Here is a 57,671-nt window from a genome sequence, read left to right as displayed (position 1 = left end):
TACGTTCGGCAAGATTTCGTGCCCTGGTAACCCCGCCTAAATCCGGAGAAACGACGCAGAGATTGCCAAGACCCTTTTCTCGGAAATACTCTGCCAGGATCGGCACACCTGGTAAGTGATCCAGAGGAATATCGAAAAAGCCCTGAATAGCAGGGGCGTGTAAATCCATCGTTACAACACGGTCAGCACCTGCAGTGGTTATCAGATTAGCCATCAATTTAGCGGTGATTGGGTCCCGAGCCCTTGACTTGCGTTCCTGGCGAGCATAGCCGTAATAAGGCATGACTGCAGTAATTCGGCGGGCTGAAGCCCGGCGCATCGCATCAATCATAATAAGCAATTCCATAATGTTGTCATTGGTTGGATAGCAGGTCGGCTGAACCACATAGATATCCGATCCCCGGACACTTTCATCAATGACTATAGAGATTTCTCCATCTTGGAAACGTTTAATTTTTGCTTCACCAAGCGGGACTCCCAAATAATCCACGATTTCCTGCGCTAACGGCCGATTGGCATTTCCACAGAAAATCTTAAATTCTTTTGCTGCCATGACTATTTTTGCCCCCTATTTCTCTTCTCCAGATGCCAATGTTCTTTAATAATTTGTTGGCTCCGTTCCACTGCTAAGGCTTTTGCAGGAACATCTTTAGTGATTGTTGAACCTGCTCCCGTAACGGCGTAATCTCCCACTTCAACAGGTGCCACTAAATTGGTGTTGCTGCCAATAAATGAATGGTCGCCAATTATCGTGGGATGTTTACTGCTGCCGTCATAATTACAGGTGATGGTACCCGCGCCAATATTTGCAGCCTTTCCGACCTGTGCGTCCCCTATATAACTCAAGTGAGGAACCTTTGCCCCTGCTGCAATTTTGCTGTTTTTGATTTCTACAAAATCGCCTACTTTAACATCTGACTCCAGACTTGTCCCCGGCCGCAGATATGCAAAGGGCCCAATATGACAGCGATCGCCAATATTCGAATCTTTAGCAACTGTATAAGTTACTTCAGATCCACATCCCACTCTACAGTTTTCCAGACTTGTCTGAGGTCCGATGACGGCATCCTCACCGACATAAGTTTTTCCCATAAGCCGCGTGAAGGGTAAGATGGTGACATCTTGAGCAAGCCTTACTTCAGCATCTATAAACGTTGAAGCAGGATCGACAACCGTGACTCCCTCTGCCATCCAATGCTCGAGAATCCGCTCACGAAAAACCCTTTCCGCTTCTGCCAACTGACTCCGACTATTAATCCCCAGGGCTTCGTGAGAATCTTCTGTGCAATACGTCAGTATTGTTTCTCCCTGCTTTAAAAAGATATCAAAAACTTCCGTCAGGTAATATTCCCCCTGGGCATTCTGAGGAGTAATTTTCGCTAATGCTTCCTTAAGGGCTGATGCTCTGAAACAATAGGTACCGGTGTTGATTTCCTTAATTAGGCGTTCATCAGGTGCTGCGTCTTTTTCCTCAACAATCCTTACAAGTTGATCGCCATGTTTAAGAACTCTCCCGTAGCCAAACGGCTGCTCCAGATAAGCCGTTAAAACTGTAGCACAGGCTCCTCGGTCTTGATGCAATTTTATCAGAGTTTGTAGTGATTCGGGTTTAAGTAACGGTTGATCTCCGCTGAGAACAAGGACTGTCTGAGCGTCCTCCAGATAAGGCATCGCCTGCATGATAGCATGCCCTGTTCCCTTTTGTTCAGTTTGAACTACTGTCTCTGCACGTTCTTGAACTCTGGCCGCAACAATTTCACGGCCATGTCCGACAATTACGAACGGTCGTTCAACCCCAACTTGGTTGGCCACGTCCAAGACATGTTCAATGAGCGGTTTCCCTGCTAAAGAATGCATGACCTTAGGCAATTTTGAATGCATTCTTGTCCCTTTTCCAGCAGCCATGATCACCGCTACCAAATTAGGCATTTCTATTCGCCTCCAGTTTAGTTTAACCTGTAGTGATTTTTACATTCCAAAAGTTCTTTATTCGTCAAATAAGCCTAAAATCCTTTTTTAGAACAACATATATCAAAAGAAAACCAGCCCCTGAACGGAAACAAAAAAAAAGAAGACCCCCAAAGGTCTCCTTCCAATCTCTAAATAATTTACATCGCTTCTTGATACGCTTTTAAAACAGCAGTTTGAATGACTTCCCGTGCTGCAGCGGAAATTGGGTGAGCGATATCACGAAATTCTCCCTCAGGTGTTTTACGGCTGGGCATCGCAACAAAAATACCATTCATCCCCTCGACGACTTTGACATCATGCACAACAAAGGCATTATCAAAAGTCACGGAAACCACTGCCTTCATCTTACCTTCCGTGTTAATCTTTCGAACCCGCACATCAGTAATATTCATTATGAATCACCACCCTTCCCTTTGCTTTCCAGGTCTGTCCATAATGATATTCTCTGTATGGTAAAAAAATCCTGCCTATAAATCGGGAAAATTTTGAATAATTACCTTACAACCCATTGAAAAGCAGTTCCTCCGGTACAATAATTGACTTTCCGCTATTAAGATCGAGTTCCCGCAGTTTCAAAAGAGATAAATAACCTTCAACAAGTTTTGGCTCCGATGTAATTTGGGTTTCTACCAACACACCAATGCCTACAACATCTGCTTCGAACTCTTTCATCAGATTTTTAATCCCTAAGGCTGTTCCTCCTGCTTTCATAAAATCATCAATGACAAGCACTTTACGTCTGGGATCTAAGGCCCGGCGTGACAAAGACATCATCTGTATGCGCCGGGAAGACCCGGAAACGTAATTAATACTTACCGATGATCCCTCGGTCACTTTATTTCCCGTACGGATGACGACCATGGGTAAGCCGAGGGCTTCTGCTGTTACCAATGCCAAGGGAATTCCCTTCGTTTCAATGGTAACGACAACTTCAGGTCCCTTCTCTCTGAAAGAACTTGCAAAAATAAGTCCGAGCGGGCGGAGAACTGCAGGATCATAAAGAAGATCGGTCATATAAAGAAACCCACCCGCCAAAATTCGTTCTTTTTCGCTAAGTCGTTGTGCCAGCTTGCTTAGAAAGAGAGCCGCTTCTGCGGAGGAAATTTCAGGAATATAACGAACTCCACCTGCTGCACCGGAGACAGTTTCCAGACGGCCCTGCCCGGAAAGCTGAAAACTCCCTTTGACAGCCATTAAATCCTCACTGATCGTAGACTTCGCCGTACCAAATCGTTCTGCAAATAAGGTCAGGGGAGTCAGAACATTGGGGTTAGACATTAACAATTGGGTGATGGCCACCATGCGTTCCGCTCGTTTCATCTTTTCCACGATTATTGTTCCGCCTTACCAGGATCATTCTTCGCTCTCATGGTCTCAAACATAACATTCTCAGCAGTCACAATATGAGCCATCGCCAATGATTGTGCTTCCTCACTGTTATGATTTCGTAATGCTTCTACAATCATACGATGTTCTTCAATAGCATCTTTGTTCCGTCCGGGAACTGCTAATGATGTGGCTCGGAAACGCTGAATTTGTTCTCGCAGATTCGCTAAAATCTGAATTAAGCGTTCGTTACGGCTTGCCTTATAAACAAGCGCATGAAAATCTGTATCTGATTGAACAATTTGTTCCAAATTCATCTCGCCTTCATTTGCCCGGTAAAATAAGACCTGCTCCATTTGTTCCAATTCTTCATCCGTCACCCGCTCTGCAGCCAAGCCTGCGGCCAAGCCCTCCAGGGCGGAACGAATCTCGAAAACATCCGCCACATCTTTTAGGGAAACTCCTGCCACATAGGCCCCTTTGCGCGGAATCATCACAACGAAATTTTCAAGTTCCAACTTGCGAATGGCTTCACGCACAGGAGTTCTGCTTACGCCCATTTCCTCAGCCAGTTGAATTTCCATTAATCGCTCTCCCGGCTCAAGTACTCCATTGAGGATTGCCTCGCGCATAGACTCAAAAACAATTTCCCGCAAAGGCTTATAACCATCAAGCACTACCGGTAATAATCGTTTTTCCATTCATATATCCCCTTTCATATTACATTGATTCATGATCAGCTGTTTTAGTCACCCAAACGTTTTTATGACCTCTATTTTTCAGTTTTTCAGCAACTTGCCGTGCATGTTCACCACTTTGGGCAATCCCAAAGACACAGGAACCGCTGCCTGACATTAGAGCCCCATAGCACTTCTCGGCCAACAGTTGCTGCTTAAGATCAGATATTTCCGGAACCAGAGGAATCGAGGCAATCTCTAAATCATTATATAGCAGGGCCGCTATCTGCTGCGGCGAAGATTCCCTTAAAGCGTTTTCCCAATCCGCTCTTACGAGAAACCCGCTCCTTCCATCCCTGTCGAACCTTTGATAAGCTTCCCGTGTATTGACTCCTGCTCTCGGCTTAACTAAGACCAAGTCCAAGCAAGGGGCTTTCGGTAAAAAATCAAGTTCTTCCCCACGCCCCGCAGCCCACATAGTTCCGCCTCCAAGGCAAAATGCCACATCAGCGCCACACTTCCCAGCGAGTTCTAACAACGTTTTTTTTGTTAAGGGATTATCAAACAGCTTATTTAATAAGCGAAGGGTAGCCGCAGCATCGCTGCTCCCGCCTGCCAATCCGGCCTGAATTGGGATATGCTTCTCAATGTGAATTTCTACTCCTTCTGACAAGCCAAGTTCTTGCAAAAACAACTCAGCCGCTATGTGGGCAATATTCCCGCTGCCGCTTAACTCTCCGCAGTGGCAGGTCACTTTCTCACCGGCACGCCGTACCCTCACTACGTCATGTAAGTCAATAGACTGCATCACACTTTGAAGTTCATGATATCCGTCATCCCTGATTCCTAATACCGCTAAGGCCAAATTTATCTTTGCATGAGCGAACGTTGTAACGAAGGATTGTTTCATTTGTCTCACCATCTCCGAACATTAGGGATGCATTTCCTTTTATTATACATATATTTACGTAGGATTCCAGCACTCTTCAAGAAAATTAAATTAAGAAACACTCGGCCATCCCTTTCGGGCAATAGAAAAGAAGCGAAGAATATCCCTCGCTTCGTGAGTTAATGTCTTACTGTATCTTTCTAAATATCAGCCACCCACTGCCAATTCGTGGTGTGTAAGGTCTTTGCGTTCTGCTTGCAGTTTCAACCTCCGTTGAATTTCCTCTTCTATGGGTTCAAGATGTTCGAAGAACATGACAAAAGTTTCTCCGGGCTTACAAGCATCTAAGCCTTGGCGAAATGCTTCAATCTCCGGAAGAACAACCATGATCTTATTTTTATCTATTCCGCAACGGACAGCTTCGTCATAAAGAAGCTGAGCAATTTCTCCCGGTTTTCTTCCACGTAAATCTTTATCTTCCCGAATCACAAGCCGATTAAAACCTAGGGCAGCTACTCTGCCAACTTCACGTACCAACTCGTCAGGGCGATCCCCCGGAACCGTGATACAACCTACCAGGGAACTGCAGTTTGACTGTCTCAAGGTATTAATCACTTCTTGAATTCCTGCAGCATTATGGCCGTAATCTACGACCACTCGCACACCATTCAACTCATAGAGATTTAAACGACCACGATTATAATTAGTATCTGAAGAAAATTCTTTCAGAGAATTTCTTATAGCTGAGGCGGTTAATCCCAATGCCCATCCGGCTGCAACAGCCGCTAAAGCGTTTTGGATGTTATGTTTGGCCCTGCCACCCCAGGTTACCGGAAGCTGTTTCACTGAACAGATTCTGGAGCTTTGCGAACCTTGACATAGTACAATCATATTGCGTAAGACGAAAACAGCCGTACCACCTAACCCCAAATGCTTCCGAACATGTAAATTATCTTTCTCTGTGCTGAATAAAATGACTCGTCCCGAGGTACGTTTCGCCATAGCAACAACTTGGGGGTCATCAGCGTTCAAAATCACATAGCTGTGAGGCTTGACCACCTCCGCAATTAAACTCTTGACATGTGCAATATCTTCAATGGTTTCAATTCCATATTGACCCAGATGGTCTGTTGTCACGTTCGTTATGACTGCTATATCTGCATAGTCATATCCTAAACCGGCCCTTAGGATTCCTCCCCGGGCAGTCTCTAAAACTGCTGCCTGAATGTCAGGATGCCTCAGGACAATTTTGGCGCTTTCCGGTCCTGTCATGTCCCCTTTTATCCACAACTTTTGATTGAAATAAATGCCGTCTGTTGAGGTCATTCCTACTTTAAGCTGCTGATCAATCAGCATTTTGCTGATCATACGCGTTGTAGTCGTTTTGCCATTTGTTCCAGTAACGGCTATTATGGGAATCCTTCCGTTTCCGGAAGGCATAATTTGCTCAAGAATAGCCTTTCCCACGTCCCGGGCTTTGCCGATACTTGGGAAATGATGCATTCGTATACCCGGTGCGGCATTAACTTCGATAATTTGTCCGTTTTTCTTCCGATAGGATTCTTCAATATTTTCTATGACCAAGTCCACTCCTGCTACATCCAGCCCAATTAATTTTGCTGCATATACCACTAACTCTTTATTATCGGGATGAACCCGGTCCGTCACATCCAAGGCTATGCCTCCGGTGCTGAGATTAGCACTATCCCGCAGATACACCGTCTCTCCTAAAGGCGGAATGGAGGATATGGTCATATGTTTTTGGGAAAGAGTTAATAGTACCACGGGATCTATCTTGATTTTCGTTAAGGCTTTTTCATGATCATCTCCACGCTCCGGATCACAGTTTATCTTATCTACTAACTCAGCAATGGTTGATACTCCGTCACCTACCACATGAGCCGGTATTCTTTGGGATGCAGCTATCAAACGATCCCCAACGACCAGCAAGCGATAATGCTGACCCGAAATATATTCTTCGATGACTACCCATTCCCCATAAGTTTGAGCGACCTTAAACGCAGATTTTACTTCACTAATGCTTGATAACTGTAAGGTAACTCCTTTCCCTTGATTGCCCCGTAATGGCTTAATTACCACTGGAGCATTCATTTCGAGGAAAGCTTGTACAGCTTCTTCTTCCGTGTTTACGATATAACCCCAAGGAACCGGAATTCCTCCTTCACTGAGGATCTTCTTAGTTAGTTCTTTATCACAGGCGATATCTACTCCTATGCTTGAAGTTTCACCAGTGACAGTGGCTTGAATCCGCCGTTGGTTGCGGCCGTAACCCAATTGGAGCAAACTGCCGCCATTTAAACGACATACGGGAATCCCTCGCTCAAGGCAAGCATTTACGATCATTTGCGTTGAGACTCCAAGTTTATGGTCCTCCATCACGCTTTGAATTTTACAGATCGCCCCTGCTACATTATAGGTTCCCTTTTCTAAGAGGGTTTTCACTAAGGCAAAGCCTTGGCGAAAGGCTTCTATAGCTCCCTCCTTAGACTCATAGTTAAAAATAATTTCATAACAACCCGGTTCTTCAAGGATAGCCATCGTTTTGCCATATTTAACGATTTGTCCTGCTTGTGTCAACAGTTCAATTGTCACATGTTCAATGACGTGACCAATCAATGTTCCTTCTTGCAAGCGTTCTAAAAAACCGCCTGGCTTACCCCTGGAACAATAATGCTCACTTAAGGATGGCAAGGTTTGGATGAGACGGGACGAAAAATCGCCTAATGTATTGCTGAATCGTTCCGTCCATTCTTGGAGATCCACAATCGCTCGAATAATCGGCCTATGACAATATACATTTGCCCCTTCGATCGCTTGGATTTCTCTTATCTCCATTATGTTGTTGTTCTCCCTTCATAACATGGATCATACTACGATAGTTTTAACCTTTTTTACGTTTGGTATTCCTTAAACCTTCTAAAGTAAAGATTCCCTTCGTTTTAAATCAAAACCATAACCATCTGATAGAACATGCATCAAAACGGGACTTAATACCAGGGACTGCCCTTGGGTAGTTTCTGAAACATTCGTCGTAGTCGAAGAGGATGCATCCACTACTGTTACAGTATTACTGCCCACCACTAAAAAACTGGCATCGGCTTGTACTAAAATCGCTGTATCCTCATCGATGCCAACTCCCAGAACATACGGATTATGAGAAATAGCCGATAAAAGCCTCCCTATCCGGCCCCTTTGGGCGAAATGCTGATCAATTACTACAGAACGCAAAAAGCCGAGCCCTGGAGCCATTGTTAACGAGTCTTTTTTTGCAGTTCCCGCTTCGCCGCCCACAATCATTGTGTCTGACATTACAGAAGCCCCTGCACTGGTACCTGCAATAATGACCCCACGTTCGTACAATTGTTGAAGTGTTCGCCCTAAGGTAGTCCCGCCTAACAAGCCGGTTATTCTTAATTGATCTCCACCCGTAAAAAAAACTCCCGTCGAGTTTTCAAACTCCTTTCCAATCTCTCTCCTATTAGCCTGTAAGCGATCAGAAACGTCAAGTACCTGAACCTCCTGCGCCCCTAATTCAAGAAACAAGGAATGATACTCGTTTCCCACTTGACGAGGGAGTTCAGTCGCAGCTGTTAAAACCGTTATTCTGCTCTCCTTTCCACCAGCTTCTTGTACAAAACGCTTTAGAATGATGCAATCCCCTTTTTTATCTTCGGCACCACCAATAATTAACAGCCTTCCTTCCACATGTTCAGCCAAATGTATCCCTCCAGTCCTTTTATTTTCCGCCTAAAGTGGGTTTATTTATGCAACGAACATTCAAGAATCCCTTACATACCATGAGATATACCCTTTAAGCGAAAGAAAGGAGGTTAAAGCCATGCCCAGTTCTATAGTCATTCACACCGCCCGCCGTCAGCTGGAACTCTTCGAAGACAACATTCGAATCAATCGTTTTCCCATTGCTGTGGGCAAAAGTTCAACTCCCACACCCCATGGTTTTTACTACATCGCCACAAAAGCAATGTATCCCGGAGGTGTTTTCGGCAGCCGTTGGATGGGGCTTTCTCTACCGAGTTATGGAATTCACGGCACGAACAATCCTGCCAGCATTGGTCAGGCTGTATCTCTAGGCTGTATCCGTATGCATAACCACGACGCCGAACTCCTCTACCAATATGTCGAAATCGGTACACCCGTCAAAATACAATCATAGCAGTCAATGGGGACGGTCCTTTTAACACTCAAAGAGGGACCGTCCCTTCGACGCTTTGGCACTCACCTGACAAAAAATGATCAACAAGGACCGTCCCCCTGACACTCCTGCCTCTGACACATTTAATAAGGGCTCCTCGGGTAACCTCGCCTCATTTGGCCTCGTGTCTCTATCCCGCCGACCCCATCTGTCCCTGTAATCGTATGCATTAAAATATCTTTTACTGAGACAATTTGGTCCATTGGCGTAAAAGCGATTCGCTCCACAATAAACACCGGATCAAAGGCATGAATAAGCATACGTTTCGGAGATGAGGCAAAATTCGCTCCTGCTTCCAGAATAGCCTCATAGTTGGATTGACAAGCCCCGGCAAAAATTACCAGTCCATCCCGGTTAGGCTGAAATCGTCGGGCCTCAAAGACTGATTCCACAAAATACCGTGAACTTCGATAACTGTCCAAGCTATGAAAGTCCTTCTTTCCCCGAAGAAACCCGTCATGACCTGTCAATACTAAAATGTCTGTTGGATTTTCTTCCAGAACCTTACGAATAACTTTTGGCTGCTCAATCTCACTTTTACAAATTCCCTTAGCTTCTATTCCCATTTGTCGATAGGTTCTGATACATTGATTTAAATAGTCTTGATCCCCATCCAGTTGGAGAACTCGACCCGGAATTTCAAAATATTCCTTTGCATCATCGTGCTCAGACTTCCTCTGGCTCGTAAGCTTGTGTAACTTTTTATAGATCATTTTATTATCTTCTCGTTCATAGTTCATAACTTCAGTTGGACTCTTGGTCACAAGATCTGACAACGGAGCGTCGGCCAGCAGCCTTAAATTAAGTCCTTTAATTATTGCCATACGCTCGCCTTGATTTTCATCAGTTACTTTCACGATATAAAAATAAATGTCCTGTTGATGTGAGATTCTTGCTACAATATCTCCGGCATGATACATGAACTTACCTCCTTCCCTTTCGCTATATCTTATGTCGCACACCTCTAAACGACATATACTAATGATAGTAAACCCCAAAGGAGGAGCAAGGATGTTTGCAGCTATCGTACCTGCAAAAAATGAGGAGAAGAGCATTTTGGCAGTTTTAACGACGATTTTGCGCCTTCCCGTTGATTATATTATTATGGTTCTCAACGGGTGCACAGATCAAACCCTGGAACTTGCTCGTTCTATTCCTGATCAACGTATCCATATGCTATATTTTACAGATCCTTTAGGCATTGACATCCCCCGAGCGGCAGGTGCACTTTACGCCCGCTCTTTAGACGTTGATGGAGTCCTTTTTGTCGATGGCGATATGTCCGGTGATATTTATCAAAACCTGCTTTCTCTTATCACCACAGTAGACTCAGGAGTAGATGTTGCATTAACAAATTGTTACCCCTATATAACGAGTCGTCAGAAGCTTGCAAATCTTGTCCTGAAATTCCGGGCAAAGCTTAATCGCGAACTAGATCTGTTTAAAAGCCTTGGTCTTGCCACTCCAACCCACGGACCCCATGCCCTTTCGAAAAAGGCATTATCTAACATCCCCATCGAAGCAATTGCAATTCCCCCGCTTTCCTTGTTTTGGGCGAAAAAATTAGATCTTGTCATAAAAGTAGCCACATCGATTCCCCATCAAAGACTGCATTCCCCCAGAAAACACCGGAAACATGCCCGGTTGATCGCCGAAACCATTATCGGAGATTGCCTTATGGGAATTAATTTAAGTCAAAATCTCCCTGTAAGCCGGTCTCTCGGTAAACATAAATTGCTTGGTTATCATCCGGAAAGACGCTTCGACCTGCTTCAAACTTGGGAACAAGCGTTAAAATCCCGGGATATTTTTTACGAGCAGCATGTTATTCTGCCCAGAAACCCTACCCTGGCTTGCAATTTTACAAAGTCTGATGATGTAAATGGTTAAGCTAAAATTCCTTTGCTAACTCCTACCCTTAATGTCAATCCCATGAGTTTTAAAATACTGTAAAATCTTCGCCTTTTCACTCACATTAACATGGACAGTCGGTTGAATCTTGCCTTTCTCAATTCCATTCCATTTCATATAAATTGTTTGGTTGTAGGATTTATTTAAAATTGGATCACCGTACTGTAAGTCCACGACGACATAGTGAGGCGTGATATCACATTGCTGGTAATCTGCCTTATTGTTGGGAAGTGTCATTAGCAGACTTGATAAGGCATCTTTGGGAATTTCATTGACAATTGCTGATTCATCGTGGTGAACAGGCTCTCCCGATAAATTTCCATCAAAAACGATGGTTTCACTCGATAAATTTACCGCTGGATGAACTCCAACATTATTAAATTTTAACTCTAAACTCAGTTCATTTCCCATAACCACTTGGGGTGATTCTTTAAGAACAAAGTATGGACGCGTTGTTTCCTGCTGCACTTTCCAAGCCGCAACCGTCAAATAAACAGTTATTAAAGCGGTTACTGCTAACACAGTTGTTGCAAGTGTCGCAATAATATTTGACCACCTCATTAATCGTTGGTTATTTTCCTTACTCAACTTAATCACCCCTCCAATCCCAATTAAAATCGCTTTCATAGAGTTCGGAAATTCCTCCAATTTTATGCTTGACTAAGATCACTTAGACTTCGGAAATATCCGGGCAAAAACCAGAGTAAAAAAAGATGAAGCCCCGCTATGTTGGGGCTTCATAGATATAACCTTATAAAAGCTGTCTGATGAATCCATTAAACAATCGATTAAGGGAAAAATACCTTTGTCAAAACTTGAAATTCTTCGATGCTTAAGGATTCGGCACGCCGCCCATCAGAAATTCCCGCCTCACTCATTCGTTTTAAAATGACTCCTTTTTCTAACCCTAACCCCGCCGTTAAGGAATTCCCCAACGTTTTGCGGCGCTGACTGAAAGCGGCTTTGACAACACGAAAAAAACTCTTTTTATCTGCATCAAACCCTGGATAGGAACGAAGATCTAAACGAAGCACAGATGAAGTTACTTTTGGCTGCGGCCAAAAATCACTGGGCATAACATCCATCACTTTTGTAACCTGAGCAGATATTTGGACCGCTACCGACAAAACCCCATAGGCCTTGCTTCCCGGACGGGCAGCAATCCTGTCAGCTACTTCTTTCTGCACCATAATCGTCATTCCGCTCAAAACGTCTTCTTGATCTAAAAAGTGCATAATAAGGGGACTTGTTATGTAATAAGGCAGATTTCCAACTAAGTATCCTTTTCTGTCTCCCCATAGTTCTCTTAAATTAAGTTCAAGAGCATCTTGATGAATAAAATCAATAGAAAATCCCTGCAATTCTTTCTTTAACGTGTCAATTTTATGACTGTCTAATTCTACCGCCCACATTTTTTCCATATTTGATGCCAAAACCCGAGTTAACACTCCCAAGCCAGGCCCAATTTCCACTAGGGGAATGTCCGGATTCAGCGTACTTGCCGTAACAATCCCTTCAATCACCCGATCACTGATTAAAAAAACTTGGCCTAAAGATTTATGAGCGCGTGCCCCACCTCTTACAAGACGTCTAATATATTCAGCGGCATTCTCCATGCTTAACCTCCTCAACTGCTTGAAAAAACAACTCTCGAGAGATCCCAAAGCGGTTTAAACGATGGAGAAATTGTTTCGCATTGCTGTCCCCAATCCCCAATCGTTTTCCTAGAGCTAATCGAAAATCACCAGCCCCGCTTGAGCCAACAAGGCCAACTGACCATAAATCCTCCATTGTAAACGTTTTAGAAAGTTCTCCTTGTTCCTGTTGTATATGGGCAAAGGCACGGCGAATTTCTTCGGGGTCTGCATTCTCAACTCCAACGTCTCCTTGTCTCGTTGCAGCTTTTCTGGTCAAATAAGTGTGTTTAGCCTGAGGAACGTATTTACTTATACGATTTCTAATCTGCTCTCCTACCGTATCAGGGTCCGTAAAAACTATGACTCCTTGACGAGCGGCCATTTCTGCTATATAATCCAGTTTCTTTTTGCTAAGTCCAAATCCCTCGGTCCACAGAATATCAACGTCTCCCAGAGCCTGACGAACCGCATGGGCATCATTTTTCCCTTCAACAACTATTAATTCCTTTATCATTAATCTTCCTCCGTTTCCAACCCCTATATCTTACCTGAGATTAGGAAAAGACTCAAATTATTAGTTTCTGAGGGGAGAAAAAATGGTGAACGCGGGAAGATTAGCAGCACTTATAGTCTAAACATTCATGAACCTTTTGGAGCACAAAATAGTATTAAAACATTTCTTTGTACGAAAAAAAGGGAACGAAAGCTATACTTTTCGTTCTCTTAATAGGATATCTGAAATACATTGATCAATTATAAACCTTATATTAAAAAACCTTAGGTCTATTATTTATTGGTTCCGAAAGTGTTCATCACAGAACTCCAGATTGATGGGTCTTCCATGCCAAGACGCCAAATAGCTACCCCATGCAGTTTGTGTTTTACAGTATAACTCATCTTCGTTTTTAAACTCGCCGCGTTTTCAAAGAATACTTCGTGACGAACGCCATTTGCCGTATAGGTAAACTGTGGTACTTGAGCGCTGGGATCGGTCAAAATTTTAACACCGTGCTGTTTGGCCCTGCCTACAGCTTGATCATAAGACAAATAGTCCGGCATTAAAGGCTTGTTGGAACCCCAATCGTAAGCGTACACCGGAAGTCCCATTACGATTTTATCACTGGGTATCTTGCCAACCGCATAGGTGATAACACGGTTTACCCATCCTTGAGAAGCGATAGGCCCTTGCGTTGTTCCCATACCATGTTCATCGTAAGTCATGAGCACAACTTGGTCGGCTGCCTTACCAATTGCAGCATAATCATAAGCACCTGACCACAAATCAGAAGGATAATCTACGAATTTCGCAGGTATTGAGATATTGAGAACTTTATCTTTGGCTTTTAAAGCTTTACCTAATTCCGCAACAAATGCTGAAAAATTGTTGCGATCTCCGGGAGGTGTCTTCTCAATATCTATGGAAATACCATCCCAATTGTCTTTCATTGTTAAATTGACAAGATTTTGCACCAAATTGGAACGTGCCCCTGGGTTAGAAAGAACGCGATGGGCTAAATTTGCATCAAACCCAACACTTCCGCTCAAGTTCATATTATGAACCAAGGCATAGACCTTTGAGCCATTCTTTTTCGCTGTCTTTTGGGCACTCATGTCGATTTTCCCTGCAGGAATTACTTTACCCGAACCATCAAAGGAATACCAAAAAAAGGCTACTTCATCGAGCATTTTACCGTTTTTTGTCATTGATGCTTTTGATCCGGGAGTCGGTCCCTCAGGATCAGTGTAAAATCCCATGACAACACGTTTTTCTGATCCTAAGACAGAATCTCTAGTTGCCCCAGCTTCAGCTTTTGGAGGTTGTGTACTTTCCGAGGTTTGTTTTTGATTTGAAGGCGGATTTGGAGCCGGTACATTTGAGCATCCAGTTAAAGCAAGTCCCAAAGTTAGGGTACAGCTCATCATAAAAGTCATAAACCGTTTCATGCTGCGCTTCACTCCTTTGAATAGATTCGGTTACTGACTTTATTCTCCCCGCTTCAAACAACGTTATGTATGATACTTCTAAGAGTCATATTTATCCACTTTTCATTAATTATGGCATTTTAAAATAGCAGGCAATTCCTTTAGCAATTGCTCGGGATAATTGTTCTTGATACCAAGATTGTTGAAGCTTCTTTTGTTCTTTTGCGCTGGATAAATACCCTACTTCGACGATGACAGCCGGCATGCTTGTGTTATTAATGACGTAAAAATCACCTGGTTTGGCAATTCTTCGATTCATACCTGGTATTTTAATCAATTCTTGTTGAATTAATTCGGCCAATTCTTTACCTGATTTTGACTTAAAATGGTAGAATGTTTCTGCTCCGGAATTCCGTCCTTGAGGCGTGGCATTGACATGGACGCTTACAAACACATCGGCTTTAGCCTGACTGGCCATTTCTATCCGATGGTTAAGATCAATTTGCTTTTTTGTGGTTTTTCCTTTTACTCCGGGAGGCGCATAATCGATATCGTCCTCCCTTGTCAGATAGACTTCAATACCACTGGGACGAAGCATCTCCTTTACCTTTTGAGCAATTTGCAGGTTAATTGATTTTTCATAAATTCCTTGAGCGGAAATGGCTCCGGGATCATACCCCCCATGCCCGGGATCCAGCATTACTACGTAATGTTCTTGCAGATCACTTACCACTACTGTAGAGCCCTGCCATAGTACAGAGAATACTAACAAACTCATAACACCGATAACAAAGCCAATTGCCGTCTTCTTTCCCAGTACCACCAAAGGCAGACGCATTCAAATTCCCCCGTTTCCTATGTTACCCTAAAGACTATGACCTTAAGTCAAAAGTTATAACTTCTCAAGGATATAAAGAAAACTTAGCTGGCGCTAAGCCTCTGGCGCAGGCGGCAGGTTAGTTGCACTTATGCTTCCGGAAAGTAATTAACCAAAGGTTTTACTTTCCGGCTAGTATAAAGAAAACTTAGCTGGCGCTGAGCCTCCGGCGCAGGCGGCTGCCTAGTTGCACTGATATGAACGAGACTGTCAACTAGCCCCGTCTTCTTTTTTAAAATTTTATTGGTAAAACCTTATTTTGGGCACATTTTGGTAACACTATAGGTAGCTCTTGCCAATCTTAGAGGATAGGGCAATGCTGGAGAGCAACCTGAGCGCTAGATTGGTTTCTGCTGCAATGAGGAATTGGGAACAAATTGTTCCCTTCCTTTTTAAATTGCAGGAGAATTTAAAGCGTTAAACTCTTGGGGCGAAGCCCCAACATTCTTTTCTGCTGATTTAAAAACACGGCACGAAGGCAAACGATTTACATCGACGATGAGCAGTCTGATATTCGTGGATTTTCACATTTTATCGCTTCGTCTGGGGAGCTGCCACGAACTTATGGCGTGCGTTCAGTTTGTATAACAAACCTAGCAACAAGTGCAACTCGTGGATTCTCCTTTACGGACTTTTCCTTTTGCCTACGTGCCCTACTTTTAATTCGCACCTCTTATAATCCAAATTCTTTAATAATCATCCTTCACCAAATTTAGGATGCTTTTTCAACCTCACATGCTATCGCCCAAACAAAACCCGCTAATTCTCTTGCAACGGCTGCAATTACTTTCCCACTTGGTTTTCCTCGCCCCATTAATCGTTTATATTTCCGATGTAACCGGTCTTGGGCCTTCCATGCAATCATTGTGATCTCTGGCGGTTTCCCTTGCTGCCTTTTACGAATCTCCCCCTTTATCGCAGGTGTATAACGATAGCTCCAGGCGGCTTCAATCAATATACGTCGTACATGAGCATTTCCCGTTTTGGTCATCTTTCCCTGATGACGTGTTTCTCCCGTCGAGCGCTCGCTTGGAACCAACCCAGTATAAGACATTATTCGTCGGGCACTGCCAAACCGTGTAAACGATCCAATCTCAGCAACTAAACTGGTCGCTGATAGCTCTGCCACACCTCGCAGGGTTTGCAGCGCTTGAATCATCGGGGCATGAACACTATCTGTCGCCTGGTCATGAATTTCTGCTTCAAGCCGTTTTATGCGCTGTTCAATCTCGTCTAAATGGTGAAGGTACTCTTGAAATACTGTACTCTGTGCAGCACGGCTGAACTTCAGAGCGTCCAGCCAATCCCGATAACCTGCTGTCCACTTTTTTATGCCTGCCGGAGGATTTAAGTCATATCGCAATAAGAATTTCGTTAATCGATGCCTTGCTCGAAGCTGATCCTCTTTTGAATCCTCTCGAGCACGAACTAAATCTCGCAAAGCTTCATCATCCTCAGTAGGAACATAAATGGGGGTTAATTCTCCAGCACGAAATAATTGAGATAAGCGAATAGCATCACGACGATCGGTTTTTACACGTTCTCCAGGTTTTGTGGGAATCAAAGAAGGAGCTACAACGCTACATTCGATGCCCAGACTAAGCAATAATCTATAAAGTGGATACCCCGTAGGGCCAGCTTCATAGCAAACTTTGAGTTGTCCCGGTGTTCCTAACTGTTTCATTAACTTTCTAATCGATTCAGAGTTATTTTGGCAAACACCCCAGTAGCGTGGGGCTTCTCTGCCCTCATCGGCAATTGCAACTGCTATTTTTTCTTTGGATACGTCTAAACCTACGTATTTTGTGTTATCCTTCATAGTAACGGCTCCTTTCGCATTTCAGCTCTGTTTTGGTAATCATTAACATGTATAGCATTACCAAAAATAACCTGTGTGCTGCGAATTGGGGCCGTCTCGTTCATGATAACTTATGCTTCCGAAAGTAATTAGGGATTACTGAACAGTCCCCATATTTTTAGTTTCTAGGCAACAAACAAAATCTCCCAACTCGAAAAAAGGCGTTTCCCAAAAAAGGTACAAAAGATCCCGGAGGCGCTTCCCCAGGTTCATGATGATGAACTGTAAGCCAATGACCGTCTCACTCGTTTCTTTGAGACGTACCATTATTCGACCTAGTCCATAACGACGTTTTCCTTCACCGAATTTCGCCTCGACTGCATTTCTTAGGCCTGCCTCTTGTTTCTCTAGCCGCCTTTGTTCTAAATGCTCTTTTTTATCCTTCGAGGGTCGACCTAGTTTGGGCCCGTTAAGCCGAATGCCATGTAACTTGCAGTACTGCAGGTTGTCTCGGTTCCGATATATTTTATCGGCAATCACGGATTCAGGATAGTTTCCATGGCGCTCCTTATAGGTTTCTACCGAATCAATCAGGGTGGTGCCCTCATTAAAGGCTTCCCAACTCAACTTCTCGATCCAAGCAAATCCGTTGACGATACTTATGGCAACTTTCGCTCCAAATTCTGTGGCTGCTGTTTTTTTACCCCTCACAATCGGGCGAACATGCGGTTGGCTAATGCTCACGATACGCTCTTCTATAGTGTGGACTCGTTTGTCATACATGGTTTTTTGCTGTTCAAAGAGTGTTTGTATGGTTTCTAAGTCTTTTTGCTGCCGTTTACTGAGTCCTTCTGGGTACTTGGCTGATAGTTTCAAGACGATCTGAAGGTCTCTTGTAACGAAGCTCAGCTGTTTCCGAATGGCCTTGCGGATTTCACGACTTCTGGGTTTCCGATTCTTTTCTAACTTCAGATAGAGTTTACGTGCCTTTTGTCGATAGGTTCTTGGCTTGAGCTCTTTCCCTATTTGATTCTCATGCAAGGTGTCCACCATGGCCTCTAACTTTTCCCGTGCGTCATTTAGTAGAGAAAAATCCGTGGGATATTTCACATCGGCCGGGGTGCATGTGGCATCCAAAATGAGTTTTCCGTGGTTTTGTTGGGGTGGTTGCTCACTGCTTGCTTGATCTTCACGACGATTGTCGTCTGTACAACCTGAACTTGGTGGGGGAGTGTTTTGATCTTTATGATCTTCAGTTTCCGTCTTTGTTTCTCCCTTACATAAGGCTTCGTTCAGTTCAGCAATTACCTTAGCGTCGAGGCGTTTCCGAAAATGGACCATACTCGATGAATCGAACGGTGGAGTGGTTTGAAATTCCTCCAGCCCGATGAAGTATTGCAAATAGGGGTTTTCCATGATTTGTTGGACGGTTTCTTCGTCGGAAAATCCACACTTTTCTTTGATGATGAGGGCACCCAATGCGACACGAACTGGTTTCGCAACATTTCCAGTATGCTTTGGGAAATGAGAAGCATATCGCTCTTCAACAACGTTCCAGGGAATCAAATCGGCCATCTTGACCCAACGGTTATTCGCATCAAGTTTGCCGCCTGCAAAAAATCTGAAGTCTTCGAGTAAGCTAATTTGACCTGTAGGTTTTCGGTACATTTTCGTCCCCCATCTGCAAGGTTTTTCGACCATATTCATCCTTTATCTTGCTTTATTATACCACGAAAATGGCCTTAGTTCCTACTCCCATGCAGGTTTCGAGGTTATTCAGTAATCCCTAATTAACCAAAGGTTTTACTTTCCGGCTAGTAAAAAAAGAACTCGGCTTGTGCCGAGTTCTTCGAAAATATTTGTGCTAAGATCCTTGCTCAGGATCACTGAATGTAAACTAAAACATACCGGACGCCCCAGGATGAGGCCGCTGCCTCCGAATCCATATATAAATCAATTCGATTCCCTTGGATTAATCCTCCTGTGTCCAGAGCGCGGGCACTCCCATAACCGTCCACGTAAACTCTGGAACCGAGAGGAATAACGTTTGGATCAACTGCCACGACTCCCCATTGAACCGGCGCCCCGGTTTTTGTAATACCACCGGGAATACAATAAGCTGTGGCTCTCATTAGATAAGCCCGCTGGAAATTAATCGTTTCTCCTCCCCGCGATACTGTTGTTTGCGCCCCACGCGAAATCAATTCATTGGTGGGGGCAACAATAATTTTCTGTCCAAGAATTTGCCGATCGACTTCTTTACCATCTTCCAAAGTTAAACGCATCGTTTGCTCTTGCAACCCATTGGAACCACGACTAATAACCTTGTCAGGTAAACCAACAGGATAATCCCCTGGTTGAGTCACCGTCTGATAAGGGATTTCACTTTTTATGGTTTCCAGACGTTCAGCCACCCGTACGACTTTAACCTGTTCATTTGCCGCTAAAATATGATTGAGAGCCAAAGAAACCTTGTCTTTAGCTCCCAATATGATATTAAACTTCTTCAATACCTCAGCAACGGTACGCGGTGCCACATAAGTATCAATTGTCTTACCATCCGCCTGCAGAACAATGGGTACAGATCTTCGCACCTCGATACTCATTTGACTTTTAAGAGCTTCGGAACGAGGTAAATTAACCTCATCAACATCTTTAATTTGAAGTCCATAGCGATTTGACAGATCCTCAATAGCCTTACCAACGGTTTTGGCTGTAGTCCTCGCCGAAAGAGTCTGTTCATCCACCGCAAGACGAACCGGTATGCTTCTCGTGACAAGCACAGTCATTCCCTTTGTAATCTTTTTATCCCGAGCAGGAATTACCAAATCTTCGGAATTAATTTCCAAGTTGGAATAAGTAAGTGCTTGCCCAACCGTGTTAAAAACAGTCGTCAGAGATATCGTTTTACCATCAACTTGGACATTGATCGTCTTAAGATTCAATGCAAGTATTGGAAAGGCTATTATGAAAAAAATAACAAATCCAAGAGCAAGTTTTCTGAAATGAATTTTAGGAACTAAGGCGGAAACCATAGTCCGAGAGTTCTGAAACATTGAATCCCTCCAAAACCCACCATTAACCAACCCCATTTTAATGGATTAGAAGTTGGTTGTCAAAAACATTTTTTCCATTATATGGGTTTAAGGATATGAATACGCACAGTTTTACGCCCCCAGTCAAGACATTGCCTGAGGTTAGTAAAAAACAAGTCAATTCTGTTTCCCTTTATATCTCCGCCGGTATCGGCAGCTATAGCATAACCATATCCCTCCACATATACTTTTGTTCCCATTGCAATAACCCTTGGATCCACAGCAATAATGCCCTGTCTCGGCGTAATTCCGGTTGCAGTTTTATTGCCGGTGTAGGTATAGGCCGTTGATTCCACCGTTATTGTATTACTAATATTTAATTTATCAATGTCAAAGTGTTCTCCTACGACGGGTTTTGAGTTTTGAATTACAACTTTTTTCTTAGGTTTTTTAAGTTCAAAAGAAAATTGTATTTGCTGATCAAGAGGTTGTCCTTCTACCTTATATGTTTTCACAACCTGTCTTAAGACTCCCGCTTCTCCCTCTTCTTGAATCTTGCTTATTCCAGGAAGAACCTTATCTGACTCGATAACCTGTGTTTCGAAGGGTATTTCTTTATCTACAACCTTAATAACACTTGTCATCATACTGCCGGAACCCGTAACTGAGTTATTAGTTTCTTTCTCCCCTGCTGACCCCTCTGCATTAAATGCTCCCAGATTTTCTGCCTTCTCAGCCTTGTCCTGCTTTAACATTTCGGAACTTAAAACCAACGAATCGGACTTACCTTCATTCTCTGCTTCCGGACTGTCATGTTCCAAAGTCGGAACCCTCAAACGACCATCACTTAAAGTTGACACTCCCCGGCTGACATTTCCTACACTTAATAATCTTTTACGTGAATCCAAAAGGCTTATCTCGAGGTTTGATTTTTGAATAGGTGGTGGCTGCTTAACTTCTTGATAAGGCACGCGCAAAGTCTGGGGTATATCTGGAGCCTTAAGTGCCGAATACCGCGTTCCGGCTGCAAACACTGCTATACCGCCCAGATACGAACTCCAAGTCTTGGTTGCCCGCCAATAATCGGAATACGTGGTGATCGGTAGCGAATACATTTTATCCCCCCTTAATCAGAAAGTATGAAGCAAACGTAAAAAAAAGAACCTTCGAGTGAAGATCCTTTTATACAAGCTTAAATATTGTCTCGGCATTATGCATTGTTTGGAGAGCCATTTCCTCCATACTCAACTCTTTAATTTCAGCAAGTTTCCTGACAACTTCCCTTACATAGGCAGGTTCATTGCGCTTGCCTCTGCGCGGTTCCGGAGATAAATAGGGAGAGTCTGTCTCAACAAGTATGCGGTCAAGGGGAGCATTTCTTGCTACTTCAACGGTATGACGGGCATTTTTGAAGGTTAACGGTCCGGCAAATGACAGATAGAATCCGATCTTTAAAAGAATCTTCGCCATTTCCCAGGACCCGGAATAACAGTGAAAGACGCCGCCATATCTTGGCGGATGGGCCTTAACAATCTCCATAACATCCTGATGAGCATCACGATTGTGAATCACAATCGGCAGACCAGCGTTATTAGCCAACTCAATTTGTTGAATGAAAACCTTTTGTTGTGTAGACCGTGGGGATAAATCTCGATAATAATCGAGGCCGATTTCTCCCCAAGCCAAAACCTTTGGCTTTCGAGCCAAAGCTTGGAGTTGAGCCATGACTTCCTCGGTAACCTCTTCAGCATTGTGGGGATGGATGCCGATAGCAGCATAGATAAAATCATAATCCTGAGCAAGTTGCACTGACCGTTTTGACGAAGAGAAGTCATAGCCTACATTCGTTACTCGAGAAATTCCCGAAGATTTTATTCTTTCTAAGACATCCTGAAAGTCTTCTTGATAGGATTCGTCATCAAGATGTGCATGCGTATCCCAAATCATTTCACTCGTGCTCCTCCAGGCAGCTCTTTGTCGAGCATAAGCACTTCCAAAACTTCCCCTTGTGATGCGGCTAAAATCATGCCCTGAGAGGTTATACCTCTTAGCTTGGCCGGTTTAAGATTAGCAACGACAACCACAGATTTATTGATCAGGTCCTCCGGTGCATAATGTTGAGCGATACCGGAAACGATGGTACGTACTTGTCCGGAAATTTCAATTTCTAACTTCAAGAGTTTGTCCGTTTTTTCGACTTTTTCAGCACTCAGCACTTTACCAACCCTTAAGTCAAGTTTCGCAAATTCTTCAATACTTATTTCTTCTTTGATTGGCTCAAATTTTAAAGCTTCAACCGTCTCTTGCTTAGGAGCAGGTTCTTGCTTAGATTCAGACTCTGCAGATTCTTTCACCTCTTCGGTATATTGAGAAACATCAATTCTTGGGAAGAGTTGTTCACCCTTTTGAACAAGAGTCCCCGCATTGATAATTCCCCATTGGTCCGCTTCTCCCCAGCGAATAAGGTGTCCATCGCTGCTAAGAAGTGAACAAATTCGAGAAGTAATCCCAGGCATGAAGGGAGCGGTCAAAATCGCCATAATTCGAATACATTCTACAAAAGTATAGAGAACGGTATCAAGGCGCTCCTTCTGATCTTCTTGTTTCGCTAAAGACCAAGGGGCCGTTTCGTCAACATATTTGTTGCATCGAGCAATAAAACGCCAAATTTGTTCCAGGGCGCTTGCCAAATCACACCGCGAAAGGCTTTCGTCAACGTTCTTCTTAACCTCTGAACTTAAAGTTTTCAACTCCAACTCTAAAGGCCCATCTTGCCCTGGATGAGGAACAACTCCTCCCCTATATTTAACAACCATGGCCAAGCTTCGAGAGATGAAATTACCAAAGTCATTAGCTAAATCACTATTAATCCGTTCAACTAAATTATCTTCAGAATAGGTTCCATCAGTCCCAACTTGCATCTCGCGCAACAAAAAATATCGGATAGCATCAGAACCATATCGTTTAATTAATTCGAAGGAATCTTGGACATTTCCCCGAGACTTTGAAATTTTTCCGCCATCTTTCGACAAATACCAACCGTGACCGTAGACAAGATTTGGCAGAGGCAGATCAAGGGCCATTAAAATAATAGGCCATATTACCGCATGAAAGCGAACAATATCTTTGCCCATGATTTGAACATTTGCAGGCCAATATTTTTTGTAGTTTTCTCCGTCGGGATAGCCCAAAGCCGAAATATAATTAATTAAAGCATCAAGCCAAACATAAACCACATGCTTTGTGTCAAAAGGCACCTTAATTCCCCATTTGAAGGTCGTGCGGGAAACACAAAGGTCTTCTAAGCCGCTTTCAATAAAACGAATCATTTCGTTACGCCGGGAAACGGGTTGAATAAATTCCGGATGTTCTCCGATATAGTTAAGGAGAGCATTTTGATATTTTGACAAACGGAAAAAATAGCTCTCTTCTTTTAATAATTCTACACTGCGCAAACAATCAGGATTTGGACATTTACCATCTACCAATTTGCTTTCTGTCCAAAATGTTTCACAGGGAGTGCAGTACCAACCTGAATACTCTGATTTGTAAATATCACCTTGTTCATACAATTGGTTGAAAATTTGCTGGACCACTTTTTCGTGACGTTGCTCCGTGGTACGGATAAAATCATCGTTGGAAATATCCAAGGCCTTCCATAACTCTTTAAAGCGCTTTACAACACCATCAACATAAGTTTGTGGATCAAGTTGATGAGACTCTGCCGTACGTACAATCTTTTGAGCATTCTCATCGGTTCCTGTGAGAAAATGAACGTCATCACCCAACATTCTATGATAACGAGCCAAAGTGTCTGCTGCAACCGTTGTATAGGCGGTTCCAATATGCGGACTAGAATTAGGATAAAAAATAGGGGTCGTAATATAATAGTTCACTTTAAATCTCCTCTCAATATTCTAAATATCGACATATAAGTTCATATTTGTCAAGTATATCCATAATAAAAAATTAATATGTAATTTCCTTTTCCTTTAATAAATTTAATTTCAAATTGCAATAAAAGTGGTTGACTTTAATTGGAACCGTTGGTATCATAAGGTTGTAGTTTTCTGTCGAATGTTGTAGTAAAGGGAGTGAGTGAAGATGATGAAATCAACTGGAATCGTAAGAAAAGTTGATGAGCTTGGCCGTATTGTTTTACCTATTGAACTTCGCCGCACGTTGGGAATTGATGAAAAAGACGCTCTGGAAATTTATGTGGATCAAGAAAGAATCATACTCAAAAAGTATGAACCTGCTTGTGTATTTTGTGGTAATGCCAGCGATAATCAGCTTTTCCATGGCAAAAATGTTTGCCGTGAATGCGCAGTAGCGATGGGTGAAGCTATCCTCGGCAATGTGGATACCGGTTCAAAAGCTGTCTAAATCAGGTATAGTTTTACATAGATTAGAAGTTACGAAAAGAATATTCACTAGTTTTCAAGGAGGCCACAATTGGCCTTCTTTTTATACTCTCAGAAAGTATAACTTTGTTGCATACTTTCCTCTTTATTCCTCGATTAAAGCCTGGTATACATCGGATTTTTTCACTCCATAACGCTTAGCGACTTCTTTCATGGCATCTTTTTTGCTTAATCCCCGCTGTACACCTGCATTAACTTCAACTATCCAGTCTTGAGGACCACCCACTAATTTTTCCGGTATAAAAGGGGCTATTACAAGGCAGCATTCCCCTCGGGGAGGAGTCTCTTCGAATTCTTCTCTCAGCTTTATTAGACTATTCTTGTGAACTTGCTGATGAACTTTTGTCAGCTCGCGAACCACTGCCGCTTCACGACTGCCAAAGACTTCACACAGTCCTTGTAACGTGCTAAGCAATCGATGAGGAGCCTCATAAAGAATTAATGTTTCTTGACGAGTTGCCAAGTCCTCCAGAATGCGTTTTCTTGCTCCCGCTGCCGTAGGTAAAAAACCATAAAACGTAAAATGTTCAGCCGGCATTCCCGATAAGATTAGGGCCGTTAGAGCTGCATTCGGTCCCGGCAAAACATCTACAGGTATATTTTCTTCTATGCATAATCGAATAACTTCACTTCCCGGGTCAGAAATTCCAGGTAAACCGGCGTCACTGATAAGGGCCACCGCTTGACCCGCTTTAAGGCGTTCTACTAACTCCGAGGATTTTTTTCTCTCATTGTGTTCATGATAACTGGTTAAAGGAGTAGTAATTTGAAAGTGTTGCATAAGTTTACGCGAATGGCGCGTATCTTCAGCAGCAATTAAATCTACTTCCCTCAATGTATCCAAGACTCGCAACGTTATATCTCCCAAATTACCAATGGGAGTACCACATACATATAACGTACCTTTTTCCAACATATCTGATGACTCCCGTCTCAAATCCCTTTAATCCTAGTCTTTCCGTAAAAAGCCCATACAAAACAAACAATCTCCTTCCAAGGGTTGACCAAAGTGAAGGTGACAGACGTGAAATCCCTCCCGATAGAGACGCTCTAGGTTGTCATGAGCGACACCTTGTATATGTTCAGCATTCGCAATAACTCGCTCCGTCTCTTTTTCAGGAAGCGTGCATTCCCGTTTTAGTTTTATATTCTCTTCTTCTAAGGCTTTTACGTAGGGAATTAAATGGTTAACTTCTTCCAGCAGGGAACGTAATTTTTCTTCTACTTCTGTAAGAGCTTGAGTTAACTGACTCATACCTTCTCACTCTTTCCTTTGGACTTTTCCCCTTTCCTATTGCAGCGCTGTTTTCCATTCATTTTACTCGTACTGGTAACAACGTTTTCAACAAAATTGTTTGGCTCCTCAAGAATTTCAATCATCTTAGCATCATCTAAGTCCTGAGGATAAAGTTCCTTGTCATCAGGTCTATAACAACCATTTTCGTACTTAAGGCAACACATAAGCCTGCCACAGATTCCTGAAATTTTCGTTGGATTCAATGATAATTTCTGATCCTTCGCCATACGAATAGATACCGGTTCAAAGTCCCCCAAAAACGATGTACAACAAAGTATACGTCCGCAAGAACCGACTCCTCCCAGCATCTTCGCTTCATCTCTTACCCCAATTTGCCTTAATTCAATACGTGTTCGGAAAATCGCCGCCAGATCCTTAACTAATTCCCGGAAGTCAACTCGTCCCTCCGCCGTAAACGAAAAAATAATCTTATTTCCGTCGAAAGTATATTCAACGTCTACCAATTTCATAGGCAACTGGTGGTCGGAAATTTTCTTTAAGCAAATTTGAAACGCTTCTTTTTCCTTGACCCTATTTTGTTCAACAAACTGCTCATCGGCAGGAGTTGCCTTCCTAATAACTTGCTTTAAAGGAAGTACCACTTCTTCATCGGGTACTTCTCGCGGAGGGATCACTAATTCGCCAAACTCAATACCTCTCGCCGTTTCAACAATAACTCGGTCTGAGGCCTCAAGCTTTAGGTCTCCCGGGGAGAAATAGTATATTTTACCCGCGTTTTTAAAGCGAACACCAACAACCTTAATCACAGAGTACCCCTCCTTGTTGAAATAGTTCTAAAGCTAATACTTCTATAACTAACCTTGGATTTACTTGTTGCCTTAATGCTTCGTTAGCTTTGCCGATTGCCAGGAGTTCAAAAGGCCGGTTCGTCCCTTTGCGGATTCCTTCTTGAATTTGCACGGCTAAAGCCTGTAAATAAACATTTGCTTGAGTTTTGTCTAGAGGGAAAAGAGAAAATAACGCTAAAAAGTCTTTATCTTCTACAACTTTAAAGAACTTATGGACCCATTCCTGAAGAGAAAAAACTCCTTGCTCCAATATTGCTGCAGCCAACGTTTGGTTTTTTCCACTTAACTCTAGGGCTAATTTAGACTCCTGTTGATCCGTATCTCCCAGTTCCTTAATCCATTCATCGTTAGGCAGATCTGGAAAATAAATCAACTGTGCCCGGCTTTGGATCGTCGGTAAGATTCCCTCGGCATTCCCGGCACTAAGAATAATAACGGAGTGTTCCGGCGGTTCTTCAATTACTTTTAAGAGGGCATTCGCCGCCGGCAATGTCAAAGAGTCGGCTTGCTCGATAATGGAAACTTTATAGTTACCCTCATAATTCTTTAAGTAAACTTTTCCTTGCCAGGCGAGAACTTGTTCAATCCCGATGGTTGTTTTTAGTGGTTTCAGCCAAAGTATATCCGGATGATTATAACTAAGAATTTTATGACAAGCCATACAAATTTGACAAGGACTTTCCTGTTTGGGTGAACTGCAATTTAAAATTTGAGCAATGCGAAGGGCCTCTTGCCGCCGATATAACTCGCTTCCTCCATGAAAGAGCAAAAGATGTGCCAAATGGTCTTCTCGAGCAGCCTTCTCCAAAAGTACTTGCGCTGGATTCATGAAATTCCTTTTTCCTCCTCGACAATCCAAATCGTTTGACTTTCATAGCCTTGCCACCCTTGCCAGCGTCCTTCTCCAACATGGAGCCTCTCAAGAACTTCAGGAGTCATTTGTTCTCCCATGACAACGATAGGAATTCCCGGCGGATATGGGGAGATTGTTTCTCCGACAATATAACCTAAACTCTCTTTCAGAGGTATCTTCCGCTTTTTGCCTAAAAATGCCTCTCGAGGCGTAAGAACCTGCGGTGGTAAAAATAAGCTGCTGCTCCCATCATATCCGTCGTTACTGCCAAAACCCTCAGAGCCTAATGACAATGAGGGAGCGTTGTTGGCCAATTGTTCCAGACCCTTTGTAAGTCTCCTGATATCCTCGGGGGTATTCCCGATTCCTAATATAAAGAGAATATTCTCCTCGTCCCATAATTCCGGTTCCAGTCCAAATTCCTCACGTAAAAATTTAACGCAGCGCGGAGCCGTTACTCCCAAAGGCCTCGTATTAATCAAGATTTTAGACCAATCTACGCAGTCTATGCCATATGTCCCGGCATCCTTCTGCGAAAGTATGCGAAATCTCTCGCCAACAATTTGATGAAGCTTATTGACTTCTTCCTGCATAGTTTCCCAACGACTTAAATCCAAAGCATATTCCCCAGCTCGTTCTAATGATGCCAACAGTAAATAGCTTGGACTTGAAGATTGAAGGAGTTCCAAACTTTGCCTTAATCGAGAACGTGATACTCTGGAACCTTTTACGTGAAGCATTGCTGACTGGGTTAAGGCGCTAAGCGTCTTATGAGTACTATGTAAGACAAGATCAGCACCAAGTTTTATGGCACTTGCGGGAAACAAAGGTCCCAAATAATGGGAACCATGAGCTTGATCGACCAATACGGGTATATCTGGTGCTAAATTCGCTCTGTCAGTCAGCAAGTGTTCTAACTCAATACATGTCCCATAATAGCTAGGATAAGTAACATGGCAAGCGGACGCATCCGACCAAGAAAGCTGTCCAGGACCTATGTCCAAACCCAAGGGAAGATTAAATTCCGGGTGAATAATAGGTCGTATATAGTCCGGTCTTAATCCGCTTAAAACCAAAGCCGACATAACTGAACGATGTGAACTTCTTTCAATAATTACTCGATTTGCCGTGTCAGCGAGGGTCAAAAACATCGCTTGATTTCCAACGGTCCCCCCACCCACTAAAAAGAACGTTTCATCTGCCCCAAAGATCTCGGCCGAGCGTCGCTGCGCCTGAGCTATAATTCCTTTTGGTGAATGCAGCATGTCGAGTCCCGGCAATTCTGTCAAATCAAACCCACAGAAATCGAAGCCATTAAAAAACTCCTGCTGCCCCTTATGGCCAGGAGTATGGAAAGAGCAAAACCCCTGTCTCTCATATTGGCTCAATCCTTCTCCAAGTTCACCCACCAACGAACCTCCATTAAGCAATCTTATCATACTTACATTGAACTATCATATTAAATCATTTTATCATATCTTAAAGGATATTTCATCCACATTGGAGAACCCGAGATCCTACGGTTATCTCGGGTTTTTTGACTAACGTTCTTATCATCCACTAAGCCGAAAATACTTCTTAATTTTCGAGAATTTATAAATATGCTTTTTGTAAATAACTTAAAACAAAAGGCTATGAATCAGAAACAGGAATTCTTGATATTCCGGTGTGTCTTGCTCAGCAGACAACAACTCATTTTGACAATCTGAGCATATAAACATTCCACGTATTCTAAATCCGTCATAGAGCCCATTTTGGGGGACCTGAGCACAACGATAACAAACAGGGTAGACTTTCCCTCTATTCTCTCTATTTATAACATTTCCCTGGGTTTCAAGCTGCGCAGAATGTTCATTTCTACTCCTTGTCTGATCATCAAACGTTTTCATCATAATTATGTTCCTCCCTAATACTTCTACCCCTATTGTTTCCCTTCTTCTGTTAACTTAACCGTTGAACTGCTGCTCGACATTCCGGAATGATGAACACTCACGTTTACATTTAAAGAAATTGGAAAGTCGGCAATCTTATCTTCCCATTGATCTTTTAAGGTCTTCCAATATGAAGGATCTCTCTCTTCGAGATGACGCCCGATCCCTAAAAAATCAAGACCCAATTCTCTTTCTTTCTCAATGGCCAGATCACATTCCTTTTGAATAACCTTAGCATAGCGGTCTTCGGCCTGATTCATAAGGTCTACCCACTCCGCTTCGGAAAGCTGTCTCTTTAACCCCATAACTTCATCAACGGAAATACTTGTTGTGATGATGTACTGGAGTCCTATTACTCCATTGTTATTGGTTAATTTATACCTCGTATTAGATTTTAGGACTTGCCCGCCAAAGCTGATAGTTCCCTCGCTATCCATGGTATTAACCAAACGATTATTAACATTATTTTCAAGCCACATATAGCCTTTTGTTTCTTTATCCGTAAGATAATCAACGAGTTTATCTCCCCGCAAAACACCGGCACCTTGAATAAGTAACTCCTTTCCGTCCTTTGCATCATTATATTCAATTCCATCCTCTCCTGACTTTATACTTTCGACTACGGGAATAATTGGAGCAGTACTTTGTGTACCTAGAATGGTTAGATAATGTCCCAAACGAACTGTTGGAAAGGTGGAAAGGCTGCTCCCTTGCTCCATATGATTCTTAATGCTCATTGCCGCCAGCTCTCCATCGCGCAACTTCATATTTAGAAGTGTTTGAGCTTTTCCTTTCGTTAAGACAAGATACATCGTCCGGCGGAATTCCGCAAATCGTTGTCCGAAATCTATGATATCGTTAAAACCTGCTTTAGCCGCGCTATCACCAATTACAATAACCTTCAAAGAGCCCATGAAAGGTATGCGGCTTGAGAGCTTATATACCATTTCTGTCGCTTCTCTGGCGCTGGCAACTTCTACACTGAAAGTTCGATCTTCAATCTTTGCAGCTGACCCTTGTCCGCCCTGGTTTGGTTTTGCTAATTGCATGGTTATGAGAAATGTTCCCGGTTTCTTGCCCAGATCGAACCCAAGTCCAATAAGAGGCGCCAATTCCTCCACTTCACGCTTTCCCCAACATCCCGGCAAAAATATAAGGCAGACCAGCAACATTACAGCAACGAACCGTTTTTTCACTTTCGTATCGTTCATTTTCCGCGAACACCTTCTCTCTTCCTCCAGCGCGCAATTCCCCAAAGAAGTGGTATCCAAACAGCTGTAAACGGCAGAATAATATAATTATCAACAAGTCCAATTTCTTTAATTAATAAGGGGCCTCTCAAAAAATAGAAAGCAATCCCCATGAAAACAGCACAAATCGCAAGGTTCCATTTGATACCCTTTAAGCCAAAAACGGCTTCAAGACCCCAAGAAGCTGTAAATAAAAATGCACTAATTTTTATTACCAATGCCCCGAGCCAAACTTCCATGAATAGCGATTCAACGCCTGCCACGGTGCGGCTGATTTCTACCATCTTTCCCAATACAAGTAAACCATAAACGATACGAGTTGTTTCGTTAGGTCCGAATACAAGCAGTTGCATGAAAGTGACCAGCATGTCTGCGATACCGACTAAAAACACTGTCCGCCAAACTTCAACTTTCAATTGACGGATATCCTTGATTTCGGCAGGCAAAAATGTCATAATTCCTGCAATAAAAAGGATATATTCCATGACAAAAGGAACGACTTTAATTCCTCCCCCAAGAAGAGGCGACAATCCATTACTGAGAATGGGCATAAGTTCCTCTGGCTCAATTCTTGGAATAGAAAGAACAAGATTCAATAGCAGAGCAAAAATAATCAAAGGAAAGATTATCTCGGAGAACCTCGCAAATACTTCAATTCCCGCCTGACTCAAGTAGAAAATAAGAATTATTGCCCCCAAGTAAAATATGCCTATAGGGGTTAATGGCATTATTGAACGTTCATAAATGTCCCCAACTTGTCCAAGCAGCAAGCCGCCAAAAAAGACCGTAATTGAAATGTAAAGGACACCCATTATTTTCCCTATCCATTTTCCCAAAAGCATCTCAGAAACCTGTAACAAATTTTTACTAGGAAATTGAGACAGAAGTGAAAGTACCATTAGTCCATAAGGTATCCCCAGGGTAAATGCCGGCAAAACAATCAGCCACCCGTCCCGCCCACAGGCCCCGCTGACGATCGAAGCAACAGGGAGAAATGTCGTACCCATGAGTACGGCTCCCCCTAAGGTCATGAACTGATGAGGAGAGATTTTTTCCATAATTACTCCTTACCCTTCCCTCCTGAACGGGGATTCTCAATCTCCAAAAGTTGAGGTCGTCGTTTCATTGCCCACCAAGGTGCCCGGACAAAAGTATCCTGGAGCAGGGAGCGAATGCGTAACGGGGCTATGGGGCTCATATAGGGTACTCCGAAGGAGCGAAGACTGAGGAGATGAATTAAACCTGCATAAAGACCTACGGCTACACCAAAAAAACCAAGACTCCCCGCCAAAATCATCAGCGGGAAGCGAGTTAACCGTACTGCGAGACTTAGATCGTAATAAGGGATAGCGTAACTTGATACTGCTGTCAGTCCTATCACTATAACCATTAACGGACTCACCAGACTGGCTTTTACCGCGGCATCTCCGATAATCAGGGCACCGACAATGCCAATAGTCTGTCCGATGGGTTTGGGCAGTCGAAGTCCAGCCTCCTGTAAAATCTCTAATACTATTGTCATTAGTAAGGCTTCTAAAAGTGCCGGGAAAGGAACTCCTTGCCGTCCCGCCGAAATACTCATCAAAAGGTCCGTCGGAATGATTTCCTGATGAAACGTTGTGACCGCAATGTAGACACTTGGGGCCGTAACTGCAACAAATGCCCCTATATAGCGGACAGAGCGGAAGAGAACTGCTGTCATAGCACGTTGGTAGTAATCTTCATTGACATTTAAAAATTGTGTTAATGTGGCGGGAACCACTAAAACGATGGGAGTACCATCGAGCATAATGCCCACTTTCCCTTCTAAAAGCTTACCTGCCAAGACATCCGGCCGCTCTGTATAAGCAATTTGGGGGAAAGGCGAATAGGGGAAATCCTCAATCATTTCTTCAACATATCCGCTCTCCAGCACCCCGTCCATCTTAATTCTGCTTAGTCTCTTGATAACTTCAGAGACTATATCCGGGCTTGCTACTTTATCAATATATGTAACCACAAGATCCGTATTGGTTAGCACCCCAAGCTTTAAAGAAATTAGACGTAAGGAGGGATGTTTTATTTTCCTTCGTAAAAGAGACGTATTAATTCTCAATGTCTCCGTAAAGCCCTCATGGGGGCCTTTAATCACGGACTCAGCGACAGGTTCATTGATTCCGGAATTTACCCATCCTCTGGCCCCTATAACAATTGCCTCTTTGGAGTTTCCAAAAAAAATTACAGCATCTCCCGATAAAATGCTATCAATTGCCTCACCCATTTTTGATATTTTTTTAACCTCGAGGCCAGGAAGAAGATAGTTAATGGTACTTTCAACTACATTTTCCAACGTCACCTGAGCTAGTTCCCGATGCCCCGGCAACTCTACCATCAAAGGCTTTAAAAGAAATTGATCCAGCAAGTTTTTATCGACTAACCCGTCAACTCCTGCTACCATGCAGGGAATAGATTCCTTACCTTGCAAAAAGAACTCCCGAAAAACGACATCACTGCTTTTAGATAAGATTTCCTGTACTTTTTGACCAGATATTGATTCATCTAGCTCTTTATCAAAGGAATAGGCTGGGGGCTTCCTAACCTTCTTAACCTGCGGACGAAGAGTAAGTTCTTTAAGCATTTTCATCCAACTGCGCAACGGTTTCTCCTCCTTATTCGCTTATTCTTTCCGGTAAGTAAGTGATTATGCGCAAGTTTCCGCCAACATTGAAATGGAATGGAATGAGACAGAGCAAAAAAGCGAACTCCGAAACAGCAAAATGTTTCTAAGAGTTCGCTTAACTTTTTAATTATAGAGTTTCCATTTCGACCAAGCAATTAACCACGTCCAAGATAAACGAGTTTCAAGGTTTTTAAAATTCTCAAGTAATGATAAGCTTCGCGCAAAGTATGATCGGTTATAAGCGGGGTAAGCATGGATTGTATTTGACATCCCAAAAGCAGATCTGTGCTGGCAGCTTTAAAATTAGCAATCCCAAGTGTTGCCTGGATGTTCTCCTCTCTTAACGTTTCAAGCTGTGTCGCTCGTACCCCTCCACCTTTCAATTTTTGTCCTAAGTGTTTAAACTGCCGCGCAAAATCTTGTGCCTTATGGACAAGTTCCTTTTCCGTTGGATCTAAAAGATGGCTTATAACCTCCGCATGTTCTCCCATGATATCATCCCAGAATACTTTCTGCTCATATAATTCAACACGGTTGTTTACGAATTGATTGTTTTGCAAACGATTTATTAGTTTTAAATAAAAGACAGCCTCCTTGTGGATGTGATAATACTGAGATGGCAAGAGATTTGTAAATAAGCAGCACTTTGTCACTTGGTCTAAAACCATGGCCTTAAACTCCGCAAAGGAAACAGTTAAAACCCTTGCCTTTTCATTGAGAGCTTGAATATTAGGAACAATTTCTTGAGGAATTGTTCCTGGATCAGGATTTAACTTTAGTTCCTCTATGGTTAGTCCGCACTCAATGCAAATTCCAGTCAGCTCTTGGGTCTTCTGTTCTGCTCCAAGGGTTTTATCCGTTACTAATTCTCCAGATCGCAGAACATTTTCTGATGCAGTACAATCACTGAGCATTATAGCTTCCTTGAGAAGTTCATCGTACTGGCATTTGAAATTCTCTGCCTGCGCGGCATAAGTAACGTCTTTAGGCAAAAACCCAATTTGCATAAATATTGCATGTTCTTTCATGATTCGAGCCATAAATAAGTGTAAGTCTAGTGATTCCCTTACGAAATCTCCAACCATTGGTATACTGCTCGTATTAAACACCTCCCTCTTCCTTTTGCTCATTTTATTCCTAAAATAGCGATTTTGTTCACCAGAAAGATACTCATTTTTATACCTAATAATATAAAGGAAACATAGCTGGCTCTAAGCCTTCGGCGAAAGCGGCAGCTATGTCTCACTTATGCTGGAGACGAAGACACTGTTTTCGCACGAATTAATTCTTTTTGCAGTATTCAACCAAAGGTTATCCTTCTGATAGTACAAAAAAAGAGAGCAGATGACTCTGCTCTCAAATTCATAAATCCTATTTAGAACAAACTGGGATTTTGATTATTCTCCCCATTTTTGTTCATTTAAGCGTTTATAAGACTCGTAACGAACTTTAGCATACTTTTCTGCTCCGGCAAAGAGTTCTTCAGCCGTTTCAGGGAAGGTATTCAATAAGGACGTATAACGTACCTCACCCATGATGAAGTCGCGGAACGGTATGGTTGGTTCTTTAGATTCCAAGGCGAATGGATTCTTTCCTTCTTCGGCTAAATCAGGGTTAAAGCGATAGAGATGCCAGTACCCTGAATCCACAGCTTTCTTAGCTTCTTGGACACTCTTGGTCATGCCGGCTTTAAGGCCATGATTAATACATGGAGCATAAGCAATGATTAAGGAAGGTCCTTTGTAAGCTTCTGCTTCTTTAATAACTTTAATGGTTTGACTCATATTAGCACCCAGGGCGATTTGAGCAACATAAACGTAGCCATAACTCATGGCCATCATGCCCAAGTCCTTCTTGCGGATCTTCTTACCTGCAGCAGCAAATTTGGCGACAGCGGCACGAGGCGTTGATTTTGAAGATTGGCCGCCGGTATTGGAGTAAACCTCAGTATCCAATACGAGAATATTGACATCATCTCCGGAAGCCAGAACATGGTCTAAGCCGCCATAGCCAATATCATAGGCCCAACCGTCTCCGCCAATAATCCATTGAGATTTTTTAACGAGATGGTCTTTCTTACTACGAATTTCAGCTAAAACTTTGTTGTCTCCGCTATAGCCCTCAAGAGCAGTCCGAATTTTAGCCGCTGCTGCTTTGGATGCATCAGCATCGTTCCAGCCTGCAAGCCATTCTTGGAAAGCACCCTTTAGCTCAGTACTAATTTCCATTCCCAAAGCTTGGTTCATTAAATCTACTAATTTTTCACGTTGCTGACGAACACCCAAGTACATTCCATAACCGAACTCGGCGTTATCCTCAAACAAAGAGTTAGCCCAGGAAGGTCCTTTGCCTTCGTTATTGGTGGTATACGGAACGGCAGGAGCACTTCCACCCCAGATGGAACTGCAGCCGGTAGCATTAGAAATCATCATGCGATCACCAAAAAGTTGGGTAAGGAGTTTTACATAGGCGGTCTCTCCGCAACCCGGGCAAGCACCGTTGAACTCCAGTAAAGGCTGAACGAATTGGCTGCCCTTAACCGTTGTAACATCAAAGAGTTTAGCTTTATTTTCTAAAGTAACGGCATACTCCCAGTTTGCTATTTGATGTTCGAATTGCTCAGCAGCAGGCTTCATGACTAATGCTTTTTCTTTGGCAGGGCAGACCTCAGCACAGTTTCCGCATCCAGTGCAATCCAAAGTGCTTACTTGAACACGGAATAGTAAACCAGCAGCCTCTTTACCGATCGCTTTTTTACCAGCAAACGTTTCCGGAGCATTCTTTGCTTCTTCTTCGTTCATTAAGAAAGGACGAATTGCTGCATGAGGGCAGACATATGAACATTGATTACATTGAATACAATTGTTAATTTGCCATTCAGGAACCATAACACCAATCCCGCGTTTTTCGTAAGCAGTGGTACCAACCGGGAAAGTTCCATCTTCTCGACCGTTAAAAGCACTGACCGGGAGATTATCTCCTTCTAAGGCGTTCATTGGACGGAGAATATTCTTAACAAAATCCGGCTCATCAGCGGCAGCTGCGGCTTCACTATCCTGAGCATTAGCCCAAGATGCCGGAATTTCCACTTTAACAAGTGCCGATACACCTTGATCAATGGCTGCATTGTTCATGTCAACAATGTTTTGACCTTTTTTACCGTAGGTCTTAACAACAGAAGCTTTCAGATAATCGATCGCTTCTTCAACGGGAATAACATTGGCAAGTTTGAAGAAGGCAGCCTGCATAACCATATTGATCCGTGAACCGAGACCTATTTTACGGGCAATGGAAACTGCATCAATGATATAGAAATTAACTTCATTACGTGCAAGAGCTTGTTTCATGGATGCCGGAAGTTTCTCATCAAGTTCTTCAGGAGTCCATTGGCAATTCAAAACGAAATTGCCTTTTTTCTTTAAGCCTTTTAAGAGGTCATATTGATAAACATAAGTTTGGTTATGACATGCAATATAGTTAGCACCTGTTACATAGTAAGGAGACTTAATGGGTTTTTTCCCAAAGCGTACGTGAGAAACCGTGATGCCTCCTGATTTCTTACTGTCATATTGGAAATATGCCTGAGCATAGAGCTGGGTATGGTCACCAATAATCTTAATAGCTTGTTTATTGGCACCAACCGTTCCATCTGCACCAAGACCCCAAAATTTACAAGCAATGGTTCCTTCCGGAGCAGTATCAATAATCTCATCCTCAGGCAAAGATTTAAAGGTTACGTCGTCGATAATACCAATCGTAAATCCATTCTTTGGTTCGTCAGCTTTAAGGTTTTTATAAACGGCCAATACTTGGGAAGGAGTCGTATCCTTAGAACCTAAACCATAACGACCGCCAACAATGACCGGTTTTTGTTCGTGATTATAGTATATTTCTTTGACATCTAAATAGAGGGGTTCACCCAGAGCGCCAGGTTCTTTCGTTCTTTCAAGAACTGCAATTTTCTTGACAGTTTTAGGCATTACATTAAAGAAGTACTTGCTGGAGAAAGGATTAAAGAGGTGAACTTTTACAACCCCAACTTTTTCCCCTTTAGCCATGAGATAATCCACGGTTTCTTCAATGGTGTCACAGATTGAACCCATAGCAACGATTACATATTCAGCATCTTCGGCACCATAATATTGGAATGGATGATATTCACGGCCGGTAAGCTTTTTATACTCTTGCATGTAATGTTCTACAATATCAGGAACTGCATCATAAAACTTATTAGAAGCTTCACGACCTTGGAAATATACGTCAGGGTTTTGGGCTGTTCCGCGTAAAACAGGATGTTCCGGATTCAAGGCATTGTCGCGGAATGCTTGAACTGCATCCATATCTAATAACTGACCGACTTCCTCATACTCCGGTATTTCAATCTTTTGAATTTCATGGGAAGTACGGAAACCATCGAAGAAGTGTACGAAGGGTACACTTGCCTTAACTGTCGCTAAGTGAGCAATATAACCCAAGTCTAAGGCTTCTTGGACATTATGTGAGGAAAGCTGGGCAAAACCGGTAGCACGAACAGACATTACGTCCTGATGATCGCCAAAAATAGAAAGGGCGTGAGTTGCCAAAGCCCGGGCACTTACATGGAATACACAGGGAAGCAATTCACCGGCAATCTTATACATGTTAGGAATCATCAAAAGTAAGCCTTGTGAAGCTGTATAAGTAGAGGTTAATGCACCAGCCTGGAGTGAACCGTGCACTGCACCAGCAGCACCTGCTTCGGATTGCATCTCCACGACTTTAACAGTTTGTCCATAAATGTTTTTCCTTCCATGAGCAGCCCATTCATCGACCAATTCGGCCATTGTCGAAGAGGGAGTAATGGGAAAGATGGTAGCGACTTCAGTAAATGCATACGATGCATGAGCCGCTGCTTCATTTCCATCCATGGTTTTCATTTTAGCCATTTTTTTGTTTCCTCCTAATCATGTGATAAATTTAATTTTTACCAGGGTTTCGGGCTTCCTTTTTCTATTTCTCTCAAAGATTCTTCATAAAATGAAATATTAGAGTTTGAGGAAGAAATAGAATTTTCATAAAACGTCCAGAAAAACAGACGTAGGGAACTACTTCGCATTTAAGTCGAATAGTTCCCCTTTAGTAATTTTAAGTATACCTCTGAATTGTTGAGGGAGTCAAGAAGTAATAATAAAAATTGTTTAACTTTTTAAGTCAAATACCTAATAACTGGAGAATTGATAAGGTTAATACTCCTGGAAATCCTAAAAGACCAACAATTATTATTGTAAAAAAATTAATTGGTATTGAAAATCCTAGAATACTTAAAAGAAAATTAAATAACCAAAGTCCAACAATTCCGCCTAGACTATGAATTATGACTTTTAAGATAATATTTGGCTTTCCGACAACTGAACGAATGGTAAATCCTATCAGTAAGATGAAAAGTCCAAGAAAGACCAGAGTCATACATTTTCCCCCTTGTCTGGTGCTAGTCCATAAATATGCGCCAGCCAGACAAAGAAGAACACCCAGCCATTTCTTTCTTAAAATTCACTCACTTAGAGTTGACGCCGTCCTTCTAACGCTCGAGCAATAGTCACTTCATCGGCATATTCCAGATCACCGCCCACGGGTAATCCATGAGCAATCCGGGTCACTTTAATTCCTAAAGGTTTTAACAGACGGGCTAAATATAAGGCCGTAGCTTCTCCTTCCACCGTGGGATTTAGAGCCATAACCACTTCCTTAACGCCCTCTAAACGCTTCAAAAGAAGGCTAATGGTTAATTGCTCCGGTCCTATACCCTCCATTGGGGAGAGCACACCATGTAAAACATGATACCGCCCTTTAAATTCTTTAGTCTTTTCTAAGGATACGACGTCCCTGGGATGTTCGACAACACAAAGTTCCGAGGAGTCTCTTTGGGGGTTCTGACAGAGTACACATGGATCTTGATCAGTAAAGTTACAACAAATCGAACATTTTCTTATAGAATGATTCGCGGCGTGAATAGCCTGTGCCAAATCTTCGGAAATCCGGGGCTGCTGAAGAAGATAAAATGCCAATCGACCCGCTGTCTTTGGACCAATTCCCGGAAGGCGTGCAAGACAACTGATAAGATCTGCCAAAGGCTGAGGGTAATTTAGAAAATCCATAGTTCACCTAGAACAAGCCGGGGATCTTTAAACCACCGGTTAATTTACCCATTTCATTATTGGCCATTTCCTGTGCTTTTCTTAAACCCTCATTCACTGCGGCCTTAACAAGGTCCTCCAGCATCTCGACATCAGTCGGATCAACGGCTTCGGGATTAATTTTCAATTCTGTTAATTCCATTTTACCACTCACAATCACTTGAACCATTCCACCGCCGGAAGAGGCATCCACAGTCTTGTTTTGAAGCTCCTCTTGTGCTCTGGCCATGTCTTCCTGAAGCTTTTGGGCTTGTTTTAACATTTGATTCATATTTCCACCCATACCACCCATACCTTTAAACCCTGCCATATCAAACACATCCTATCTTATTATATTGTGCATTGCACTAGCAATCGTTAGTCTTTTATAATTACAAGATCCTCACCAAACATATCCTTTGCTTTATCTATGAGATCTTGATCTTGTTGTTTCTTATCAGGCAGCTCAGAACTCTCTTTTATTTTGAATTCATTTTCCATTACATTGGTTATACTTAGGTCCATCCCAAAAATCTGCTGCAATGATTCTTCAATGGTCTGCCGGTTTTCTATTTGATTAACCTTATCTTTGTGAAAGGAGCATCCTTCTCGAAAAGCAATGGTTAGCACATTCCCTTCAAGTTGAACAGGTTTGCCTTCTAACAAAAAAGCTTGAGTAGATTTCTTACGACGTCTTACTTGATCTAAAACATCATTCCAACGTTCGCGTAAATTCTCAATCGTCAAGATTTCCGATCCTGCTGAAACTCTTTTCTCTGTCGATGTGGTTTCAGTCTTTACATCAATAGCATTCTTTTTCTTAGACGAATCATTATTAACATGATCAATTTCAGCAGCATGATCAACTTCAGCGGGGTGGGTAGATTTTATATCATTTAATAAATGGACGTTTTTACCACTCAATAGTGTTTGCACATTTTTTTCTAATAACGTTAAGCGGTTTAAAATTTCCCCTTGTTCACCTATAATGTTTTGCCCCTCATGTATCGTCTGAACTATTAAAAGTTCGGCGGCTAAACGGGCATTTGAAGCGTATTTCAATTGACCTTCGCCTTGCATGAGAAGTGAAATCCAATGTAATAAGCGAGATATCGGTACCTGCTCACTTTGTTTAACTAAACGTTCCTGAATTTCCGGAGCCACCAAAGGAGCAGCTCCTGTTGTCACATTCAAAAGCATTTGGCGAAGATAATCTAAAAGTTCCCGGATAATTTGCCTCGGATCACGGCCTTGCTGTATCCCGTCCGTTAAGATCGCTAAGCTTTTTCCATAATCCAAGGTCATTAAACTTTCAACCAACTCCGAACTAAAGGTCTCACCAACCATACCAAGGACCTGGTAAACTTCCTTGACACCGATTGGGTCATCTTGAAGAAGACATTGATCTAAAATGCTAAGTGCATCCCGTAGACCACCTTCAGACTTTTGAGCAATCACCTGTAACGCACCAGGCAGAATATTACGTCCCAGTGATTCGCAGACAAGAGTCAGCCGGCTGGAAATGTTCTCTACCGAAATACGATGAAATTCAAAACGTTGTACGCGGGAAAGAATTGTTAATGGTATTTTTTGCACCTCGGTGGTCGCCAAGATAAAAACCACCTGTGGCGGCGGCTCTTCCAGAGTTTTTAGCAAAGCGTTAAAAGCTTCTGTAGTCAGCATATGCACTTCATCAATAATATAAACTTTAAATCTACCTTCGATGGAGCTTAATTTAATATTTTCCCGTAAATCTCGAATTTCGTCAATCCCTCGATTAGAGGCGGCATCAATTTCAAATACTTCAATTGCGGAACCATGGTCAATACTTAAACAAGAAGAGCATTGATTGCAGGGTTCAACATCAATACGCTGCTCACAATTTAAGGCCTTAGCTAAAATTTTCGCTGCAGTCGTCTTGCCGGTTCCTCTAGGCCCGCTAAATAAGTAGGCATGAGCAATTTTGTTTTGCTTAAGTGCATTCATCAATGTCCGCGTAATATGTTCTTGTCCTACTATATTTTGAAATGTTTTAGGTCTCCATTCACGGTAGAGAGCCAAATAAGCCATAACTTCACCCTCAATAATTCGAGCGTTATAATACAATTAAAGGAAATTGCGCTGAGCCAAATAGTATAAAGAAAACTTAGCTGGCGCTCGAAGACATTGTCTTCGCACGAATTAGCTCTTCTTGCAGTATTTAACCAAAAGTTATACTTTATGATAGTATAAACAAAGCTCGGCTTATGCCGAGCTCGTGAGGCAGAAGCCTTTAGTTGCGCTTGAGCTTCCGAAAACAATTAACCGAGGTTATAGTTTCCGACTATTACAAAAAAGATGGTACACGACCACCTTTATCTTAATAATAGCCGTACACCTTTGATCGAACCACCACCTCCGAACGTTACCCTGGTAGAACAGCTCAATTCAGGCAACCTTACGGCACACAAAACGCTCTCCTTAGTGCTGCTTCCGTCAAGACCTGACACGGTTCGGAGTGTTCTGTTGCGTAAGACCAAAATCTCATTACCATCTACCAAAGACAGCTTCACAGGTGAGGACCTTTCGCAGGAGTTCCACCTTGCTAAAGCGGACTGCAAGTTACAAGGACCCGCTACCTCCCCGTCTAGTACGGCTAAAACAATTATAACAAAATAAAAAGCCCAAGTCGAATGCTTTGGCTGAAGTCAAATCTGGCGGAGAGAGAGGGATTTGAACCCTCGACACCAGTCGCCCAGTGTACCCGCTTTCCAGGCGGGCGCCTTCGACCACTCAGCCACCTCTCCGTGCTCTCAAATTTCTACAAACTATTTAATTTGCAACAAATTTAGTGAACAAAAAGAATTATATCTTATCTAGACAAGCGAGTCAAGGGTTAAGTTTTGTAAATATCTGTAATAATTATATACCCGATAAACATGACCACGTTTGCCAGTGCCAGAAAAGCCGAAATACGAGCAAAGAGCCCGCTGAAAGAGCTCTTTAACTCCATAGTTTTTTTACTAACTCCCAAAAATAAAAATCAATTTTAAGTGAATTGTGGACCGAACTATTTTTTATAGTCATTTCTGAGTTATTGGATCTATTACCTTGTACATTCACATTTTTTTCGTTTTTTTGTTTATCCGAATATGGAGATGTATCATTACTTATAGGTATCCCAGGTTTTCCATCGACCTGAACAGCAGTTGAATGCTCAATGTCAATAAAGCAAAGAGGCGGAAAAAGTACGCACCACCAGTTAGAGCCCTTACCCTTTCCTATTACGATCCTCAAGGCCTCATAATCACCTGCCGGTAATATTAAGGTACCATAAGATTTTGTAGGAAAACTAAAATGTCCGTATTCCGTATGTACTGAATAATCTTTACCCCAAGCTTTGACAACCGAACGACCAATTCTCTCCATTTCAGGACGAACCCTCTCAATAATTTGGCGCGATTCTTTTAATGATTTAGAAACTGCTAATTTTGGGGACACTTCTTTTAATATGGCATCTCTTACAGCCCGTTTCAGTGCTTGGTCTTGGTCACTGTCCGAATTTGCGAGAACATGAAATCGTATTAGTTGTTGTGGGTTTTGAGCCAATTTTCCTTCATTATAAACTATTTTCTCAGAATCACTTTTATTCTCATAGATTGTTTGATTTTTTGTCCATATCTTATTGATACTAAGACTAAAGAACATAATTCCAAGCACGGAAACTAATATTGCAATGCTAATAATTACTTTCAGTACTTTTGTCAATCTATCCTTAAATGGTATATCAAATCCTAATCTTAAACTTTTAATAACCCAATCCATATCTGTTTAAAACCCTCTTTCTTGGGCAAATAAATTTTATTGAAGTTTTCACTTATAATTTACCCCAGAATGTGAAATTTTAAACAAATATTTATTTTTATTTTTTTCTCAAGCTCCATTTTCCTAATAAAATTTTTCTATGCATTAGTATAATTTCACTTCGGCACGAAAGTCTATTACTCGCTAACAGCATTACTCGCGGGGTCGCCTTAAAAGGATAGAGGTCTGAAAATATAAAAAAGGACTTCATTAAGCGAAGCCCTTTTGATCATTTTCTAAATAATCATTAGTTAGGATCCAAATCTATGCAGAAATTTTATAGCCTGTACGTGCATACCTTCGTGATACATAGAAAACGTCAGAAATTCGCGGACTGTCTTTAACGTTAATCCGCTAGGCATCGTCCAGGGGGCGGCAAGAACCTCGTCTAATCTTTCCTTAAATGCTTCCTGGATACGATCTGTTTGATCTTCTAACAACTTAATAAGCTCATTGAGGGAAGGGGGCTGGATTGTCCAATCACTTGGTTTTGTATCTTTCCCGAATAATCCAAGAAAGCCTTCCGGTAACAGCATTGGTATTTCTGTAAAGCCAAAAGCAAATCTCTCCTGTACTAAGTAAATGTGACCTAGGTTCCAGCGGATATTGTTATTGAATCCTGCCGGAATTTTATCTACTTGATTTTCACTGAGACCTTTTACAGCATTTAAAGTGTTATTACGAACAACTTTAAGTTGATCAAATAAATATTCACTCATTGTTATCACCCTCCATTCTTATTATAGCAAAGTAAAATGAAGACTCAAAATTAACGGTTATAATTTTCATCCTCATAAAATTTCTATGCTCAGCTTACACAGAAAAAATTTAAAAATTCTCTTAAGGAACAACAAAAGAACCATTCACACGAGTGAAGGCTCTAATCTTTTAAAAATAAATATGGCGGAGGAGGTGGGATTCGAACCCACGGACGGCTTACACCGTCAAACGATTTCGAGTCGCTCTCGTTATGACCACTTCGATACTCCTCCATATAAAGCATAACTCTAAACAGCCATGAATTCTCAATGTATTAGTAATCATTTAATTTCATTGATGCTTAGAAGTTAAACATTTTCGCACTCTGAAAAGAATTAGTTGTTACGCAGTCGCTTAAAAAAGTGTTTTAAGATATCGGAACACTCATCTTCTAAAACTCCGGCAACTACCTCAACTTTATGATTCCATAACTTAAAGTCCATTACATTTAAGACAGAACCTGTTGCCCCGCCTTTCAAGTCCATGGTGCCATATACCAGGTTCTTTAAGCGAGCTTGAAGAATTGCACCGGCACACATGGGGCAAGGTTCCAACGTTACATACAGAGATGCATCCGTCAATCTCCAAGTTCCCATCGTTTCAGCGGCACGTTGGATTGCTAAAATCTCAGCATGGGCAGTTGGGTCATTGCGAAGTTCTTTTTCGTTATGCGCTTCTGCAATAACGGTATCGTTATGAACAATTACTGCACCAATGGGTACTTCACCTTGTTCATAGGCCATTTGAGCTTGTATAAGCGCTAAACGCATCCAATCTTGATGGAGCATAATTACCTCAAAATGGTGACCCCGGGAGGAGTCGAACCTCCGCAAGACAGGGTTTAGGAAACCCCCGCTCTATCCACTGAGCTACGAGGCCTCAGTTTTAACAGATTCCGTTGATAGTTCATTCGGTGACGTCTTCAACTGATCATTCAGCGATTAAATATGCGATATTCGAGTTTCGAGTATCGCACTGCAATTATCACTAATGGTGCGCTCGGAGGGATTCGAACCCCCGACATCCTGATTCGAAGTCAGACGCTCTATCCAGCTGAACTACGAGCGCAAAATAAACAATTAAATCGAATTCTGCTACTGTCGTTCACTTACGTCGAAGAACGAGCTTCGAACACCGATCTTCGCTCTGGCGGAGGGGGTGGGATTCGAACCCACGGACCCCTCACGAAGTCACCGGTTTTCAAGACCGGCTCCTTAAACCGCTCGGACACCCCTCCATGTAAGACGAACAACATATAGGTTAGCATAAATATATGGGAAAGGCAACAAAAATATATTGGAAATTTAGGCGTTAGCCAATATATTCAACGCCCATATAAGGCTGTAAGGCTTTGGGAATATGAATTCTGCCCTGGGAATCCTGACAATTTTCCATAATCGCTGCAACGGTACGTCCTATCGCCAAACCACTGCCATTAAGAGTATGAACAAATTCAGGCTTTTCCTTCAGTCCTCTTCGGAATCGAATATTAGCACGACGCGCTTGGAAATCTTCAAAATTGCTGCAGGATGAAATTTCACGGTATGTATTAAAGCTAGGCAGCCATACTTCCAAATCATAGGTTTTAGCAGAAGAAAAACCAAGATCTCCAGTTGATAATGCCATTACCCGATAGGGAAGTTCTAATTCCTGAAGAATACTCTCTGCATCTTTCGTTAGTAACTCTAATTCTTCATAAGAATTCTCCGGGAGAGTAAATTTCACAAGCTCAACCTTATTAAACTGATGTTGGCGGATTAATCCTCGAGTATCACGTCCTGCTGAACCTGCTTCTGAACGAAAACAAGCGCTATAAGCACAATGCTTCATCGTCAGACAATTGCCGTCTAATATTTCGTCTCTGTAGAGATTTGTAACAGGCACTTCTGCCGTAGGAATTAAAAAATAATCGGTTCCCATCACTTTAAAGGCATCTTCCTCAAACTTTGGAAGCTGGCCTGTTCCGAACATAGAGCTGCGATTTACCATATAAGGGGGCAAAACCTCCATATAGCCCTTAGCCGTATGCCGATCCAGCATAAAAGAGATAAGAGAACGTTCTAAGCGTGCGCCTAAACCTTTATAAAAGGTAAAACGCGCTCCGGTTACTTTTCCGGCTCTCGCGAAATCAAAGATATCTAATTTCTCTCCAAGCTCATAGTGCGCCTTTGGTTCAAAATCAAAGGAACGCGGGGTTCCCCAAGTTCGAACTTCAACGTTCGCGCTCTCGTCTAAACCTACCGGAACAGAAGTATGAGGGATGTTCGGAATTTCAAAGAGAACCTTTTCCATCTCTTCAACGATTTCCGCAGATTTTTGTTCTAAATTTTTAACGGTTTGACCAACTTCACGCATTTCCAAAACAAGTGCTTCAGCGTCTTCTCCATTTTTCTTAAGGCGTCCAACTTCTTCAGAAACTGCATTACGCCGAGCCTTTAACGACTCGATTTCAAAAAGCAGACGGCGTCTTTCTTCTTCTTGCTCTAAAAACCGGTCCAAACTAATAGAAGAATTACGCTTTTGCAAGGCTTCTTTTACCAGATCAGGGTTGCTGCGTACATACTTCAGATCTAACATACTAAACCCTCCCATACCAAGAACGCTTTTACTTTACCCAATATTCATCAATCATACCCAAAAAGTATTGATGGACCCTATGATCCGGGGTAAGCTCAGGATGAAAGGCACTCGCTAATAGATTTCCTTGCCGGGCAAAGACAATTTTCCCATCAAATTCAGCAAGAATACCTACATTTGGAGCAACTTCCCGAAGATAAGGTGCTCTAATAAAGACAGCGCGCAGAGGATGAGAGCCCATAGCAGGCACCTGAAGATCCGTTTCAAAACTAGCCACTTGTCTGCCAAAGGCATTGCGTTCTACTGTTGTATCCATTAAATTTAATCGATACTGGTCACTGTCTATAATAGTTTTACTGAGTAAAATCATACCGGCACAAGTTCCAAAGATCGGAAAATCTTTGGAACCCATTTCCTTGATTCTTTCGCCCAACTCATCAATTTGTAATAGTTTTCCGATCGTTGTGCTTTCGCCACCGGGAATAATCAGACCATGAATTCCTTCAAGGTCGTTTTTTTTACGTACTTCAACGGCTTCGCAGCCCAATTGATTCAAAACCTGCCGGTGCTCACGAAAAGCCCCCTGCAAGGCTAAAACGCCGACGCGTTTTTGCATAGTTACCAACCCCGATCTTGCATACGCTGAGCATCTGTCAAAGTTGAAATTTCAATACCTGTCATGGGTTGTCCAAGATCCTTAGAGACTTCAGCCAAGATTTTGGGATCATTATAATGGGTCGTTGCCAAAACAATTGCCTTGGCTCTCGCTTTAGGATTATCGGATTTAAAAATTCCTGAACCAACAAAAATACCGTCCACCCCAAGCTGCATCATAAGAGCAGCATCTGCCGGGGTAGCTATTCCACCTGCTGCAAAGTTAACAACGGGCAGTTTTCCATGTTCTGCAACATAAAGTACTAATTCATAGGGTGCACCCATATTTTTAGCAGCGGTCATTAATTCTTCCTTAGGCATAACCGTTAAAGCACGTATATCGCTCATAACGGTTCTCATATGACGTACAGCTTCAACAACGTTTCCGGTTCCCGGCTCGCCTTTTGTGCGGATCATGGCTGCTCCTTCACCAATTCTGCGTAATGCTTCACCAAGATTACGGCAGCCGCAAACAAAGGGAACTTTAAAATCATGTTTATTAATATGAAAGGCATCGTCCGCCGGAGTTAAGACTTCTGATTCATCGATATAATCAGCACCCAATGATTCTAAAATTTGTGCTTCAACAAAATGCCCAATTCTTGCTTTAGCCATCACTGGGATTGTTACAACATCCATAATATTTTTAATAATCGTAGGATCGGCCATTCGCGCAACCCCACCTTCTGCCCGAATATCGGAAGGAACACGTTCTAAAGCCATGACAGCGCATGCCCCAGCTTCTTCAGCAATCTTGGCTTGTTCCGGAGTCGTCACATCCATGATGACGCCGCCTTTTAACATCTCTGCCAACCCAGTCTTTACTTTTAATGATCCGAATTCTGCCATCGTTAATTCCTCCTATTATTTATGTTAGTGACCAGTCATCTATCAGTTTTCGACAATTTTCCTGACCTCTGACTTCCAATTCCAGACATGGTAACACCTAGATTTTATTTTGTCAATTTAATCCTCTGGTTCAGATTCCTCGTTATTTTCGTCCTCTCTCATAGCGACCTTCGCCATAGCAACAACTTTGTCATCATCGTCGGTCCGCATCGTCGTAACCCCATGGGCTGTCCGCCCTTGATTAGAAATACTCGAAACCTGGAGACGCAGCATAATACCATTGTTTGTAATAACCATTAGTTCATCTTCCACTTCCACTACTTTAACTCCGATGAGCATACCTGTTTTAGCATTTAATTTCATCACTATAATTCCTTTGCCGCCTCGTCCTTGTACCCTAAACTCCTTAAGGTCAGTGCGTTTAGCAAAGCCATTTTCGCTCATCGTTAAAAGTTCGCCTTCATCTCCGATGACGTCCATACCTACAACTTCATCATTTTCTTCAAGTTTTATGCCTTTGACTCCTCGCGCGGTACGACCCATATATCTTACTTCTTCTTCAGGAAAACGAATGGCAATTCCTCGACGTGTTGCCAACAAAATATCGTTTAATCCTTGTGTTAACTTGACCCCAATCAGTTCATCACCTTCATCGAGGGTCAGCGCAATCAACCCTTCACGCCGGGAGGAATCATATTCGTGAAGCGCCGTTTTCTTCATGATACCTTTTTTCGTGGCTGTAATTAAAAAATAATCAGGACTAAACTCTTTGATTGCCATGACAGCCGTTATCATTTCATTTTGGCCTAAACTTAAAAGATTAATCACAGCCGTTCCTTTGCCCGTGCGGCTGGCTTCCGGAATTTCGTGAGCTTTGAGACGATAGACTTTGCCTTGGGACGTGAAAAAGAGAATATAATGGTGCGTCGAAGTAATAAAGAGGTGTTCGACAAAGTCTTCTTCTTTGGTAGCCATCCCGTGAACACCTTTACCGCCTCTATTTTGACTCTTATAGGTGTTTAAAGGCAATCTCTTAACATAACCATAATGAGTAACAGTTACTACAACCTCTTCTTCAGCAATAAGATCCTCAATATTCATTTTACTCACATCAACGGTAATTGACGTTCTGCGTGGATCTCCAAATTTATCTTGGATTTCCTTAAGCTCATTTTTAATAATCTCAATAACCATACTAGGTGAGGCAAGAACTGACTTGAGGTAGGATATCGTTGTCATAAGTTCGTTGTACTGGTTTTCTAATTTGTCGCGTTCTAAACCCGTTAAACGTTTTAAACGCATATCCACAATTGCCTGGGCTTGTTTTTCACTCAATCCGAAACGGCTTGATAAATTATTTCGTGCTTCGCTCTCATCCGCTGAAGACCTAATTGTTTCAATAACCTCATCAATATGATCAAGGGCAATTCTTAATCCTTCTACAATATGGGCTTCTGCTTCGGCTTTATTGAGCTCAAATCTCGTTCTGCGAACAATAACATCTTTTTGGTGCTCAATGAAATAATGAATCATATCTTTAAGAGTGAGGACTCTTGGTTGATTATTAACAAGTGCCAACAAATTTACCCCAAAGGTGTCTTCCATTTGAGTATGCTTATAAAGCTGATTCAAAATAATTTGAGGATTAACATCTCGTCTGAGTTCAATAACAATACTCATCCCTGAACGGTCACTTTCATCCCGCAGGTCAGTAATCCCGTCAAGTCGTTTGTCTCGTACTAATTCTGCAATCTTTTCAATGAGTCTTGCTTTATTAACCAAGAAAGGAATTTCCGTCACAACAATTCTCATCTTACCGGACTTTTCCATACTTTCAATCGTTGCTTTAGCCCGAATTTTAATAGAACCTTTACCCGTTGAATAAGCGGATTTAATGCCATCATAACCCATGATAGTTCCACCGGTGGGAAAATCAGGGCCTTTAACATAGTTCATTAAATCAATACTCGATAATTCAGGGTTGTCTAACATCGCAACCGTAGCATCAATGACTTCGTTCAAATTATGAGGAGGGATATTTGTAGCCATCCCAACAGCAATTCCCGAAGAACCATTGACTAATAGGTTGGGGAATTTAGCTGGCAATACAGTGGGCTCTTCTTGTTTTTCATCATAGTTTGGAATAAAATCAATGGTATCTTTGTCGATATCTGCCAGCATATAGGTGGCAATCTTAGCCATCCGAAGTTCTGTATAACGCATGGCAGCGGCAGAATCGCCATCAATCGAGCCAAAGTTTCCATGTCCGTCAATTAAAGGATAACGACTCGCAAAATCCTGATCCATACGTACAACTGCATCATAGATGGAACTATCTCCATGAGGATGAAATTTAGCCATACAATCCCCGACAAGCCTTGCAGATTTACTGTATGGTTTATTTGGGGTCATACCTAATTCATGAAGCGTAAATAAAATTCGGCGATGAACCGGTTTAAGTCCGTCCCGTACATCCGGTAAAGCCCGGCTAACTATTACACTCATAGAATAGTCGATAAAGGACTTTCGCATTTCATCTGCAATTTCAACAGGAAGAACTTTTCCCCCTTGGATTTCATCCGACATGAACGAGCACTCCTTTAAGTATCCAAATTACGTACATCTTTTGCGTGCCGCTGAATAAACTCCCGGCGCGGCTCTACCTTATCACCCATTAATACTGAAAACATATCTTCTGATCTGAGAGCATCCTCAATGGTCACCTGTAAGATTGTCCGCTTCGCCGGATCCATCGTTGTTTCCCATAATTGCTCAGGATTCATCTCTCCCAAACCTTTATAACGTTGAATCTCAACTTTCTCCCGTCCTATTGTGTCCAGGATTTTATTAAGTTCAGCATCTGAATAAGCATACTGTATATCTCTTCCCTTTTTTACTTTAAAAAGTGGAGGCTGAGCTATATATACATAGTTATTTTCGAGTAAAGGTTTCATATAGCGATAAAAGAACGTTAATAATAGGGTTCTAATATGCGCCCCGTCGACATCGGCATCCGTCATAATGATCAGCTTATTATAACGCGCTTTACTGATATCAAAATCGTCCGATATGCCGGTTCCCATGGCGGTAATCATCGCTCGAATTTCAGCATTGGCTAATATTTTGTCCAATCTGGCCTTTTCAACATTTAAAATTTTACCTCTCAGCGGTAAAATTGCTTGGAAACGACGGTCTCGGCCTTGTTTGGCAGAACCACCGGCACTATCTCCTTCGACAATATACATTTCGCAGAGATCGGGTTCTTTCCAGGAACAATCAGCTAATTTACCAGGCAGTGAAGTTCCTTCTAAGGCACTTTTACGCCGAGTTAACTCCCGCGCTTTTCGGGCTGCATCCCTTGCCCTTGCAGCTTGAAGTGACTTTTCAATAAATTTACGGGTAACCGTAGGGTTTTCCTCTAGAAAAGTACTTAACCCCTCGCCAGTTGATGAATCTACAATTCCTCGAATTTCACTGTTGCCAAGCTTTGTTTTTGTCTGACCTTCAAACTGTGGATCGGGGACTTTTACTGAAACTACTGCTGTTAGACCTTCTCTGATATCATCGCCAGAAAGATTTGAATCAGAGGATTTTAGTATATTATTTTTTCGAGCATAATCATTAATAACCCGTGTTAAGGCCGATTTAAAACCAGCTTCATGAGTTCCGCCTTCCTGAGTATTAATATTATTGGCATAAGAATACAGATTTTCGGTATAACTATCATTATATTGCATGCAAACTTCCACTTGAACCCCATCTTTATTGGTTTCAATAAAGATGGGCTGAGGGTGCAAACAGTCTTTAGTTTTATTAAGATACAAGACAAAATCTTGAATACCGCCCGTATGAAAAAACGTCTCTTGAATATCGGATCGCTCATCCTTTAAATTAATCTTAACACTCTTATTCAAAAAGGATAGCTCTCTAAGTCTATGAGCTAAAATATCATAGTCATAGACAGTGTCTTCAAATATTTCTGGATCTGGCATGAATGTTATTTTAGTTCCGGTTCCCTCTGTAGTCCCTATATCTAAAAGATCGGTTGTGGGCTTTCCTTTGGCATATTCTTGGTGATAGATATGACCGCCTTTAGAAACTTCCACGATCAGCCAATTTGATAAAGCATTAACAACACTGAGGCCAACTCCATGTAAACCTCCGGATACTTTGTAAGCACTCTCACTTCCGCCGAACTTCCCGCCGGCATGTAATACTGTTAAACAAACTTCGACCGTGGGTTTCCCCATTTTTGGGTGAATATCTACCGGAATCCCTCGACCATTATCGATGACAGTAATGCTATTATCGTTATGAATATAAACATCAATTTGATCGCAAACACCTGCTAAAGCTTCATCAATACTATTATCAACAATTTCATAAACTAGGTGATGAAGTCCTCTGCTGCTTGTTGAACCGATATACATCCCCGGACGCTTGCGTACAGCTTCCAGTCCTTCAAGAACTTCAATCTGCCCTGCATTGTAACTATCACCCGGATCTGGAATATTCATATCTGTATCATCTTGCAAAGCTTTTTCCTCCCAAATAATACCTTCAACCTTATTATTGTACACTAAATAAAACTATGTTTCAATTTAGTTAAGAATAAATACCACTAACTATCTCTTTAAAGAGTGATACTTAGTGGCACAATAGTTTTAAATAATCTATTGTAAAATATCACTCATCTAAAACAGAAAAAGATCGCTTAAATAATGTTGTTGATGAGATAGGTGACAAAAAGTAGTTTTCAGTTGTAATAATTAATGATTTCTCTTTTCCAGGTTCGGAAATATAAACAAGTTTATCGTTGTCTTTTATATTATTTAAAAATTTATTGTTGCCTTTGCCTTCAGCTGCAATTTCAAGATCTATAATTGCAACAACTATATCTTTTTTTATTAAGATATCACCACCAAGATGTAAATACATTTATCCTTCCCTCCTCCTTATATGCCCTTTGTCTACATAAAACTGAGCACCAGATTCAAGTTGTTTCTCAGCACTTGTCATGGTTATCAACGTTTGTATATGTGAAGTCTCAATGAACTTTATTAAATAGTTTCTCCTAAAACTATCAAGTTCAGACAAAACGTCATCTAATAAAAGAAGAGGATATTCCCCTTTTTCTTGGTGTATCAGCTCTAATTCACTAAGTTTCATACTTAAAACCATTGAACGCTGTTGACCTTGTGAAGCATAAAGGCGTGCAGGCTTATCATCTAATAATATCTGTAAATCATCACGGTGAGGACCAACAAGAACCATTTGACGATCAATTTCTTGGTCCATTTTCTGATTTAATAAATCGGGAAATTCTTTGATTGCATCCTGACTATTCTTTTTACCTAAAGCATAATAACTAATGGTGAGTTTTTCCTTTTCTGACGTAATATTTTTATAAATTTCATCAGCAACCTTAAGAATACGTTTTGTTAACTCATCACGGTGAAGAATTATTTTTGTCCCCAGCTCTACAATTTGAATATTCCAAAGCTGCAGTTGAGAGGATTTTAAAGATTTTTCATTGTATGACTTAAGCAGTGCACTTTTTTGCTGAATTACTTTATTATAGGCATTAAGTAACCTTACATAACCAGGTCGTATTTGAGCAATATGCAAATCTAAGAATCGACGCCGTTCCGAAGGACCGCCTTTTACCATAATAAGATCATCCGGTGAAAAAAAAATAACGTTAATAGTTCCTACAAAATCAGATAAACGCTGACATGGAACGTGATTGATTTTCACTCGTTTCTTTCTGTCTTGAAAGTGACTCTCTAAGAATATTTTATGGTGATTGACAATAAAATCACCATAAAGATGAAAATCTTCTTTATCCCATTTTAAAAGTTCATGTTCCCTTTGTACCCTATATGACTTTCCGGTTAAGAGATAATAAATCCCTTCGATAATATTTGTCTTACCCTGACCGTTATTTCCAACTAAAATATTAATCCCTGGCACAAATGTTACAGATTCATCATCATAATTACGGAAATTTTTTAAATGAAAGTTAATAATATTCATAGTTAATTATGATATTCTAACCGGCAAGACGAGATAAAGGTAATTGGGATTGTCTAACGGACGCATCACTCCAGGACTATAGGGTCCTGAAAGTTCGAAGATAATTTGATCTGTATCAATAACCTTTAAAGCATCGATTAAAAATTTTGCATTAAAGGCGATCATAACATCTTTTCCTTGTGCTGTAATTTCTATTTGCTCAGATATTTTACCTAGTTCTGTCGTTTGGTCAATTTTTAATTGTGTACTTTCAACTTGAATTCTAATGATATTGGCACCGCTTTTTTCATGAGATAATAGTGAAGCTCTTTCTACAGATTCGAGAAAATTCCTTACTGAAAGATTAATTTTTGTTTCGCAAGTTTGAGGAATAACTTGTTTATAGTTAGGAAACATACCATCTATTAATCTTGATACAAGATAAATTAGGCCAAATCTGAAAACAACCTGTGTTTTATTAAAACTAATTTCAATAGATTCATCTTCGTCTTTCAATAAACGATATATTTCAGATAAAGTTTTAGCGGGAATAATTCCATTAAAACTTGCATTTTCAGGATTATCTACTTCGGAAATACTATATGCTAAACGATGAGTGTCTGTTGCCACAAGTCGGAGGTTAGAACCTTCAATCTGCATAAGAGTTCCATTAAATACCGGCCTGTTTTCTTCAACAGCACATGAAAATATCGTCTGCCTGATCATATTTTTAAAAATTGCGGTAGGAATGCTATAAGATACTGGGTCAATCAGGTCAGGAAGGAGGGGATATTCTTCAGGATCGTATCCTCTCAGTGTAATTTCTGATTGATAGTAATATATAATAATTGCTTGATTTTCCTCTTTCATGGTTATCATTGTATCGGGAAGTTTACGAACAACTTCAGCAAATAATTTAGCCGGTACGACTGTTTTTCCCTCTTCTTCAATCTGGGCAGGTATTTCACATTGTATTCCAAGTTCCAAATCTGTTGCTGAAAAACGTAAACACTGATTTTCAGCACTTATTAGAATCCCTGACAGAACGGGTAACGTATTTTTGTTTGATACTGCACGTTGCACGGCATTTACTCCAGAAATTAAGGAATCCTTTGAGCAGAAGATTTTCATATTGAATCCTCCTATGATTTTAACGGTTCTAAACGACAGTTATTAATAATAAGATAATAGTTAGTAGTTATAGTAGTATAGCTTGTCAAGATGTGGATAAGTTGAATATCCAGCAGTATGTCATAGTTTAAGCATGTTGAAAAAAGAGTGGAGAAGAGGGTATTATTTGTCCACATGTCCACAAAAGTTAATATTTCCTTCGGTTATTCAGATAATGTAAACAAGTTATTCACATTTAAAACCGTTACTCTAATCATTCTGGATGCGTTGAATTAATTCGTTAATTTTCTTCTCTAAAATAGGATCCACTTGAATTGCTTGAGTAATTTTTTCGTGAGCATGCATTACTGTTGTATGATCCCGTCCGCCAAATTCGTCACCTATTTTTGGTAACGACGAGTCTGTTAATTGACGCGCTAAATACATAGCAATTTGTCTTGGAAAAGCCACAGCACGAGTTCGTTTCTTTGCTTTAAATTCGTTGGGTGATAGATGGTAATAATCTGCAACCGCTTTTTGAATCGTTTCAATAGTTATTGGTTTCGAAGTATTTGTCGGTAAGATATCTTTAAGTGCTTCCATGGCAACTTCAGCTGTTATTGGCATAGAGCTTAACGAGGCAAACGCTATAACTCTAATTAAAGCACCTTCAAGTTCACGAATGTTAGTATGTATCTTATCTGCGATATAAACCATGACTTCATTGGAAACTTGTAAGTTTTCAACTTTTGCTTTTTTTCTGAGGATAGCAATTCTTGTTTCTAAATCAGGTGCCTGTATGTCTGTAATAAGGCCCCATTCAAATCTCGAACGTAAACGATCCTCTAAGGTTGGTATTTCTTTCGGCGGACGATCTGATGAAATAATGATTTGCTTATTGGCCTCATGTAAAGCGTTAAATGTATGGAAAAACTCTTCCTGTGTCCGTTCTTTACCCGCTAAGAATTGAATATCATCAATTAAGAGAATATCAACATTTCTATAATGATTACGGAATTCAATAGCATTTTCATCGCGTATTGAATCGATAAGTTCATTGGTAAATTTTTCGCTGGATACATAAAGAACTCTTGTATTTGGTGAGCGCTGTAATACATGGTGACCAATGGCATGCATTAGGTGGGTTTTACCTAAACCTACGCCCCCATAAATAAATAATGGATTATAGGATTTAGCAGGAGATTCAGCAACAGCAAGTGCAGCAGCATGGGCAAAACGGTTACTATTGCCAATAACAAATGTGTCAAAGGTATATTTTACATTGAGAGAGTTTGGTAATGGTTCATTCTGTTTAGGGCCGTTTTCTGACATAGGGGATTTCAGAATAGGGTCTTTTTGAAAAATCTCTTCCGGTGTTGGAATAGTAAATCTTAAACTTACGGAATGACCTATAATTGATTGAACGGAGGACCTTATTAGGGACGCATACCGACTTTCCAACCAATCTTTTGCGAAATCATTGGGAACACTAATCACTAGAGTATCCCCATCAATCTCAATTAGCTGAGTTGAACTTAGCCATGTTTCAAAGCTGGGCCTGGTAAGTTCATTTTTCAGTTTTTCGAGTGTTTCCTGCCACAATAGATGCGGTGTGATTGGTTGTGGTGGCATGAATGGACCTCCCTTGTTTAAAAAATGGTAAAGCAAATGACAATAAAAAAGTTATACACAAACTTATACACATTTGTGGATAACTTGATCAAATTGCTAGTTGTGGATAATAAAAATAAGATTGCTGTTGAGTTAGTAGATGGTGTGAAACTATAATACCAAGTTTTTTAAGGGTTATCAACAGGAAGATTTCGTGTTTATATAAATTATTCACAGTGGATAACTATTTTTAGTCCTTATGTTATCCACATCCTACATGATATGCTTGCTTGACAGATTAAAAAAAATTAGAGTATAATCTGTTAGTAAGTCTGTTGCTTTAAAGTTTTTTCGTGGTTGTTCGTTTAAAAAAGGAGGTGTCTTTAAATTGAAAAGAACATATCAACCGAAGAATCGCCGTCATAAGCGAGTTCACGGTTTTTTGAGTCGTATGAGTACGCCAACTGGGCGAAATGTTATAAAACGCCGTCGCTTAAAAGGTCGCAAAAAGTTGTCAGTCTAAGGCCGCAATTCTGTGGCCTTTTTTTAAATAAATTATTTAATTTTACTCTGAAAGTTTTTATGGTTTAAATTTCTGCT

The 57,671-nt window shown here is 41.6% G+C and carries 51 protein-coding genes, 5 tRNA genes and 1 other RNA gene (1 of these 57 running past the window's edge); 4 read left to right on the top strand and 53 right to left on the bottom strand.

The features are described 5' to 3' along the window. The 8 genes from DESACI_RS00275 to DESACI_RS00240 all read right to left on the bottom strand — a co-directional run. A protein-coding gene (locus DESACI_RS00275; RefSeq protein WP_014825188.1) for a ribose-phosphate diphosphokinase crosses the window boundary here: on the bottom strand, positions 1-553 show its 5' portion. 389 nt of this gene lie to the left of the window's left edge; 553 of the gene's 942 nt are visible here — the first part of the coding sequence; it begins with the start codon at positions 551-553; its stop codon lies off the left edge, out of view. Positions 554-555: 2 nt separating this feature from the next. After that, positions 556-1,929, bottom strand: a complete 1,374-nt coding sequence (glmU, locus tag DESACI_RS00270; RefSeq protein WP_014825187.1) for a bifunctional UDP-N-acetylglucosamine diphosphorylase/glucosamine-1-phosphate N-acetyltransferase GlmU — start codon at positions 1,927-1,929, stop codon at positions 556-558. A 179-nt stretch (positions 1,930-2,108) separates the two neighbouring features. Further along, entirely contained in the window at positions 2,109-2,363 is a 255-nt protein-coding gene (gene spoVG, locus DESACI_RS00265) for a septation regulator SpoVG (RefSeq protein ID WP_014825186.1), read from the bottom strand. A 106-nt stretch (positions 2,364-2,469) separates the two neighbouring features. Next, entirely contained in the window at positions 2,470-3,300 is an 831-nt protein-coding gene (purR, locus tag DESACI_RS00260) for a pur operon repressor (RefSeq protein ID WP_014825185.1), read from the bottom strand. A 2-nt stretch (positions 3,301-3,302) separates the two neighbouring features. Continuing rightward, complete coding sequence (locus tag DESACI_RS00255) at positions 3,303-3,998, bottom strand: GntR family transcriptional regulator (RefSeq protein ID WP_014825184.1); 696 nt, start codon at positions 3,996-3,998, stop codon at positions 3,303-3,305. A 19-nt stretch (positions 3,999-4,017) separates the two neighbouring features. Continuing rightward, complete coding sequence (gene ispE / locus DESACI_RS00250) at positions 4,018-4,884, bottom strand: 4-(cytidine 5'-diphospho)-2-C-methyl-D-erythritol kinase (protein WP_014825183.1); 867 nt, start codon at positions 4,882-4,884, stop codon at positions 4,018-4,020. A gap of 186 nt (positions 4,885-5,070) precedes the next feature. Continuing rightward, entirely contained in the window at positions 5,071-7,719 is a 2,649-nt protein-coding gene (gene cphA, locus DESACI_RS00245) for a cyanophycin synthetase (RefSeq protein ID WP_014825182.1), read from the bottom strand. 81 nt (positions 7,720-7,800) lie between these two features. Continuing rightward, positions 7,801-8,601: a cyanophycinase gene (locus tag DESACI_RS00240; protein WP_014825181.1), complete on the bottom strand. Its 801-nt coding sequence runs from the start codon at positions 8,599-8,601 to the stop codon at positions 7,801-7,803. Positions 8,602-8,722: 121 nt separating this feature from the next. Between DESACI_RS00240 and DESACI_RS00235 the strand changes: the two genes are divergently transcribed. Then, positions 8,723-9,058, top strand: a complete 336-nt coding sequence (locus DESACI_RS00235; RefSeq protein WP_014825180.1) for a L,D-transpeptidase — start codon at positions 8,723-8,725, stop codon at positions 9,056-9,058. Between the two features lie 122 nt (positions 9,059-9,180). On the opposite strand, the gene yabG is transcribed toward DESACI_RS00235, so the two are convergent. Further along, positions 9,181-10,017, bottom strand: a complete 837-nt coding sequence (gene yabG / locus DESACI_RS00230; protein ID WP_014825179.1) for a sporulation peptidase YabG — start codon at positions 10,015-10,017, stop codon at positions 9,181-9,183. Positions 10,018-10,108: 91 nt separating this feature from the next. Here yabG and DESACI_RS00225 point away from each other — a divergent pair, with 91 nt between their 5' ends. Beyond that, positions 10,109-10,987: a glycosyltransferase family 2 protein gene (locus tag DESACI_RS00225; protein WP_014825178.1), complete on the top strand. Its 879-nt coding sequence runs from the start codon at positions 10,109-10,111 to the stop codon at positions 10,985-10,987. Between the two features lie 15 nt (positions 10,988-11,002). Here the strand turns inward: DESACI_RS00225 and DESACI_RS00220 are convergent, their stop codons facing one another. The 11 genes from DESACI_RS00220 to metG form a co-directional block, all read right to left on the bottom strand. After that, positions 11,003-11,635, bottom strand: coding sequence for a hypothetical protein (locus DESACI_RS00220; RefSeq protein WP_014825177.1), 633 nt, complete (start codon positions 11,633-11,635; stop codon positions 11,003-11,005). A gap of 161 nt (positions 11,636-11,796) precedes the next feature. Next, complete coding sequence (rsmA, locus tag DESACI_RS00215; RefSeq protein WP_014825176.1) at positions 11,797-12,624, bottom strand: 16S rRNA (adenine(1518)-N(6)/adenine(1519)-N(6))-dimethyltransferase RsmA; 828 nt, start codon at positions 12,622-12,624, stop codon at positions 11,797-11,799. Then, positions 12,608-13,159, bottom strand: coding sequence for a ribonuclease M5 (gene rnmV / locus DESACI_RS00210; RefSeq protein WP_014825175.1), 552 nt, complete (start codon positions 13,157-13,159; stop codon positions 12,608-12,610). The genes rsmA and rnmV overlap by 17 nt, the downstream gene beginning before the upstream one ends. Positions 13,160-13,431: 272 nt before the next feature. Then, a complete protein-coding gene (locus DESACI_RS00205; RefSeq protein WP_014825174.1) occupies positions 13,432-14,589 on the bottom strand; it encodes a glycosyl hydrolase family 18 protein in 1,158 nt (385 codons plus the stop codon). Between the two features lie 109 nt (positions 14,590-14,698). Then, the gene (locus tag DESACI_RS00200) at positions 14,699-15,406 is read right to left on the bottom strand and encodes an N-acetylmuramoyl-L-alanine amidase family protein (protein WP_014825173.1); all 708 of its coding nucleotides are present in this window, start codon (positions 15,404-15,406) and stop codon (positions 14,699-14,701) included. Between the two features lie 751 nt (positions 15,407-16,157). Further along, the gene (locus tag DESACI_RS00195) at positions 16,158-17,264 is read right to left on the bottom strand and encodes an IS110 family RNA-guided transposase (protein ID WP_014825172.1); all 1,107 of its coding nucleotides are present in this window, start codon (positions 17,262-17,264) and stop codon (positions 16,158-16,160) included. 135 nt (positions 17,265-17,399) lie between these two features. Further along, positions 17,400-18,911, bottom strand: coding sequence for an IS5 family transposase (locus tag DESACI_RS00190; RefSeq protein ID WP_049804021.1), 1,512 nt, complete (start codon positions 18,909-18,911; stop codon positions 17,400-17,402). A gap of 215 nt (positions 18,912-19,126) precedes the next feature. After that, on the bottom strand, positions 19,127-20,299 hold the full coding sequence (locus DESACI_RS00185) for a resuscitation-promoting factor (protein ID WP_014825170.1): 1,173 nt from the start codon (positions 20,297-20,299) through the stop codon (positions 19,127-19,129). A gap of 77 nt (positions 20,300-20,376) precedes the next feature. Next, entirely contained in the window at positions 20,377-21,393 is a 1,017-nt protein-coding gene (locus DESACI_RS25010) for a 3D domain-containing protein (protein WP_014825169.1), read from the bottom strand. A gap of 67 nt (positions 21,394-21,460) precedes the next feature. After that, a complete protein-coding gene (locus DESACI_RS00175) occupies positions 21,461-22,225 on the bottom strand; it encodes a TatD family hydrolase (protein ID WP_014825168.1) in 765 nt (254 codons plus the stop codon). Continuing rightward, positions 22,222-24,174, bottom strand: a complete 1,953-nt coding sequence (gene metG / locus DESACI_RS00170; protein ID WP_014825167.1) for a methionine--tRNA ligase — start codon at positions 24,172-24,174, stop codon at positions 22,222-22,224. Before metG ends, DESACI_RS00175 begins: the two co-directional genes overlap by 4 nt. Before the next feature lie 211 nt (positions 24,175-24,385). Here metG and DESACI_RS00165 point away from each other — a divergent pair, with 211 nt between their 5' ends. Continuing rightward, positions 24,386-24,664: an AbrB/MazE/SpoVT family DNA-binding domain-containing protein gene (locus DESACI_RS00165; protein ID WP_041276183.1), complete on the top strand. Its 279-nt coding sequence runs from the start codon at positions 24,386-24,388 to the stop codon at positions 24,662-24,664. Between the two features lie 123 nt (positions 24,665-24,787). Here DESACI_RS00165 and rsmI read toward each other — a convergent pair whose 3' ends face one another. The 33 genes from rsmI to dnaA all read right to left on the bottom strand — a co-directional run bounded on the left by rsmI (position 24,788) and on the right by dnaA (position 57,092). After that, a complete protein-coding gene (rsmI, locus tag DESACI_RS00160) occupies positions 24,788-25,618 on the bottom strand; it encodes a 16S rRNA (cytidine(1402)-2'-O)-methyltransferase (protein WP_014825165.1) in 831 nt (276 codons plus the stop codon). Between the two features lie 33 nt (positions 25,619-25,651). After that, positions 25,652-25,957 (bottom strand): initiation-control protein YabA, encoded by a 306-nt coding sequence (locus DESACI_RS00155; protein WP_014825164.1) that lies wholly within the window; start codon positions 25,955-25,957, stop codon positions 25,652-25,654. Then, on the bottom strand, positions 25,954-26,766 hold the full coding sequence (locus tag DESACI_RS00150) for a PSP1 domain-containing protein (protein ID WP_014825163.1): 813 nt from the start codon (positions 26,764-26,766) through the stop codon (positions 25,954-25,956). Before DESACI_RS00150 ends, DESACI_RS00155 begins: the two co-directional genes overlap by 4 nt. Then, the gene (locus DESACI_RS00145; protein ID WP_014825162.1) at positions 26,759-27,637 is read right to left on the bottom strand and encodes a DNA polymerase III subunit delta'; all 879 of its coding nucleotides are present in this window, start codon (positions 27,635-27,637) and stop codon (positions 26,759-26,761) included. Before DESACI_RS00145 ends, DESACI_RS00150 begins: the two co-directional genes overlap by 8 nt. Continuing rightward, positions 27,634-29,070 (bottom strand): aminotransferase class I/II-fold pyridoxal phosphate-dependent enzyme, encoded by a 1,437-nt coding sequence (locus tag DESACI_RS00140; RefSeq protein WP_014825161.1) that lies wholly within the window; start codon positions 29,068-29,070, stop codon positions 27,634-27,636. The genes DESACI_RS00145 and DESACI_RS00140 overlap by 4 nt, the downstream gene beginning before the upstream one ends. 210 nt (positions 29,071-29,280) lie before the next feature. Then, positions 29,281-29,553 (bottom strand): sigma factor G inhibitor Gin, encoded by a 273-nt coding sequence (locus DESACI_RS00135; protein ID WP_014825160.1) that lies wholly within the window; start codon positions 29,551-29,553, stop codon positions 29,281-29,283. Between the two features lie 29 nt (positions 29,554-29,582). Then, entirely contained in the window at positions 29,583-30,803 is a 1,221-nt protein-coding gene (locus tag DESACI_RS00130) for a Ger(x)C family spore germination protein (RefSeq protein WP_014825159.1), read from the bottom strand. Further along, a complete protein-coding gene (locus tag DESACI_RS00125) occupies positions 30,800-31,900 on the bottom strand; it encodes a GerAB/ArcD/ProY family transporter (RefSeq protein WP_014825158.1) in 1,101 nt (366 codons plus the stop codon). The genes DESACI_RS00130 and DESACI_RS00125 overlap by 4 nt, the downstream gene beginning before the upstream one ends. Positions 31,901-31,902: 2 nt before the next feature. Then, on the bottom strand, positions 31,903-33,477 hold the full coding sequence (locus tag DESACI_RS00120; protein WP_014825157.1) for a spore germination protein: 1,575 nt from the start codon (positions 33,475-33,477) through the stop codon (positions 31,903-31,905). Between the two features lie 179 nt (positions 33,478-33,656). Next, positions 33,657-34,586, bottom strand: coding sequence for a DUF2935 domain-containing protein (locus DESACI_RS00115; RefSeq protein WP_041275923.1), 930 nt, complete (start codon positions 34,584-34,586; stop codon positions 33,657-33,659). Between the two features lie 312 nt (positions 34,587-34,898). Further along, the gene (gene nifJ / locus DESACI_RS00110; RefSeq protein ID WP_014825155.1) at positions 34,899-38,426 is read right to left on the bottom strand and encodes a pyruvate:ferredoxin (flavodoxin) oxidoreductase; all 3,528 of its coding nucleotides are present in this window, start codon (positions 38,424-38,426) and stop codon (positions 34,899-34,901) included. A 265-nt stretch (positions 38,427-38,691) separates the two neighbouring features. Beyond that, complete coding sequence (locus DESACI_RS00105) at positions 38,692-38,946, bottom strand: pro-sigmaK processing inhibitor BofA family protein (protein ID WP_014825154.1); 255 nt, start codon at positions 38,944-38,946, stop codon at positions 38,692-38,694. Between the two features lie 92 nt (positions 38,947-39,038). Further along, entirely contained in the window at positions 39,039-39,635 is a 597-nt protein-coding gene (gene recR / locus DESACI_RS00100) for a recombination mediator RecR (protein WP_014825153.1), read from the bottom strand. 7 nt (positions 39,636-39,642) lie between these two features. Beyond that, positions 39,643-39,984, bottom strand: a complete 342-nt coding sequence (locus DESACI_RS00095; RefSeq protein WP_014825152.1) for a YbaB/EbfC family nucleoid-associated protein — start codon at positions 39,982-39,984, stop codon at positions 39,643-39,645. A 47-nt stretch (positions 39,985-40,031) separates the two neighbouring features. Then, positions 40,032-41,723: a DNA polymerase III subunit gamma/tau gene (gene dnaX, locus DESACI_RS00090; RefSeq protein WP_014825151.1), complete on the bottom strand. Its 1,692-nt coding sequence runs from the start codon at positions 41,721-41,723 to the stop codon at positions 40,032-40,034. Positions 41,724-42,022: 299 nt separating this feature from the next. Further along, an RNA gene (ffs, locus tag DESACI_RS23355) (signal recognition particle sRNA large type) lies at positions 42,023-42,288 on the bottom strand. Positions 42,289-42,347: 59 nt separating this feature from the next. Further along, positions 42,348-42,439 (bottom strand) — tRNA-Ser (locus DESACI_RS00085). A 196-nt stretch (positions 42,440-42,635) separates the two neighbouring features. After that, positions 42,636-43,457: a stage II sporulation protein R gene (gene spoIIR, locus DESACI_RS00080; protein WP_014825150.1), complete on the bottom strand. Its 822-nt coding sequence runs from the start codon at positions 43,455-43,457 to the stop codon at positions 42,636-42,638. Between the two features lie 290 nt (positions 43,458-43,747). After that, entirely contained in the window at positions 43,748-44,215 is a 468-nt protein-coding gene (locus DESACI_RS00075) for a DinB family protein (protein ID WP_014825149.1), read from the bottom strand. A 182-nt stretch (positions 44,216-44,397) separates the two neighbouring features. Beyond that, a tRNA-Ser gene (locus DESACI_RS00070) sits at positions 44,398-44,488 on the bottom strand. A gap of 102 nt (positions 44,489-44,590) precedes the next feature. Next, on the bottom strand, positions 44,591-45,043 hold the full coding sequence (gene tadA / locus DESACI_RS00065; RefSeq protein WP_014825148.1) for a tRNA adenosine(34) deaminase TadA: 453 nt from the start codon (positions 45,041-45,043) through the stop codon (positions 44,591-44,593). A 13-nt stretch (positions 45,044-45,056) separates the two neighbouring features. Beyond that, a tRNA-Arg gene (locus DESACI_RS00060) sits at positions 45,057-45,134 on the bottom strand. 112 nt (positions 45,135-45,246) lie between these two features. Next, positions 45,247-45,323, bottom strand: a tRNA-Arg gene (locus DESACI_RS00055). A 79-nt stretch (positions 45,324-45,402) separates the two neighbouring features. Next, positions 45,403-45,492 (bottom strand) — tRNA-Ser (locus DESACI_RS00050). Between the two features lie 74 nt (positions 45,493-45,566). Then, positions 45,567-46,832: a serine--tRNA ligase gene (gene serS, locus DESACI_RS00045; protein ID WP_014825147.1), complete on the bottom strand. Its 1,266-nt coding sequence runs from the start codon at positions 46,830-46,832 to the stop codon at positions 45,567-45,569. A gap of 28 nt (positions 46,833-46,860) precedes the next feature. Continuing rightward, complete coding sequence (gene pdxT / locus DESACI_RS00040) at positions 46,861-47,448, bottom strand: pyridoxal 5'-phosphate synthase glutaminase subunit PdxT (RefSeq protein WP_014825146.1); 588 nt, start codon at positions 47,446-47,448, stop codon at positions 46,861-46,863. A gap of 2 nt (positions 47,449-47,450) precedes the next feature. Then, positions 47,451-48,335, bottom strand: coding sequence for a pyridoxal 5'-phosphate synthase lyase subunit PdxS (gene pdxS, locus DESACI_RS00035; protein WP_014825145.1), 885 nt, complete (start codon positions 48,333-48,335; stop codon positions 47,451-47,453). A 117-nt stretch (positions 48,336-48,452) separates the two neighbouring features. Continuing rightward, positions 48,453-50,921 carry a DNA gyrase subunit A gene (gyrA, locus tag DESACI_RS00030; protein ID WP_014825144.1) on the bottom strand — a complete coding sequence of 823 codons (2,469 nt, stop codon included), beginning with the start codon at positions 50,919-50,921 and terminating at the stop codon, positions 48,453-48,455. 14 nt (positions 50,922-50,935) lie between these two features. Beyond that, positions 50,936-52,852, bottom strand: a complete 1,917-nt coding sequence (gene gyrB / locus DESACI_RS00025; protein ID WP_174270327.1) for a DNA topoisomerase (ATP-hydrolyzing) subunit B — start codon at positions 52,850-52,852, stop codon at positions 50,936-50,938. A 169-nt stretch (positions 52,853-53,021) separates the two neighbouring features. Further along, a complete protein-coding gene (remB, locus tag DESACI_RS00020; RefSeq protein WP_014825142.1) occupies positions 53,022-53,273 on the bottom strand; it encodes an extracellular matrix regulator RemB in 252 nt (83 codons plus the stop codon). Continuing rightward, a complete protein-coding gene (recF, locus tag DESACI_RS00015) occupies positions 53,274-54,371 on the bottom strand; it encodes a DNA replication/repair protein RecF (RefSeq protein WP_014825141.1) in 1,098 nt (365 codons plus the stop codon). Between the two features lie 6 nt (positions 54,372-54,377). Then, a complete protein-coding gene (gene dnaN / locus DESACI_RS00010; RefSeq protein WP_014825140.1) occupies positions 54,378-55,481 on the bottom strand; it encodes a DNA polymerase III subunit beta in 1,104 nt (367 codons plus the stop codon). Positions 55,482-55,730: 249 nt separating this feature from the next. Then, positions 55,731-57,092 carry a chromosomal replication initiator protein DnaA gene (dnaA, locus tag DESACI_RS00005; RefSeq protein ID WP_014825139.1) on the bottom strand — a complete coding sequence of 454 codons (1,362 nt, stop codon included), beginning with the start codon at positions 57,090-57,092 and terminating at the stop codon, positions 55,731-55,733. A 367-nt stretch (positions 57,093-57,459) separates the two neighbouring features. Between dnaA and rpmH the strand changes: the two genes are divergently transcribed. Beyond that, positions 57,460-57,594 carry a 50S ribosomal protein L34 gene (gene rpmH, locus DESACI_RS23350; protein ID WP_007777819.1) on the top strand — a complete coding sequence of 45 codons (135 nt, stop codon included), beginning with the start codon at positions 57,460-57,462 and terminating at the stop codon, positions 57,592-57,594. Positions 57,595-57,671: the final 77 nt, after the last annotated feature.

Source organism: Desulfosporosinus acidiphilus SJ4 (assembly GCF_000255115.2).
GTDB classification, from domain to species: Bacteria; Bacillota; Desulfitobacteriia; order Desulfitobacteriales; family Desulfitobacteriaceae; genus Desulfosporosinus; species Desulfosporosinus acidiphilus.
The sequence above is the reverse complement of the archived record's forward strand: the minus strand, read 5'-3'. Positions and strand labels throughout refer to the sequence as shown.

What these genes read in the sequence shown, in the direction of transcription:
- glmU (WP_014825187.1), bottom strand. Translation starts at nt 1,929, where the DNA reads ATGCCTAATTTGGTAGCGGTGATCATGGCTGCTGGAAAAGGGACAAGA.
- spoVG (WP_014825186.1), bottom strand. Translation starts at nt 2,363, where the DNA reads ATGAATATTACTGATGTGCGGGTTCGAAAGATTAACACGGAAGGTAAG.
- DESACI_RS00255 (WP_014825184.1), bottom strand. Translation starts at nt 3,998, where the DNA reads ATGGAAAAACGATTATTACCGGTAGTGCTTGATGGTTATAAGCCTTTG.
- ispE (WP_014825183.1), bottom strand. Translation starts at nt 4,884, where the DNA reads ATGAAACAATCCTTCGTTACAACGTTCGCTCATGCAAAGATAAATTTG.
- cphA (WP_014825182.1), bottom strand. Translation starts at nt 7,719, where the DNA reads ATGGAGATAAGAGAAATCCAAGCGATCGAAGGGGCAAATGTATATTGT.
- DESACI_RS00235 (WP_014825180.1), top strand. Translation starts at nt 8,723, where the DNA reads ATGCCCAGTTCTATAGTCATTCACACCGCCCGCCGTCAGCTGGAACTC.
- yabG (WP_014825179.1), bottom strand. Translation starts at nt 10,017, where the DNA reads ATGTATCATGCCGGAGATATTGTAGCAAGAATCTCACATCAACAGGAC.
- DESACI_RS00225 (WP_014825178.1), top strand. Translation starts at nt 10,109, where the DNA reads ATGTTTGCAGCTATCGTACCTGCAAAAAATGAGGAGAAGAGCATTTTG.
- DESACI_RS00220 (WP_014825177.1), bottom strand. Translation starts at nt 11,635, where the DNA reads ATGAAAGCGATTTTAATTGGGATTGGAGGGGTGATTAAGTTGAGTAAG.
- rsmA (WP_014825176.1), bottom strand. Translation starts at nt 12,624, where the DNA reads ATGGAGAATGCCGCTGAATATATTAGACGTCTTGTAAGAGGTGGGGCA.
- rnmV (WP_014825175.1), bottom strand. Translation starts at nt 13,159, where the DNA reads ATGATAAAGGAATTAATAGTTGTTGAAGGGAAAAATGATGCCCATGCG.
- DESACI_RS00205 (WP_014825174.1), bottom strand. Translation starts at nt 14,589, where the DNA reads ATGAAACGGTTTATGACTTTTATGATGAGCTGTACCCTAACTTTGGGA.
- DESACI_RS00200 (WP_014825173.1), bottom strand. Translation starts at nt 15,406, where the DNA reads ATGCGTCTGCCTTTGGTGGTACTGGGAAAGAAGACGGCAATTGGCTTT.
- DESACI_RS00195 (WP_014825172.1), bottom strand. Translation starts at nt 17,264, where the DNA reads ATGAAGGATAACACAAAATACGTAGGTTTAGACGTATCCAAAGAAAAA.
- DESACI_RS00190 (WP_049804021.1), bottom strand. Translation starts at nt 18,911, where the DNA reads ATGTACCGAAAACCTACAGGTCAAATTAGCTTACTCGAAGACTTCAGA.
- DESACI_RS00185 (WP_014825170.1), bottom strand. Translation starts at nt 20,299, where the DNA reads ATGTTTCAGAACTCTCGGACTATGGTTTCCGCCTTAGTTCCTAAAATT.
- DESACI_RS25010 (WP_014825169.1), bottom strand. Translation starts at nt 21,393, where the DNA reads ATGTATTCGCTACCGATCACCACGTATTCCGATTATTGGCGGGCAACC.
- DESACI_RS00175 (WP_014825168.1), bottom strand. Translation starts at nt 22,225, where the DNA reads ATGATTTGGGATACGCATGCACATCTTGATGACGAATCCTATCAAGAA.
- DESACI_RS00165 (WP_041276183.1), top strand. Translation starts at nt 24,386, where the DNA reads ATGAAATCAACTGGAATCGTAAGAAAAGTTGATGAGCTTGGCCGTATT.
- rsmI (WP_014825165.1), bottom strand. Translation starts at nt 25,618, where the DNA reads ATGTTGGAAAAAGGTACGTTATATGTATGTGGTACTCCCATTGGTAAT.
- DESACI_RS00155 (WP_014825164.1), bottom strand. Translation starts at nt 25,957, where the DNA reads ATGAGTCAGTTAACTCAAGCTCTTACAGAAGTAGAAGAAAAATTACGT.
- DESACI_RS00145 (WP_014825162.1), bottom strand. Translation starts at nt 27,637, where the DNA reads ATGAATCCAGCGCAAGTACTTTTGGAGAAGGCTGCTCGAGAAGACCAT.
- DESACI_RS00135 (WP_014825160.1), bottom strand. Translation starts at nt 29,553, where the DNA reads ATGATGAAAACGTTTGATGATCAGACAAGGAGTAGAAATGAACATTCT.
- DESACI_RS00130 (WP_014825159.1), bottom strand. Translation starts at nt 30,803, where the DNA reads ATGAACGATACGAAAGTGAAAAAACGGTTCGTTGCTGTAATGTTGCTG.
- DESACI_RS00125 (WP_014825158.1), bottom strand. Translation starts at nt 31,900, where the DNA reads ATGGAAAAAATCTCTCCTCATCAGTTCATGACCTTAGGGGGAGCCGTA.
- DESACI_RS00115 (WP_041275923.1), bottom strand. Translation starts at nt 34,586, where the DNA reads ATGGTTGGAGATTTCGTAAGGGAATCACTAGACTTACACTTATTTATG.
- nifJ (WP_014825155.1), bottom strand. Translation starts at nt 38,426, where the DNA reads ATGGCTAAAATGAAAACCATGGATGGAAATGAAGCAGCGGCTCATGCA.
- DESACI_RS00105 (WP_014825154.1), bottom strand. Translation starts at nt 38,946, where the DNA reads ATGACTCTGGTCTTTCTTGGACTTTTCATCTTACTGATAGGATTTACC.
- recR (WP_014825153.1), bottom strand. Translation starts at nt 39,635, where the DNA reads ATGGATTTTCTAAATTACCCTCAGCCTTTGGCAGATCTTATCAGTTGT.
- DESACI_RS00095 (WP_014825152.1), bottom strand. Translation starts at nt 39,984, where the DNA reads ATGGCAGGGTTTAAAGGTATGGGTGGTATGGGTGGAAATATGAATCAA.
- dnaX (WP_014825151.1), bottom strand. Translation starts at nt 41,723, where the DNA reads ATGGCTTATTTGGCTCTCTACCGTGAATGGAGACCTAAAACATTTCAA.
- spoIIR (WP_014825150.1), bottom strand. Translation starts at nt 43,457, where the DNA reads ATGGATTGGGTTATTAAAAGTTTAAGATTAGGATTTGATATACCATTT.
- DESACI_RS00075 (WP_014825149.1), bottom strand. Translation starts at nt 44,215, where the DNA reads ATGAGTGAATATTTATTTGATCAACTTAAAGTTGTTCGTAATAACACT.
- tadA (WP_014825148.1), bottom strand. Translation starts at nt 45,043, where the DNA reads ATGCTCCATCAAGATTGGATGCGTTTAGCGCTTATACAAGCTCAAATG.
- serS (WP_014825147.1), bottom strand. Translation starts at nt 46,832, where the DNA reads ATGTTAGATCTGAAGTATGTACGCAGCAACCCTGATCTGGTAAAAGAA.
- pdxT (WP_014825146.1), bottom strand. Translation starts at nt 47,448, where the DNA reads ATGCAAAAACGCGTCGGCGTTTTAGCCTTGCAGGGGGCTTTTCGTGAG.
- pdxS (WP_014825145.1), bottom strand. Translation starts at nt 48,335, where the DNA reads ATGGCAGAATTCGGATCATTAAAAGTAAAGACTGGGTTGGCAGAGATG.
- gyrA (WP_014825144.1), bottom strand. Translation starts at nt 50,921, where the DNA reads ATGTCGGATGAAATCCAAGGGGGAAAAGTTCTTCCTGTTGAAATTGCA.
- gyrB (WP_174270327.1), bottom strand. Translation starts at nt 52,852, where the DNA reads ATGAATATTCCAGATCCGGGTGATAGTTACAATGCAGGGCAGATTGAA.
- remB (WP_014825142.1), bottom strand. Translation starts at nt 53,273, where the DNA reads ATGTATTTACATCTTGGTGGTGATATCTTAATAAAAAAAGATATAGTT.
- recF (WP_014825141.1), bottom strand. Translation starts at nt 54,371, where the DNA reads ATGAATATTATTAACTTTCATTTAAAAAATTTCCGTAATTATGATGAT.
- dnaN (WP_014825140.1), bottom strand. Translation starts at nt 55,481, where the DNA reads ATGAAAATCTTCTGCTCAAAGGATTCCTTAATTTCTGGAGTAAATGCC.
- dnaA (WP_014825139.1), bottom strand. Translation starts at nt 57,092, where the DNA reads ATGCCACCACAACCAATCACACCGCATCTATTGTGGCAGGAAACACTC.